We start from the raw sequence: 55,401 nt of genomic DNA on the forward strand, positions 1-55,401 counted from the left end.
TTGGCCAGCTCGAGCAGGCGTGCTCGGTCCTGGCTCGTGAGCTCTACCTTCTCGTGCCGCAGTACCTGCTGGTGCTCGCGCTCGAGCGCCTCCATCTCGCCCAGCTTCTCGTTCCACTCACGCTCCAGCGTGCGGGCCACCACGCGGTTGTCCGGGTCCACCGCCTTGTAACGGCGCTCGGCCAGTTGCGCCTCGTAACGCGCGCGCTCCAGCCGGAGTCTCCACTGGCGCTCCACCTCTTGGGCCTGACGCTCCACCTCCCGGGTGATGGCCAGGCCCAGCTCAATCTCCGGCGGCTGGACCGTCTCCAAAAAGAGTCGGGCGACTGCCTCGTCAACGCCCTTGGCCGACACCGTCCAGCAGATGCCCTTGTCGGTGAAGCGGCGGCACTCGTAGTACGGACGCGCGGGCTCCCGGTAGGAGGTCTGCATCCGGTGACCGCACCGACCACAGAGCACCAGCCCCTGCAACAGAGCGCTCCCCTCGCGGGCAGCACCGCGCTGGTCCGGCTGCTGGTAGCTGGGATGGTTGGTAGCGAGCTTCTTCTGGTTGGCCATGTACTCCTCCCAGCTGATGTAGGCCGGGTGGTGGTTCTTCAAACACACCTTCCATGCTTCCCGCGGCAGCCGCGTACTGCGCTGGCGCCGCACCTGCCCGTCCACCAGCGCCATGTGCCTTTCATTGCGCCCGAAGACATAGGCACCGGCGTAGGTGGGGTTGTGGAGCATGGAGAGCAGCAGGGTGTAGCGCGGTGGCACCTGGCGAAGCTGGTGCGTGCCCGGCTCTCGCATGGGCAGGCTCAACCCGTTCTTCATGAAGTAGCGCAGCACGGCGTACGCGCTGCCCTCCAGGCGAAAGCGCTCGAAAACGAGGCGCACGGCTCGCTGTACCCCTTCGTCGGGGTCGAAGCGAAACCGGCTCGTTGCCTCCTCCCACTCGTAGCCCACGGGGGGCGTGAGGTGGAGGGCGCCACGCCGGGCCTTGGACAGCCTGCCGCCCTGCAAACGCAACCGCATCCAGTACAGCTCGGCTTCGCTCATGGTGCCCTTGAGGCCCAGCAGCAGCCGGTCGTTGTAGTCGCGCGGGGTGTAGACAGCCTGCTCGTCGGCGAGGAGCACGTCGGCCAGGCCGCACAGGTCCAGCAGTCGGTGCCAGTCCGCCGAGGAGCGTGCCAGGCGAGAGACTTCCAGCGAGAAGATGACGCCGACGCGTCCGTGCGCGACATCCTCGGCCATGCGCTGGAAGCCCGCCCGCCTGTCCGCGCTCGAACCGCTCTGGCCCATGTCTTCATCGATGATGTCAATGCGCTCGGGCGGCCAGCCCAGTTCCAGAGCGCGCTGGCGCAGGGCGTACTGACGGGCCGTGGACTCACGATGCTCGTGGACCTGCCTGAGCGTGGACTGGCGCAGGTATACCACCGCGCGACGCTCCAGATGCGTGGCTCGAACCTTGTCGTTCATCGCCTTCCTCCGCGTCTACGGTTTCGGCGCGCAGCGCCTTGTGCAGCAGGGCGGCCCACGTGCCGAGCAGTTGCTGTCTTGCCTCCACGGGCAGTGCCGCCCACGGCGGGCTGGATTTCTGGGAAGGACACGTTGGCATGTGTCAACGTAGGTCCACCCTGGGCCAGGGGCGTGGCTGATGGGCCCTGGGTGCGACCGAGCGCCACCTGCACCGCACTGGCAAGCTCGAGCAGCGCGGGGACGGAGAGGCGGACTGCGCGACCACCGACGCTCGGCGGAACGAGGGGTGGGGAGCGGTCCGTCCACTCGAGCGGCAGTCGCATGTACTGTCCGGGAGGATGCTCCACGTCGACGTAGCGCCGGCCGTCCTGGCTGCGAATGAACCGGGCGACCGGCAGCTTCACTCCCTTGAGAGGGTGAACCGGCAACGTGACGGTCACGCGCTCAATTAAGGGTGGAGGACTTGTGGCAGTGTGTCGATGCCGTCGTGAAGGGAGCTCGAGGGGTGAGAGCGATTGTGGAGCACCTGGGATTGCCCACGGCGAGTGCGCGCCTGGCCCGTGCGCGAGGGCCACCCCAGGCTGCGTGGTGTTGAAGCTCAAGACACCCAAGAAACCCAGGGCCCCTGCCGCGCACCTCATGGGAGGGCGGCCTGGGTTGGCGTGTACTCAAAGGGGCTGCGCGGCCTCTCCACCAGCTTGGCGCACTGCTCGGCCGGCCTCTGTCCTCGGCCCTCCTCGGCCCCTCCGCTCTCGTCCTCGCCTTCAACAGGCCTTCCATCCTTCTATACGTGGGCGGCTCTCCTTCAGATTGTTCTGACGCCGCTTCGAAGCAGGAGCCCCGCGGCGCCAGCTTCTCAATTCTTCCATGAAATGCAGTGATTGACGGATTTCCCCGCCAGTGAGAGCATGCGCACCGAGCGTTCAATCCAGCCACGGCACCTGCCTGGAAGGAACAAAGGAGGAAGACGTGCGCATCGAACGGCTATCGGTGGGGTTGCTCGCGGCAGTGACGCTGATCCTGGGAGGAACCCAGGCGGGCTGTGGCCAGCCGGAGCCCGAGTCCCTGGAAGCCCCCGGGGAGGAGCAGGGAACGAGCACCTCCGCCCTGAGCTACCCCAACGGGAGCAGCCGGACCGTGGTGTCGAAGCGGGTGGTTTACAAGGATGGCTCGGGCAACTACCAGGCCGCGCCGGGCTTCGAGCAGTTCCGCGCGGCCGGAGCACCGGACGGAGACCTCCACAACATCCGGATCGCCGAGGTGGATGCACCCCTCACGCGCGAGGCGATCGTCCTGATGTCGGCCGGCCAGAAGATCTCCAGCAGCGGGCACAACAGCGGGGTTACGGGGCAAGGGGCGAGCTGGGACGCGACCTGTGATGCCGTCTCCTGCCCGAACGTGACGTTGGATGGCCGCTCGCTGGCGATGAAGCTGCGCTCCCTGGGCTGGTTTCCCTCGGGCTCCACCTACCTGGCCGTGGCCAACGACAACAACTTCGACCATCTGTTCGACAGTGGCGAGAAGCAGCAAATCGTGAACGGCTTCGTGGGCTGGCTCCAAGCGCAGATCCGCCCCGAGACCCGGTCCATCTACCTGGCGGGAAGCTCGCGCGGAGGCTGCCTGGTGATGCGCATGGCCCAGGCGCTGCGCGCCAACCCGGCGTACGACGGCATCGATCTCTACGTGTCGTCGTTCGACGGGGTGTGCAAATACACCCAGGGCGAGTTGGGCACCTTCGGGGAGAAGATCAACAACCCCGTGCGCCCCTGGGGCACGTTCTACGGCGGCTGGGCCACGGATCTCTCCGCGCAGTTCCCCCGGAAGGGGCGGCTGCACATGTACCACATCGCGGGTGGGGAGGAGGTCGCTCCGGCCTCGGGGATCCGCGCCTTCTCGGCGTACTCGGGCTCGCCGCCGGGGACGGGAAGCAACCTCGACTGGGGCTGGTACAAGCAGACCTGGGTGAAGTGGCAGCACAAGGAGATCGGCAACCCCTACACCGAGCCCAGCGCGTCGGATCAGCCGCGCGTCGTCTCCGAGACCATCGACGCGCAGCTCACCTGGCTCGATGCCTTCCTGTGAGAGTCCAGGGTCCCGGCAGTGCCCAGACCAGGCGAGCGCTCCCCGGGTAAGAACATCGACCTTCACCTCACGAGCGTCGGCTTTACGTCACCTCGCCTTGGTCACCAGCGCTTCGCGGTTTCTTGCCCGCTTGCCCCGCTCGGTGCCGCCTCACAACAGGTTCCTGTTCGTCGCCCCGCGGCTTCGTTCCCCGCTTCCTTCACGTCGGCCTCGCGGTCCGGCGCTCTGATGGTGTCCCGCTCATCCACTGGAGCATGAGTCAGGCCCCCGAGCGTCTGTTGCCCGCCCTAGGTGCTGGTTGCGTCTAACGCGATGCCCTGGCCCCTCTCACCGTGTCCGAGGTGGCGGCGCGCTCGGTGCCGCGTCGCTGTCCTTTCCCTCCAGACCCGGGCATCGGCTGCCGCTGGAGTGTGCTCCACCAGACGGGCAAGGGGGGCGCTGCGACGTGTGCAGCGCCCCTTCGGTACACTCGGCATGAAACTGAGTTTATGGGCCTGATTTGCCAGCCTTGTAAAACGCGGAAAAACATAAAAACCAGTTACCTGCATGTAGGAGGCACAAGCTCAACCGCCGGACCGGAGCAGCCACGCGAGACCATGGGGACGAATCAAGAGGACACCAGATGAAGTTGATTGCCTTGATAACGGCCGTAGCCATGGCGTGCGTTGGATGTGCTCACGCGCAGCGCCCGGAATCCAGAATCTATGTCGTCTCCAAAAGCGCGGAGGGGTTAGGTGCCGCGCTCGCTACTGGCGGCTCTGGTGGCCATGATTGCCAACAAGAGCACGTGGAGTGCATGCAACGCTGCTGGGACAACCGCTATCCGTGGCCATACAGCGAGGAGCAAAGCGGTTGGTATCACGAAAGGTGCATAAAGACCTGTCGAGAGCAGTTTGCGGAATGCGACAAGGAACAGGAACAAGCACTGAGAGAAAAGGAAAAGAAGTTGAATTTCTCCAGTATGGATCGCGCGATTGAGTGGATCAATGGGCATAAGGGCGAAATGACTGTCGGTGCGATTGTCGTTGTTGCGGGAGTCACCTTTGCCCTGGCGGTAAACCCCCTGGGTTGGTTGGTTCTGGTTCCTGTTGCCGTTGCCGCCTCCTGATCTGGATATGCCGATGAAATACAATCCCAACTTTGACGTTGACTCCGTCCTAAACACGCTGCGCACCGTAAATGAGAAATACCCGGAGGGCACACCAGAAGACGAGGCAATCCGGATCGCCGCCGTGGCGCTGCTTTACGTCCGCGAAAACCAGAAGCTGGACGATTACCGCGAGTTCTTCCGTAAATTCTACACGCCCGCCGCTGAGTACGTGACTGTTTCCCACACGTTCGCAACGAGAGAAGAAGCGGACGCATGGCTTGCCAGCGCCACGCCCCGGGATGGCGAGCTTGTCCGAATCGCTGGCCAGGGCTTCCAAGTCATCCCCCAGCGAGGCGGGCAGGGTTTTAGATTCCTCCAAACCCCATTGCCGGACGAGTTAGCGAAGAAGAAACCCAACGACCCGGGAAAGAAGTAGGCATCCCCTCCACTAACCAACGCACGGAGCAGCCCCGGCGCCATCCGTGCGACCCGGTCACTTCCCCTGGGGCACTGCGCTTGGGCCGGCGTGTGCCTGAAGAGGGCTGCAGCGCCTCTCCTCCGGCCAGGCGCGCAACTGCAGCCATTTCTGGTCTGCTCAGCGACAACTACACCTTCCGCACCTGGACATGCGGCCCTCGGGCCGGTTCTCACCTCCGGGCCCACACGCAGCCCAGGGTGAGCCCGACGAGCGCTCCATCGAGCACGTGCCACACGGTCCACTGCAGTTGCAGCTCGAGCGGGGCGTGGAGCGGCGCCCTCGCCAACCTCAGGCCCAACACCAGCGCCCCGAGGACCACGGTGGGCAGCAGCACCGGAAGGAATCCGCGCCAGGAGCCACCCGGAGTCTCGGGCAGGTGGGGGTAGCGGCGGGCCAGGAGCCCCAGCACCAGCAGCGAGCCCACCACCGAGGAGCCGTGCTGGAGCCAGGTGACGAGCGGCAATTCCCAGGGGCCCAGCGCGAGCGAGGCATGGGGGTAGAGTTCCTTCGCGGGCCAGCGGTAGCGGTGGGTGAAGCCATCCCACAGCGCGTGGGTGGCCGCTCCGAGCCACACCGCGAGGGCTGCCTGGGCCCACGCGCGTGCGCCGACGGGCAGACCCCGGGTGCGCAGGAATCGGCCCCACTGCACCCCGCCCACTTCGGGAAGCGTGCGGCGCAGCACCGGGAGCACCAGCACCTCCAGCCACACCCAGAGGAGCAGGCCCACGGGCAGGCTGAAGCGCAGCAGCCCCTCGGGAGTGTGCGAGGCGAACGCGCTCATCCCGAACAGGTACGCGAGGTCGGGCACACTGGATCCTACCACAAGCGCCGCAGGCGGCAGCCACCGCACCCGGCACAAGGGCAGCACCGCGGCGGCATGGGCTGGCAGGGTGACGGGCATGGACGCAGGAGCGTCATTCCTAACATACGCAACCGAGCACAAGAACCGACGATGGATGAGGACCTGCGGGAAGCGACGCTCGGTGCGCCGACCGAAGTCAACAAACAAATCCAGAAAAACATGGATTGGGAATGCATAATTTTCGCGTTCCAGCCCGTGGATGCACCGGTTGCGCGCACGGAGCGCGTAGGCGCGAGGGGGAACGGCATGGAACGGGGCTTGCTCTGAGAGGGGGCGAACCCACGCATCCCCTCCTTTCAGGAGCCCCCGGTCATGCAACACCGCAAGCTGTGGCTCGGCCTTGGCGCCGTCGTTCTCCTCTCCTTCCTGGTCCTGGGCGGCCAGGGAGTCCGCATCTCGCGCTCGCTGCCGCCCATCCCCGAGAAGGTGGCCACCCCCGACGGCACGGTGCTGCTCACGGGCGAGTCCATCATGCGCGGGCAGAACGTGTGGCAGTCCATTGGAGGCCAGCAATTGGGCTCGGTGTGGGGCCACGGCGCGTATGTGGCGCCGGACTGGAGCGCGGACTGGTTGCACCGCGAGGCCTCCTTCGTGCTGGACACCTGGGCGCGCGCCGAGGGGGCCGCCTCCTATGCCGAAGCCCCGGCCGAGAAGCAGGCGGCCCTGCGCGAGCGGCTCACCGCGCTGATGCGCACCAACACCTATGATGCGAGCACGGGCACGGTGACGCTGGCCCCGGTGCGCGCCGAGGCGATGCGAGCCAACGCGGCGCACTACGTGGACGTCTTCGCCAACGGTCGCTCGGCCTACGCCATCCCCGAGGCCGCCCTGACCGATCCCGAGAAGCTGAAGGCGCTCACGGCCTTCTTCTGGTGGACGAGCTGGGTCGCCTCGACGAACCGGCCCGGCGACAGCGTCACCTATACGCAGAACTGGCCGCACGAGCCGCTCGTGGGCAACCAGCCCACCGCCGGCATGACGATGTGGAGCATGGCGTCCGTGGTGCTGCTGCTGGCCGGCGTGGGAGGGCTCCTCTGGTACCTGGGCGGCAAGAAGGAGGACGAGGAGCTGGCACCGCCCGCGAAGGATCCGTTCCTCGGCGTCCAGCTCACTCCGAGCCAGAAGGCCACGGGCAAGTACTTCCTGGTGGTGGTGGCGCTCTTCCTCGTGCAGGTGGGGCTGGGAGGCGTGACGGCGCACTTCGGCGTGGAGGGAGGAGGCTTCTACGGCGTGCCGCTGGCGAAGTACGTGCCCTACGCGGTGACGCGCAGCTGGCACACGCAGCTGGGCATCTTCTGGATTGCGACGGCATGGCTGGCCACGGGCCTCTTCGTGGGCCCGGCGGTGAGCGGGGTGGAGCCGAAGTACCAGCGGCTCGGGGTCGACTTCCTCTTCGTGTGCCTGGTCATCATCGTGGCCGGGGCGCTCTTCGGGCAGTGGGCGTCGGTGCAGCAGCGGCTGGGCAACGGGGATGCCTGGTACTGGTTCGGCCACCAGGGTTGGGAGTACGTGGACCTGGGCCGCTTCTGGCAGATCTTCCTCTTCGTGGGCCTGTTCGTGTGGCTGTTCCTCACGGCGCGCGCGGTGTGGCCGGCGCTGAAGAAGCCGTCCGAGGGCCGGCCGCTGCTGGTGCTCTTCGTCATCTCCTCGCTAGCGATTGCCTCCTTCTACGGGGCGGGCCTGATGTATGGGCAGCGCAGCCACATGGGCATGGTGGAGTACTGGCGCTGGTGGGTGGTGCACCTGTGGGTGGAGGGGTTCTTCGAGGTGTTCGCCACGGTGGTGATGGCGTTCCTCTTCACGCGGCTGGGGGTGCTGTCGGTGCGCACGGCGGTGCCGACGGTGCTCTTCACCACCACCATCTTCCTGTTCGGCGGCATCATCGGCACGTTCCACCACCTGTACTTCTCGGGGACGCCGTCGGCGGCCATCGCGCTGGGAGCGACGTTCAGCGCGCTCGAGGTGGTGCCACTGGTGCTGGTGGGTCGCGAGGTGTGGAGCCACATCCGTCTGTCTCGGCTCCCGGGGTGGATGGAGCAGTATCGCTGGCCCATCCTGTTCTTCATCGGGGTGGCGTTCTGGAACCTGGTGGGCGCGGGGTTGTTCGGCTTCCTCATCAACCCGCCCATCGCGCTCTATTACATGCAGGGCCTCAACCTGACGCCGGTGCACGGCCACACGGCGCTCTTCGGGGTGTACGGCATGCTGGGCATCGCGCTGATGCTCTTCTCGCTGCGGATGATGCAGCCGGAGGCGCGCTGGAAGACGAAGCCGCTGGCGTGGGCCTTCTGGTGCATCAACGCGGGCCTGGCGCTGATGGTGGTGCTGTCGATGCTGCCCATCGGGGTGCTGCAGACGAAGGCGGCCATCGAGCAGGGCACGTGGTGGGCGCGCAGCGCGGAGTTCCTGCAGACGCCGCTGATGAACACGCTGCGGTGGCTGCGGGTGCCCGGGGACACGCTGTTCGCGGTGGGGGCGGTGCTGCTCGCGTGGTTCATCGTGGGGCTGAAGACGGGCTGGTCGCTCGAGCGGGCGGATGCGCCCCAGCAGCAGCCCGGGTCCGAGCGGCTCGGAGCCGCGGCCCCGGCCCACGCCGTGGTTCGCCGCCGCTAACGCCCCGCGGGTCAGAGATAGCCCGGGGGGCACGAGCGAGGACGAGTGCCTCGCCGCATCTGCCTCCCGGGGCGGGAGCCAGGCGAGGCCCCGCGAGAGCGCTCAGGCATCGCTACTGGCATTGATACAGCTTGTGTATCTTTTTGACGTCGAGCGCCGTGAGGCCCGGCTTGTCGTAGGGCTCGACGATCTTCGCGCCCTTCTGCTTGGGCACCATGGTGTCCCGCCCATTGCTCGTGAACGCCTGGGCGCCATAGTGCATGATGGATGCATATTCATAGGGGATATCCTGGGTCGTGCAGTCCTGACAGATGTCGAACTGGCTCGTCATCCCCTGCCCAACGTTCTGGAAGTTGACAGTGATGTACTGATCTCGATCCGGCCGGCTCTGCTCATGATAGAAGCCAAGGGAATGCATGAGTTCATGAACGGCCGTGCCCTTGAACTCACAACCCTGCCCCAGGCTGAGCTGCTGCTCTCCTTGTTGGATATCTCCAACGTACGAGTAGCACCCCTGACCCAAGAACACGGTGACGAAGTTTCGTTCCCGGGTCTGAGGAATGAAGCGCACACAGGTCTTCGCGTCGTACTCGGCGATGGCTTGCTGGAGGGCAGCCTGCGCCTGGCGCGGCAGACTGGGGTGTACCCGGTACGGAACGACGACCTTCCCATCGACCTTGGGCCATTTCAGCTGCGGGTTCCGGATGGCATTATTCGTCGAGTACTCACTCATGACCTGGTTGTACAAACCAACGACCATGTCTCCTTCGGTGATGGCCAGGTCTCCTCTCTTCACGATGGTCATGGGCGAAGGCTTGGAGGCCCCGGCGCGCAGGGCTTGAAGGAGCGTGGGAGACTCATCTCCGCTCAACGACTGCCAGGGCGCCAGTGGCTTTGACTCGGTAGCGGGTGGAGCTCCCGTGTCGTTCTCGGGCTGCGGGGTGACGGGCACGGTCTTGCCCATCGACTTCTGCGCATGGGCCTCCAGGGCGGGGGTGATGAGCAGCAATACCAGGGCGAGGGAATGAAACAACCGGGTTCCTGCCATGAGGGATCTCCTGCGAGGCGTGAAGGTGCCTCCCCACCAGGGTGTAGGAAGGCCATGGAGCACGTTTCATACCAAGGCCGGCAAGCGGGACTTCAGAGGAGGGCGGCTGCGAGGGGGGTGCTGGCGGAGGGCCTTTGACGTGTCAGTTGACGTGTCACGGGTCCCGTTGACGTGTCATTGACGGGCGGGGCCCGCCGGGACGGCCGCCGCGCTGCACCTGGGCCAGCTCGCCGCCGCTGAATCACACGAAGTGCGAGGGAGTCATAAATTGGGGCAGGTTTATCTTGACGGAGCACGGTGGCAGGTCGTCTGCTTCACGAATGCCCAACCAAGACCCCGAGTATCAATCCTGTATCCAGAGTTCCGAGCGTGTGTCGTGGAGGATCGACGATCTGCTGCCCAAGGACACCGTGCTCGACTTCAGCCGGCGGTTCCTCTCGGATGAACTGACAGGGACGGAATCCATCCGCTGCTTGAACGCGGAGGAGAAGCTGATGCTCAATCAGATCCGCTCCAACAGCTATGCCCACATGTTCTTGTTCCTGGAGGAGTATGCCGTCGCCCTGGCGTCGCACCGCGCCGGCCTCGAGCTCCATGGGAACTCGACCCACATGCGCGCGCTCCTGCGCTTCAGCGAGGAGGAGATCAAGCACCAGCAGCTCTTTTCGCGTTACACCAGCGCGTTCGCCCGCGGATTCAAGGTGGTCCCGAGCCTGCTCGACAACCAGGTCCAGGTGGCCAAGGCCATCATGACGAAGTCGAACCTGGGCGTGCTGATCTTCAACCTGCACATGGAGCTCATGACGCAGCAGCACTACATCGAGACCGTTCGTGGCAATGACCGCGAGGCGCTCGATCCGCTGTTCTGCAACATGCTCAAGCACCACTGGCTCGAGGAGGCTCAGCACACCCGTCTCGATTTCCTGGAGGCCCAGAAGATCATCGCCCAGGCGCCCGAGACGATGGATGCGGCGATGGCCGAGTACGCCGAGCTCCTCCAGGCGCTTCGGGCGACGTTGAACGCGCAGCTCCAGCTGGATCTTCAGACCTTCGAGAAGGCCGCGGAGCGCACCTTCACGGAGGCCGAGCGGAAGGAGATCTTCGAGGCCCAGGAGCGCTCGTACATCTGGAGCTTCATCGGCATGGGGATGAAGGCGCCGCTCTTCCTGTCTCGCCTGCGCTCGCTGTCGCCCATGGCCGAGCAGCGCGTCCTCGAGCTCGCCCCGACGTACTACTGCAACTGAGCCGAGCCGCTGGAGACGAAACAGGCCCAGGTGGCTGACGACTCAGCGGAGTCGCGTACCGGAGGGACCAGCGAGGGGGGCGAGCGCTTCGCTCTCCTCGAAGGTAGTAGGGTGGCTGCATGACTCTTGCCCCCGCCGCCGCCCTCGGCCTGCTCGTTTCCGTTGTGCCCTCGCAACAGGAGAAGCCGCTCCTGGTCGTCACTCCGCCCGAGGCGCGGGACGCAGTGCTCCTGGACGAAGAGGCCGCGAAGCTTCATGACGCGGCAGCCGCGTTCCTCGCCCAGCAGAAGGTCGGCGCCGAGCTCGTTCCGCCCACGGAGATACGCGCGCTCGCGGTGCTCGCCGCATCCGGTCGCACGGCCGATGACGGCCCGGTCTGTGCGAGACCGCCCAGCCTCGAGGAGTTGATTTCCCGCCGCTATCCTGGAGCGGGACGGGCGTACGTCTCTGCCACCAGCGCCTGCAAGCCTTCCCCCGTCTCGACGTCTGCCGACGCCGTCGACACCGACGATCCCATGGCCCGCCTCGAGCGAGACAAATCATGTGAGCGGATGCACATGCTCGAAGTCGGGGGACGGATCCCTGGGGCAGAGGGTCAGCAGGATCGCTGGCTGCATTGGCGCGCCACGGTGGCACATCCCGAGACCGGCCAGGGCTGGATCGAGGCCATTCGTCACCTCCGCAAGTTGCCCCAGTCACCCATGGGCTACAGCATCCTGGGCCTGGACAAAGGGCAGGGCGTCGAGCTCGAGTACTCTGTTCTGCTGGGGCCCTGGCGCAAGGGCGGTCCATTCTTTTCCCGCGCCCCGAGCGGATCGGCCGCGGCGGTTGCGCTCCGCGAGGGGCTTGCCGCGGCCGAGGAGCGGGTCCAGACCTGTCACGTGGAGAGTTACGGCCGCTCCTCCGTAGGGCTGCAACTCGATCGGGAGGGCAAGGTCGCCGCCTGCGTCTCCGCGTCGGACGAACGGGCACGCCCGGCTCATCACCACTGTCTCTGCGACGCATTCGCGCAGGCCACGTTTCCGCCCGGTGCGAAGGGTCGGCGGCTCTTCGTGGCGCTCGTCAATCACTACCCGCCGCGCGGCGAGCCGCGTCCGGAACGCGGCTCCCAGTTCTCACCTCCCACCGAGAACACAGTCTGGGTGAACGAGCTGCCAAAAGAATCCTCGCAGGAAGTCAGCGCCGCGGCCGCGGCCTGTGTGAAGGGAAAGCCGCTCTCGGCGAGTTTCGAGGCACCCATCACACTCGCCCTGGCCCCCGACGGCACGGTGAACGAGGCTGCGTTCAACCTTCCGCCGGGGCTCGAGGAGACGCGCGAGTGCCTGGTTCAGGCGCTGCGCAAGGCGCGCTACGTGTGCCCGGAGGAGGGCTCGGGCTCCGCCAAGGCGGGGCTGAGCCTGCGGCCTCCTCCCGCGAAGAAGTAGCCTCCAGGCAGCAGCGTTCCTTCTCGCGGTTCATTCCATGGAGAGCAGAGGCTCGCTCAGACGACCGGGTTCTGGGCCTGTCGGATGAGGTCGGCCATCTTGAACTCATCACTGGGCGAGCGGAACTCCTGGAGCGGACGCCAGCGCGGCGCCTGCCGGAAGAAGGAGTAGTTGTCGGCGAGCATCAACCCGATGATGACCTCGCCCACGATGCGCCCGCCCACGGGCCCGAGGCGGATCTCCGAGTCGTTGTCCTTGAACGACTGCATCGCCTCGGCGAGCACGTAGAACCAGAGCGGCGCGTTGCCGGCGAAGTCGCCGAACTCCGTGATGGAGGGATTCGACTTGAAGTCCGCCTCGGTGGCCTTGCCCACCCGTAGCTGCTCATCCGGAATGGGCTCGACGCCCATCAACCGCGCGACGTCCTGCCCGGAGGGCAGGCCCATCCTCAGGCCTCGCAGCAGGTTGCGCGTGGCGAGCGAATGCGGCGGGGCGCCAGCGACGGAGTGGGGCAGCGACCCGAGCGGGTTCACGATGGACGTGTCGATCTTGTAGGCCGGCTGAATGCGCATCTTGCCGAGCAGGGGCGCGTCCCCCATGTGGAAGAACAGCCGCCAGTCGATGGCGAGGTCCTTCCGGATGCTGCCGAAGCCGACGAGGCTGTCCTCGTTCCTCGACGAGAAGATGGGCAGGCGGTCAGTGGACTCGTTGATGCGGTAGATGGGCCGGACCATGGAGTGGCCGAACCGGTACGCGGCGGCGGCGAACTCGATGGGGATGTAGCCCTCCTTGATGGGTTTGTAGAACAGCAGCTGCGGCGGGTCTTGGAGGATGTCCGTCCCCTTGGCGATGTGGGGCAGGAGGGTGTGGAGCATCTGCTCGCCAATGATGGTCGGCAGGAAGTCGTGGAGGATGACCCACTGGTAGTGCCACCGGACCAGGCGCTGCGCCTCCTGGAAGGTGGTCATCCCATCCCGGTCGATCAGGTAATCCACGATGCTGTTGTGGAAGCGGATGAACGTGGCCTGCAGCTGCGCCACGATCGTGTTCTCGTCGTTTCGCGGATCTCCGAGGAGCGCGCGAGCCGGGTCCTGGCCGTCGGGGCTGTTGCGGGGAAGGTCGTGGGCATGGGGGTCGGCGGGGTTGCCCGAGAGCGGAGCGCCCAGCAACAGGTGCAGGCCGTCATCCCGGTAGAGGTAGGGCTGGTCATCGGGGCCGCGCCCAAACACACAGTCCAGATCGAAGCGGGGTGTGCGGAAGTCCACCAACCCATCCGGATCGTTCTGACGCTCCAGACTGCTGGTCGGGTCGAACGTCAGATCGTGGTCCATGAACTGGCCGAGGTAGGTGAAGCCCGCGGAGATTCCGGGATTCTCCTCGTCGTCTCGCTGGTCCTCGGGAGTGGGGGTGGGCTCGAATTCGGCCACCATGTTCTTGCCCAGCTCGGCGAGCTCGTCGGGGTCGAACTGGGCGGCCGGCAGGGTGCGGAACATGCGCCCGAAACGGCCCTCGAACTGAGGAGAGCGGCGGCTCAGGTCCGAGCCGCGAATCACGCCATGATGGCCGGTGGAGATCCGGCCCTGGGGCTCTGGAGCGAGTCGGGATTCGGACTGCGTGGCCGTGGGGGAGCCCGCGGAGGGCGGGGGTTGGTGACCAGACGGTGGACGCACGGAAGTTCTCCTGGGTGGGAAGACGAGCAGGAGGATTTGGCGTGTGTTCGCTCGTGGCCACTGACCGGCCGGGCATGGACTGTGTTCTGAATCGTGCTCGGCTTCGAGCCCCCCAGCCTCACCACTACTGTTAAGCGCTGCTTAAGAGCCTATTGGTTCCCTGGCACGTAGTCATCTGCGGGAGCGGGGCGTACTTCTCTTCATGAACTCGGGGCACAACGGCACAGACGTGCGCCGCGGAGACTCAGGCAAGGGAAGGTCGCATGCGAGTGGGCATTCTGGGTTCGGGATTGATGGGTAGCAAGCTGGGGACGCTCTTCGCACGTGCCGGCCACGACGTCGTGTTCAGCTACTCGCGCAGCCAGGAGAAGCTGAAACAGCTCGCGCGGAATGCCGGTGGGAACGCGCGAGCGGGAACACCGGGTGAGGCAGCGCGGAACGCGGACGCTCTCCTGTTGGCCGTGCACTGGTCCCAGGTGGACGAGGTCCTGGCTCAGGCGGGCGACCTGTCGGGCAAGGTGCTCGTGAGCTGCTCACTTCCCTTGAACGCGAGCAACACCGACCTCGTCGTTGCCCATACCTCTTCGGGTGCGGAGGAGCTCGCGAAGAAGGTTCCCACGGCCCGGGTCGTCCTGGCTTTCAACACGGTGCCGAGCGAAGTGCTTGTGGGCGTCTTCGAGGGCCGGCGAAAAGCTCCCAGACCCAGCCTCGTGTACTGTGGCGACGAGTCGAGCAGCAAAGCGGTTGTCGCCGAGCTGATCCGCCACGTGGGATTCGATCCCGTGGACGCTGGCCCCTTGCGAATGGCCCGGTACTCCGAGCCGTTCGCGATGCTCATCGCCCAGCTCGCGTACGGCGGACAGGGAGGCCCGGAACTGGCGTACCGGTTCGAGCGGTTGAGGTAATAGGACGCATGCACGTCTTCGAGCTCATCATCGCGTTGTTGCTCGCCGGGGCGGCCCTCACCGCGCTGTCCCGGCGCATCGGGACTCCCTACCCGGCGCTGGTGGCGCTCGCTGGCGCGGGCCTGGCGCTCGTTCCTGGCACGCCGACGCTGGTCCTGGATCCCGAGCTCGCGCTCACGCTCTTCGTCGCGCCGGTGCTCCTGGACGCCGCGTTCGATTCCTCCCTGCGTGATCTCCGGGCGAACTGGCGGACGGTTGCCGGCCTCGCCGTCGGTGCCGTGGTGCTCACCATCGCCGTCGTCGCGGTGGTCGCCCGCCTGCTCGTGCCCGGCATGCCCTGGGCCGTCGCGGTGGCGCTCGGTGCCATCGTCGCGCCTCCCGACGCGGCGGCCGCGACCGCCGTCCTCAAGCAACTCCGCCCGCCGTACCGGCTCCTCGTCATCCTCGAGGGCGAGAGTCTCTTCAATGACGCGAGCGCGCTTCTCATCTACCGTCTCGCCGTCGGTGCGACGCTCGCGGGTGCGCTGTCGCCAGCGGGCGTCATTCCCCTGCTCTTCGTCGTCACCGTGGGCAGCGCGGTGCTCGGGTTGGTGCTGTCGCGGGTGATGGTCCTGCTGACCGCGCGGATACACGATGTCGCCATCGCGGTCGTCGCTCAGTTCTGCGGGACGTTCGCGGTCTGGATGCTCGCGGAGCGGCTCCACCTCTCCGGCATTCTCACCATGGTCGTCTTCGCGATGGCGGCCGCCCGCCGTGCCGCGGACGTGACCCCGGCACGCGTCCGGATTCCCTCGTATGCGGTCTGGGAGTTCGCCGTGTTCGTGTTGAACGTGCTCGCCTTCATCCTCGTTGGCTTCCAGCTGAAGGGGATCCTCGGCCGGATCGACTCGCGCACGCTCCTCGAGTACGTCGGCGTCGCGGCCGCGGTGTGTGTCGCGACGATCCTCGCGCGGATCGCCTGGGTGTCGGGCGCCGCGGCCTTCAGTCGCTGGCGGTGCCGTCCGGCGCCGGACGGCGCGGCGGGGCCAAGAGATCCGGTGGCGCTGTCGAAGCGCTCCGCGGCGGTCGTGGGGTGGTGCGGCATGCGAGGGATCGTGACGCTCGCCGCGGCGCTCGCTCTTCCGACCGGCGGGGACGGCGGGCCCGCGTTTCCCTACCGCGACCTCGTCCTGTTCACCGCGTTCTCCGTCGTGCTCGGGACCCTCGTCGTCCAGGGCATGACGCTGCGCCCTCTCATCAACGTGCTCAAGCTCAAGGACGACGGCTCGGTGGAGCGGGAGGTGCGGCTCGCCCGTGTCGAGACGTTGCGCGCCGCGCTCTCGGCCACGGCCGGGTTGCCCGGCGACGAGATGTCGGGGTTGATGCGCCGCCGCTACGAGATCATGCTCCGGCGCGCCGAAGCGGCGCAGGGCGGCGTCGGCCATGCACCTGACGGGGCGGCCACGAGTGACGGCCGCGCGTTCAGTTGCGACGCGGCCATCGTGCGCAAGGCCACCTCGGCCGAGCGGCAGCGGCTCCTCGCGCTGCGGGCGGACGGCACCATCGGCGATGCGGCCTTCCAGCGGGTGGAGCAGGAGCTCGACCTGGAGGAGTTGGACTTGCAGCAGCTCGCCCCCAGCTCCGATTCCGAGGGAGCTTCGTGATTCACAGCGCGCGCCTGGCCAGCTCCCTGGCGGCGTCCACGAAGAGGCGCAGTGCCGGGGAGCGCTGCGCACGGCTGGGGAAGTAGAGGAAGAAGCCCGGAACCGTGGGCGCGTAGGGCTCGAGCACCCGTTGCAGCGTCCCGGTGCGCAACTGCTCCGCCACCATGGGTTCCAAGACGTACGCCAGCCCCAGGCCCTGCTCCGCCAGGGACGCGCTCAGCTGGCTTTCGTTGGTGACCACGCCCCCGCGCACCGGCACGCGCCAGTTCCTGCGGCCCCGCTCCAGCTCCCAGGCATAGAGCGCCCCGGTGGTCCGCATGCGGAAGGTGATGCAGTCGTGGCGCAGCAGATCCTCGGGTCGCTGGGGCGTGCCGTGGCGCGCGAGGTAGCCGGGCGCGCCCACCACGACGAAGCGGAAGGCGTCGGTGAGCCGCACCTGCACCATGTCGCGCTCGATGGCCTCGCTCAGCCGCACGCCCGCGTCGTAGCCCTCCGCCACGATGTCCACGAAGCGCTCCTCGATGACGACCTCCACCTCGATTCGCGGGTGACGCTCGCGGAAGGTGGGGACCACCGGGGTGATGACGTAGGGCACCGCCGCCCGCGGCACCGACAGCCGGATCCGGCCCACCGTCTCTCCCGGTCGAGCGGAGACCTCGGTGAGGGTGGCGAGCGCCTGTCCCAGTGCTGGGCCCGCGCCCTCCACGAGCCGCCTGCCCGCATCCGTCAGCGACACGCTGCGCGTCGTACGGGTGAGAAGCACCACACGCAGCTGCTCTTCGAGCTGCCGCACCGCCTGGCTCACCGCGGGTGTGGAGACACCGAGCTCGCGTGCCGCGCCGCTGAAGCTGCTCAGGCGGGCCACGGCGAGGAAGACCTGGAGCTGTGAGAGGGGAGCTGTATTCATGGCGAGAGTCGAATGCGACGACGCGACCGAGGCGCGGACGCTTCACTGTTAAGCACCGCTTAAGAGCCTATTGGTTCCCTGTCGCGTAGTCATCCGAGAACTCGGGGCGTACTTCTAGGGGTGAAAGGGGCGCAACGGCCCCGAACCCAATCTGGAGAAACATGCTCACCGTCAATGCCTACGCGGCCACGGCCGCCACCAAGCCGCTCGGTCCGACGACCATCCAGCGTCGTGACCTCGGACCGCACGACGTCCTCATCGAGATCAAGTTCTGCGGCATCTGCCACTCGGACATCCACCACACTCGCGGCGATTGGGGCTCGGCGACGTACCCCATTGTCCCCGGCCACGAGATCGTCGGGCTCGTCGCCCAGGTTGGCTCCAAGGTCACCCGGCACGCCGTCGGCGACCGCGTCGGCGTTGGTTGTCTGGTCGACTCCTGTGGCGAGTGCGCGAACTGCCGCAAGAGTGAGGAGCAGCACTGCCTCAAGGGGTTCACCGGAACCTACGGCGGCATCGGGAAGGACGGCCAGCTCACCCAGGGCGGCTATTCCACCCACATCGTCGTGACCGAGGACTTCGTCCTCAAGATTCCCGAGGGCATCGGGCTCGACGCCGCCGCGCCGCTGCTGTGCGCCGGCATCACGACGTACGCGCCGCTGCGCCATTGGGGCGCCGGCCCTGGCAAGAAGGTGGCCGTCGTCGGTCTGGGCGGGCTCGGGCACATGGCCGTGAAGCTCGCGCACGCGATGGGGGCCGAGGTCACCGTCCTGTCGCAGTCGCTCAACAAGAAGGAGGACGGCCTGCGCCTCGGTGCGGACCACTACTACGCCACGAAGGAGCCGGAGACGTTCAAGAAGCTCGCCGGCTCGTTCGACCTCATCGTGAACACGGTGAGCGCGAAGATCGACCTCGACGCCTACCTGTCCCTGCTGGCCCTGGACGGCGCCCTGGTCAACGTGGGCGCACCCGCGGAGCCGCTCTCCCTCAAGGTGTTCTCCCTCATCATGACCCGCCGGTCGTTCGCGGGTTCGCTGATCGGCGGCATCCGCCAGACCCAGGAGATGCTGAACTTCTGCGCCAGGCACCACATTGGCGCCGACATCGAGGTCATCCCGGCCAGCAAGATCAACGAGGCCTACGAGCGCGTGCTCGCCTCCGACGTCCGGTACCGGTTCGTGATCGACGCCGCGACGCTGAAATAGCCACGGCCCGCTCCGCGCCTGGTGCCACCCGGGTACGGGGCGGGTGCCTACCTTTGCACCATGACTTCTAGAAGGGAGACATCATGCTGACCCAACGCAAGCTCGGACGGCAGGGACTCGAGGTTTCGGCCCTCGGTCTGGGGTGTATGGGAATGAGCCAGTCCTACGGCACCCCCGAGGAGCGCGACGAGCACGAGTCCATCGCCACCATCCAGCGAGCCCTCGAGCTCGGGGTGACGTTCTTCGACACCGCCGAGGTCTATGGCCCCTTCCACAACGAGGAGCTCCTGGGGCGCGCGCTGCAGGGCCGGCGCGACCAGGTGGTCATCGCCACCAAGTTTGGCTTCCGCATCGAAGACGGGAAGATCGTGGGGCTGGACAGCCGGCCGGAGCACGTGCGCGAGGTGGTGGAGGCCTCGCTGCGCCGGTTGCGGACCGACCACATCGACCTGTTCTACCAGCACCGCGTCGACAAGCGGGTGCCCATCGAGGACGTGGTGGGCGCGATGGCGCAGTTGGTCCGCGAGGGCAAGGTCCGCTACCTGGGGTTGTCCGAGGCAGGGGAGGAGACCATCCGCCGCGCCCACGCCGTGCACCCCATCTCGGCGCTGCAGAGCGAGTACTCGCTCTGGGAGCGCAACCTCGAGGAGCGCATCCTCCCGGTGCTGCGCGAACTCGGCATCGGCCTGGTGCCGTTCGCTCCGCTCGGCCGCGGCTTCCTCACCGGGACCGTCCAGCGCGCCGAGTCGTTCCCGGAGGGCGATTTTCGCAGGAACGACCCGCGTCTGCAGGGCGCGAACTTCGACGCCAACCAGCGCATCGCCAGCGTGGTGAAGGCCGTGGCCCAGCGCAAGGGCGCGACTCCGGGGCAGGTGGCGCTGGCGTGGCTGCTGGGCCGGGGTGAGGACCTCGTGCCCATCCCGGGCACCAAGCGCCGCAAGTACCTGGAGGAGAACGTGGCCGCGGCGGAGCTGGTGCTCACCGCCGCCGAGGCCGCGGAGCTCGACACGGCCGTCCCGCCCGGCGCGACGGCGGGCCCCCGCTACAGTCCGCAGCAGATGGCTCAAATCGATCGCTGAGGGGCGCTCGTTTCGATGGGCGCGGCGCTCGGGTTGACGCCTCCAGCACCCGCCTGCCTATACCGCGTGCACGGCCAATTCCCTGGCGGCATCCACGAAGAGGCACAGTGCCGGGGAGCGCTGCGCACGGCTGGGGTAGTACAGGAAGAAGCCTGGAACCGTGGCGGCGTAGGGCTCGAGCACCCGCTGCAGCCGCCCGGTGCGCAGTTGTTCCGCCCCCTGGGCTCGAAGGCGCACGCCAGCCCCAGGCCTTGCTCCGCCAGGGACACGCTCAGTTGGTTGTCGTTGGTGACCACGCCTCCGCGTACCGGCACGTGCCAGGTCCTGCGGCCCCGTTCCAGCTCCCAGGCGTAGAGCGCCTCGGTGGGCGCGCCGCGCCGCTGAAGCTGCGCGGGCGCGCCACGGCGAGGAATGCCTGGAGCTGTGGGAAGGGAGCCGTATTCATTCGCGAGCACTGCCTTCGAGGGTCTCTGTGTGGGTTCCGCCTCGGCCGCGCGCAGCCCCCCTTGCCCAGGAGGGGAGGCGCTGCCCGGCCGCACCCTCGAAGGCACTCGACGCCCTCGAGAAGGCCGCACCCCATTGTTGAGCAGAGCTTAACAGCCCATTGGCTTCAGGGCGCCTAGTGCTCGGCGGCACCGGGGCGTACCTCTATGGGGGTCGTCATGGTTCGACCATGCGCCCATAGCCGATGTGTCTATCCGCCACAGCCATGCCGTCTCATCCCTTGCTGCCCCGTCCATCAACTCTCGAGGAGGACCCAAGCAATGACCACCTGGTCGAACGACGAACTCCGCAGGATCGCCGGAGCAGATGACCTCCACATCGCCCCGTTCCGGCAGGATGGAAGAACTCCCGGCACCCCGACGTGGATCTGGTCCGTGGCGGTCGGGGACGCCCTGTACGTCCGCGCCTACAACGGGCAGGACTCCCGGTGGTACCAGGCCGCGAAGACGCAGAAGGCGGGACGGATTCTCGCCGCCGGCCTCGAGAAGGAGGTCTCGTTCGAGCCGGTCAACGGTCCGCTCAATGACTCCATCGACGCCGCGTACCGAACGAAGTACCGCGGCAGCCCGTATCTGGAGGCGATGATCAACGGTCGCGCACGGTCCGCGACGGTGAAGATCACGCCGCGTAACACCGCTGTCTGACCGGCGAGCAACTGCCCGCGCGGACCTGCTGCGCTCGATCGGCGGCGCGCTCTGACCGCCCGCCGTCACCACCCGTACCGATCCAAAGGATGGACATGAGACTTCTCGCTGCGACGCTTTTCCCTCTCCCGTTGCTCGGTATGGCCTTTGCCCAGGCCAGCCCGAAGGGCGATCCCCCTGACGCAGGCGCTTCCCCGGCCGCCTCACGCGGAGGGGCTCCGGTGCTGCGCATCACGCGCAGTGGCTCGCAGCCCTCCGCCAAGGGGCCTGCCGAGATCTTCACAGGCGCCGTGCGCATCGACCCGCTCTTCCCGGCGAACGCCCCCGCGCGCGCTTCGGGCGCCTCCGTCACATTCGAGCCTGGCGCCCGCACGGCGTGGCACACCCATCCGCTTGGGCAGACGCTCATCGTGACGTCTGGCGTCGGCCGCGTGCAACTGTGGGGCGGCGCCGTCGAAGAGATTCGTCCGGGCGATGTGGTGTGGATTCCGCCCGGCCAGAAGCACTGGCACGGCGCATCCCCGACCGCCGCGATGACCCACCTGGCCATCCAAGAGGGGCTCGACGGCAAGGTCGTCGAGTGGATGGAGAAGGTCACCGACGCACAGTACGGCGCGCAGCCTTGAACGGTGCCGTGCAAGTCGAGCTGACGCCCGACGAGCTCCGCGAGATTGAGTGCGTGGAGAAGATGTCAGGGCATTGAGAGAGGAATCACAAGGAGGAGCACACATGGTGAAGAAAGGAAGTCCCGGCAACGCGCAGAAGTCCATCGGCGACGTCGCGCCGAAGTTGGCCGAGCTGACTGACGAGGTGCTGTTCGGAGATGTCTGGGAACGTCCTCAGCTGTCCAAGCGCGACCGGAGCTTGATCACCTGCGCCGCGCTGGTGGCGACTGGAAAGACGGAGCAGATGAGCTTCCACTTCCCGCGCGCCATTGAGAACGGTGTGACACAGGAGGAGCTCGTCGAGCTCATCACCCACCTGGCGTTCTATGTCGGCTGGCCCAACGCCATGTCGGCCGTGGGGCGTGCGAGGGAGTTGCTCGAGAAGAAGCAGCCGTGAGTTTCATGTTCGCGCGCCGCCTGAAGCGAGTCTCCTTCGGGCCGCGCGCAGTTGCCTGCTCTGGCTTCGCTGCACGCTGAAGCACTGAGCAAGAGGTTATCCATGTCTGGTCCTTCCTCCCGGTCGCCCGCGGCGGCTCCTCCCGTCCTCGCGACGCTGCTGCCCATCGTGGCGGTGGTCTTGATTGCCTTCCTCGTCATCGGTCTCGCGATGCCGGTGCTCCCGCTTCATGTGCACCAGGACCTGGGCCTCGGTACCTTCGTGGTCGGCCTCGTCTCCGGCGCGCAGTTCTCCGCGTCCCTGCTCTCACGGTTCTGGTCGGGCCGCTACGCTGACAGCCGCGGCGCCAGGCGCGCAGTCGTCGCCGGCCTGCTGGTCGCAGCAGCAGCGGGGCTCCTCTACCTTCTCTCGCTCCGTTTCGTCGGCACTCCGGTGACCTCCGTCACGATCCTGCTGTTGGGCCGGGCAGTGCTCGGCGGGGCGGAGAGCTTCATCGTCACAGGGGCGCTCGGCTGGGGACTGGCGCTCCTGGGGCCGCGGAACACGGGCAAGGTCATGGCGTGGGTCGGAACGGCGATGTACGTCGCCTTCGCGGTCGGCGCGCCGGTCGGCACCGCGCTGTACGCCAGCCAGGGTTTCGCGGCGATTGCGTACGCGACGACGTTGATCCCGCTCGTCACCCTGCTGCTCGTCGTGCCGCTCCGCCCCGTCGCGCCGTCGCCCCATGCCCGCCCTTCATTCACCCGAGTGGTCGGTGCCGTGTGGGTGCCAGGTCTCGGCCTGGCGCTCAGCAGCGTCGGCTTTGGCGCGATCACGACGTTCATCGTGTTGCTTTTCGCACAACATGGGTGGGGCCAGGCCTAGCTCGCCTTTACCGTCTTGAGCATCGCCTTCGCCGCTGGGCGTGTCGTCTTCGGCCATCTGCCGGACAGGATCGGCGGCGCCAGGGTCGCGTTGGTCTGTGTGTTGATTGAGGCGGCTGGCCAGGTGCTGATCTGGCTGGCGCCCGGGTCCACGCTGGCATTGTTCGGGGCGGCGCTCACCGGTCTTGGCTACTCGCTCGTCTACCCTGGCTTTGGCGTGGAAGCGGTCCGTCGCGCGCCGCCGGAAAGTCGTGGCCTCGCCACGGGCGCCTACACGGCTTTTCTCGATCTGGCGCTGGGGCTCGCCAGCCCCGCGCTGGGTCTGGTCGCGAGCGGGGTTGGCCTGGGCGCGGTGTTCCTCGTCAGCACGCTGGTCGTGCTCTGCGCCGCGGTCATCGCAGTGCGGCTCCTGAATGTGCCGTCGATCGCATCTGACACCGCAGCGATGTAGCTGCCGCTAGAAACACAAGAGGGGCCGAGGTCACCGTCCTGTCGCAGTCGCTCAAACAGCAAGCCGAGCCGCCCGTGGCATTTCTGCGTGGATGGGGATACGACGACTTCTCACGAGGAGCTGGCAGATGAATGAAGCGAAGCGGCCGTATGTGATTTGCCACATGGTTCCCTCCGTCGATGGGCGGATCGTCACCACGAGTTGGAAGCTCCCGCCCAGCCTCCTGGCCGAGTACGAGCAGACGGCCCGGACCTTCGACGCCGATGCGTGGATGATCGGCCGAATCTCCATGGAGCCCTACGCCGGGAAGGCCAGGGTTCCGGTGCGCAAGGTGCCGCACCCGATTCCGAGGACGGACTTCATTGCGAGGCGCGATGCGGAGTCCTACGCCATCGCTCTGGACCCTTCCGGCAAGCTCACCTGGAAGTCGAGCTCCATTGATGAGGAGCATGTGATTACGGTCCTCACCGAGGCGGTCTCGGACGACTACCTGGCTTTCCTTCAATCCAAGGGCGTCTCCTACCTGTTTGGCGGCAAGACGGACCTGAACCTGAAGAGGGTGCTCGAGAAGCTCAGGAAGGAGTTCGGCATCAAGAAGCTGCTCCTCGAGGGCGGCGGGAAGATCAACGGCTCCTTCCTGGCCGCGGACCTCATCGACGAGCTGAGCGTGCTGGTGGCGCCCATCGCGGACGGTGCCATCGGCACCCCGTCACTCTTCGATGCGAGAGAGGGAAAGGGGCCCGCTCGCCCCCTCAAGCTGGTCTCCTTCGAGAAGCGTAAAGGTGACCTGATCTGGCTGCGCTACAAGGTGAAGCGCTGACGCACCGGGCGCAGGGTCGAAGGGCCGCGATGCTGGAGCGGCCCTCGCGGATGGGACGTGGTGGACCTTCTCGGTTACAGGCGCAGGCCCGCGGGGAGGGTATCGCCGAGTGCCCGCGCTTCATCCGCGGCCTCGAGCGCCACGACTTCCGTCACCATCCGCACCCACGTGTCGGCCGCCTTCGCTGCGCGCAGGGCATTTGCTGTCTTGGCTCGCAGCTCGGGGCTGATGTCCCGCATCCGGTCTCCCGTGAGCCGCGCGAGCTGCGCCGCCGCGAACGGCGCTCCGTCGATGCGCTTGAGGTCCAGCTCCAGCAGCAGTGACAGCCAGGCCTCCGCCACCTCCACGTCCACCACCTTGTGGCTGCTGCCGTACAGCGGCACCCGTGCTCCCAGTCGTCCCAGCGCCCAGGCCCACGGACCGCCGCTCTTGTTCTCCTCCTTCAGCCTCGCCGCCACCCACTGGCCCAGCTCCGCCTTGTCTCCCGGCTCGAGGTGCTCCAGCGATGCCGCCGTGCGCACCATCTCGTCGAGGCCCTCGGGCTGGATGCCCTTGAGCTTCGTGTGCTGTGGGGGCGCCTCGAGCGGCACCTTCCGCGCCAGGTGTGGCTTCAGGTAGTCGTACAGCTTGCGCTGCTGCGCCTCGCTGAGCCCGCCGGCCATCCGCCGCCACATCACCCAGAACTCAATCCATACCGACTTCTCGGTGTGGTGTTGCACCAGCGGCTCGAACAGCGAGAACGTCTGCTCCGCTCGCCAGTGGTCCAGCGGATAGCCGAAGCCCGGCCGCAGCGTGTAGCCCGCGAGGCTGTAGAAGACGCGCTCGTGGTCCGCCGTGCGGCGCCGCTTGGACGCCCCCGCGAAGAGCGAGCTCCACAGCTCTCGCAGTACCGGCACCCGCCACGTCTCGCGCGGGCCCAGCACCTTCTCCAGCGTGCGGGACAGCTGCTTCACGTCCTTGGGGCCGATGGGCAGCGGCTTGTTTCCGAACACTCGTTCGACGTTCTCCTTCGCCTCGGCGAAGCGCGCCGGCATGGACTCGGTGACGGTCAACTCGCGCTCGCCGCCCGTGCCGCGCAGCTCGAACTCCAGGCGCCAGCGCTCGTCCGCCACGTTCGACACGGCGAAGAGCTCCAGCGTGCCGATCTCCGTGAGCCCCGCCTGCAGGTGGACGGGCACCTCCGCCGTCTTCCCCTCCGCGCCCTTGAGCACCGTGTGGATGGGCGGCAGGGGTTTCAGGTCCTCCGTCAGCGTCACCACGTCGCCCGGCTTGTCGATGCGGTCGCTCGTGGTGGAGTACAGCGTGAACTGCACCGGCCGCCCCAGCGTGAGCGTGAAGGAGCGCTCGCCGATGTCGACCTGGTTGCCCTCCTCGAAGCCCCGGGGAATGAGGCACAGCACTGGCTGCTCCGAGCTGTCCGCCGGACGCTGCAGGGCCACGTAGTACGCCCGCGCCGCGCCACCACCGATGCGCAGGCCGTGCCCGCGCCGCACCAGCCCGTAATAGGCCGCGCCGCGCGCCACCGCCAGCTCGAGCGACTCATGCTTCAGCAGCCGGATTCGAGGAGCCCCAGGCCACCAGGCGCTCACCGCGTCTACCAGGCGCTCGGAGAGCCGCGGCGAGTTGAAGACACCGCCGTTGAGCAGGATGGCGTCGGGGCGGGGGAGGGCTCCTTCCGAGGGCGCCGTCTCTCCCAGCGCCGCGAAGCCCGCCGCCGCGTGCTGCGCGAGGAAGGCCGCCAGGTGCCGGGTGATGGCCGCGTCCTGGGCGTACGGGAGCCCCAGTTCCTGGAGCGCCATGCGTGACACACGGCGAGGCCGCTCCTGCGTGCCCGAGCGCGGGAAGAAGCCATCCATGACGAGTGTCTCCGCCTCCTCGCGTGTCAGGTCCGTGGACAGCGAGCCCCCGAGGAGCCGGCTGCCCTCGGCCACGAGCGACACGCCGTAGCGCTCGGGAGGCTGGGTGCCCAGCAGCGCCTCCTTGGCGGTGCGAGCCGCCTGGATGGCCTGGGTCCACTGCGTGGCGGACAGGCGCCGGTTGCCGTTCGGGAAGAGCTTCTCCTCCACGCGTTTGGCGAGCGCGGCGTCCATGTTGTCGCCGCCGAGCATCAGGTGCTCGCCCACCGCGAGCCGCCGCAACATGGGTCCCTCGGGGGACACGCCCGCGTGCACCAGGGTGAAGTCCGTGGTGCCGCCGCCCACGTCCACCACCAGCACCAGCCGCACGCCCTCGAGCGACTTCGCCAGGTCCTTCCGGTGGCGCGCGGTGTAGTCGTAGAAGGCGGCCTGGGGTTCCTCCAGGAGGGTGAACTTCTCCAGGCCCGCCTTGCGCGCGGCGCTCACCGTGAGGGCGCGAGCCGCCTCGTCGAAGGAGGCGGGCACGGTGATGACCACCTCTTGCTGGCTGAGCGGCGCCTCCGGGTGGGCGTGGTTCCACGCGCGAGCCATGTGCGAGAGGAGCAGGGCGCTCGCCTCCACCGGAGACAGCTTCGCCACGTCCGCCGGAGCGCCCCACGGGAGGATGGGGGCCGAGCGATCCACACCCGGGTGGCACAACCAGCTCTTCGCGGACGTCACCACGCGGCCCGGCACCCGGGCGCCCTGCCACCGGGCGAGCTCGCCCACCACGTGCTGGCCGCTCTCGCCCCAGGGGAGTCGGAGCGAGCCGGTGGCGAGCTCATGGCCGGCGGGCACGTAGACGCACGAGGGCAGCAGCGACCGGGGACTCACCTCGCCCTGGCGTACCAGTTGGGGGACGGGGAAGTCCTCCACGGGAGCGGTGGGGCCCTTCGAGGGGTCCACCGAGGCGACGGCGCAGTGGGTGGTTCCGAGGTCGATGCCGACGATGTGCATAGGCGTGGGTGCGGCCCTACCTGGCCGCGGGGGCTCCTTCTACTCCTTCATGCGGACGTTGAGCTCCAGCTTCCACTTGCCGGGGCCCGCCTTTTCCAGGCAGCGCAGCTCCAGGGTGCCCACCTCGGTGACGGCGGCCTGGAGGTTGACGGGGGTCAGGTCGCCGAACGGGGTGGGTTTGCCCGGGAGGGTCGTCTCGATGGGGGCGAGCTCCTCGAGCTCATCGTTGCCCTCCACGTCCTCCACCATGGTGCCGACCTTGTCGTCGCGCCGCACGGACGAGGCGAAGAAGCGGAACTGGGTGGGCTCTCCCGTGACGAGGCCGAACTCCTGGGGAGGCACGTCCGCCTGGGTGCCCTCCTCCATGCCGAAGGGGGCCACGCACAGGGCCTTCACCGGGGGCTCCATGCCGGGCACCGCGGGCATCGCCGTCTCCACGCCCACGTAGTAGGCGCGCGCCGTGCCGCCGCGGATGCGCAGGCCGTGGCCCTGGCGCACCCATCCGTAATAGGCCCCGCCGCGTGCCACGGACAGGTCCAGGTCCGCGCCCTCGAGCTCCTGGGCCGGCTGGCCCCCGTCGGCGGCGAGCCACGAGTTGAGGACCTCCATCACCCGGGTCTTGAGGGGGCCCGCCTTGAAGACGCCGCCGTTGAAGAGCACGGCGGTGGGGTGGATGAAGGACTTGCCGCCCACGTCCACGGGCGAGTCCGGCGAGTTGGCCAGCGCCTGCGCCTGCCGGGTGAGGAAGGCGGCCAGGTGCTTGGTCACCGCGGGATCCTGCGCGTACGGCAGCGCCATCTGCGCGAGACCCGTGCGCCGGGCCATGCGCGGCATCTCAGAGACGGGGGAGGGTGGGAAGAAGCCATCGGTGAGGAGGCGGTCGAGCTCCTCGCGGGCCAGCTCCGTGCGCAGCGTGCCGCCGATGAGCGACGAGCCGCGGCCGGGAATCGCGATGGGGGCCTTGGCCAGGCTCGGGTCTCCGTACAGGGTCTCCTTGGCCATGCGGCTGCCGTAGGTGAGGGCGTTGAACTGCCAGGCGTCCAGCTTCTTGCCCTCGGCGGCGAGGCGCTGGTTGAGCGTGTGCGCCAGCGCCAGGTCCATGTTGTCGCCGCCCAGGAGGATGTGGTCGCCCACCGCCACGCGGGTGAGCTCCAGCTCTCCCGCCCTGTCCCTTACGGTGATGAGCGAGAAGTCGGCGGTGCCGCCGCCCACGTCCACCACGAGGATGACCTCGCCCACCTTCACCCGCTTGCGGAACGACTCGCCCTGGGCCTCCAGCCAGGCGTAGAGCGCCGCCTGGGGCTCCTCCAGGAGGATGATGTTCTCCAGGCCCGCGGCTTTCGCGGCCTCGAGCGTCAAGTCACGCGCGGCGGCGTCGAACGAGGCCGGGACGGTGACGATGACGTCCTGGGCGGCCATGGCGTTGGCGGCGTCTTCCTTCGTCCGGGCGAAGGTGTGGTCCCACGCCTCGCGCAGGTGGCGCAGGTAGCGGGTGGAGGCCTCCACCGGGGAGACGCGCTGCACCTCCTCGGGGGCCTGCCAGGGGAGCAGCGCGGCGCGCCGGTCCACGCCGGGGTGGCTCAACCAGCTCTTCGCCGAGGACACCAGGCGGGTGGGCACCTTGGCGCCGTGCGAGCGGGCGAACTCACCGGCGATGCTGGTGGCGTTCGGGTTCCACGGCAGCGCGAGGCTGCCCTGGGGGAACTCCTGGGCTCCCGGCAGGTAGAGGAACGAAGGCAGCAGCGTCCGGGCCTCCACGGTGCCTGGCGCCGTCAACTGCGGGATGGGCAGCATGGACTGCGCGGGGCCGCGGGGCTTTCCCTCCTCCAGGTTGAAGTAGGAGACCGCGGAGTGCGTGGTGCCGAGATCGATTCCAATCGCGTATCGGGCCATATGGGCTCAATCTGATGTCAGGGCAGCTCGACTTCAGCGGGTGCGACCACCCGGGGGTCCAGTGCCGGACTGGTGGACGGGAATTTCACGGCGGTGATGACCCAGCCGTGGTGCTTCAGCGAACCGCTATAAGGAGGCTGGCCGGCGACGTTGCCGGTGAGACGGATGCGCTGGGCGTCGAAGCCTGGTGGCACGTTCACCGCGTCGCCCTCGGCCTGGGGCAGCACGGGCTCCAGGGCCAGGTACTGGCGCACCACCTTGCGGCATCCCTCATGGACGATGCGGGCGGCGGCGCCCACGTCCGCATCCGGGAAGGCGGCCACGTCCTCCTGCAGGAAGTCGATGAACCGCCCCTCGCGCTGCAACATGGAGAGCAGCTGTAGAGCCGGGGCGTGCTCCTGTTCGGGGGTCAGCGGAGCGGGCGGCGGCGCGGCCTGGGGCTTCTGTTCCCCGGCCGTCAGCTCGGAGGGCGGGGCTCCCGCCGGCAGCTTGCCGGCCTTGTCGGCTTCCCGTACGGGCAGTACGGCCTGGGCGAAAGCCCCGTCGAACAGGATCCGCCAGAAGCACACGAACGCGAGCCAGAAGCGGGCGAAGAACGAGAGCGAAGGCTGGTCGGTCATCGGCCCCGGATAACAGACCGGGCGAGCTTTTCAATTCACTCGTGGGCCAAATGAAAAGGGCCTCACTGTTTCCAGTGAGGCCCTTTTCACTTCATGGTGGAGGTGGACGGGATCGAACCGACGACCTTCGCATTGCGAACGCGACGCTCTCCCAACTGAGCTACACCCCCGCACTCTTTTTGTCCCAACAACGGCCGGGCTTTTTTCCCGCCGCCGAAAGACGAACGGGCAATTACAGGACCCTATTCCAGGTGTCAAGCCGGGAATCTTCCGGGCTTCTTGTGCGATTGACGCGCAGCAACTCGGGGTGTCATAAGAACCCCCTCCTTACAGGCGCCTCCATTCGGAATGTCTACTCCCTCATCGAAGACGTTGAGCCCGGCCGAGCTTGCGAAGCTGGAGCACGCGTTCGCTTCCGACCCTTCCTCCGACGCTTACAAGCCCCTGGCCGAGGCCTACCTTGCTGCGGCCCGCTTCATGGAAGCGATGGTGGTCTGCAAGAAAGGGGTGAAGGCTCACCCTGATCGAGCGGAGCCTCGCCTCCTGCTCGCTCGCGTGTATCAGGAGCAGGGCAAGGACAAGAAGGCCCTGGAAGAGGTGCTCGGCGCCCTCCAGGTGCAGCCCACGGACAAGGCCTCGCTGCGCATGGCCGGCGTGCTGCAACTCAAGACCGGTGAGGCTGAGACCGGCAAGGCCAACCTCCTCAAGGCCCATGCGGCGGACCCCGCCGACCCCGAGACGCTCGCGGCGATGCAGCAGTACAAGGTGCAGCCGCCCCAGGCCGCCGCGCCCGCTCCGGCTCCTGCTCCTGTGGCCGCCGCGCCCGTCGCTCAGCCCGTGGCCGCCGCGCCCGAGCCCGCCGCTCCCGTGGCCGCTCCGGCTCCGGCCACCCGCAAGCCCCAGGTGGCCGCGGAGGACGAGGAGGACGAGGAGTCTCCTCGTCCCAAGGCCCGTACCGAGCAGCCCGTGCGCACCGCGGCCCGCCGTCCCCCGGTGGCCGTGCAGGAGGATGAGGACGTCGACGACGATGACGCGCCTCGCAAGCAGCGCAAGAGCGGCTCGGGCGCCAGCAAGTTCGTCACGCTCGGCCTGCTGATCGCGGTTCCCCTCGTCCTGGGTGGCTACGCCGTCCAGGGGCGCATGGCCGCTCAGCGCACCCGCGAAATCAAGAAGCAGCTCGAGGCCGCCACCGACCAGCTCAAGCACGACTCCTTCGACTCCTACAAGAAGGCGTGCGAGGCGGCCGACAAGGCGCTCAACGTGGATCCGGACTCCACCGCCGCGCACGGCTACCTGGCCTACGCGTACGCCATCCGCTGGGGTGAGCACGGCGGCGGCGACGACGCGCGCCACAAGGCCGAGGAGCACCTGGCCGCCGCCAAGAAGGGCAAGGAGATCAGCTCTCACCTGTACGCCGCCGAGGCCCTCATCAAGACGTACGGCGGCAAGGGCAAGGACGCGCTCACCGAGCTCGAGCAGCGGGTGAAGGACTTCGACGCGCAGGGCAAGCGCAGCTCGCTGCTGTACCTGACGCTCGGCCTCATCCAGATGAACGCGGGCGACCTGGAGCGCGGCAAGGACAACCTGGAGAAGGCCCAGGGCCTGTCTCCGGACGACCCGCGCATCTACGCCGCGCTCGGCGCCGTGTACCGCCGGCTCGGCCAGGATGGCACGGCCTGGAAGAACTACGACTTCGCGCTGCGCTACGAGAAGGACCACCCCGAGTCCCTGCTCGGCAAGTCCCTGCTGATGCTGGAGCAGGACTCGCCCAACTACGAGCTGGCCGCGCAGATGATCAAGAAGCTGCTGGAGGCCCAGCCGCCTCCGTCTCCGCGCCAGCTCGCGGCGGCGTACCTGGCCCGCTCGCTGCTCATCTCGCGCGTGTCCGCGGCCATGGCCACGTTCAAGCCCGAGGATCAGCCGAAGATCGTCGAGGCCACCGGCGTGCCCGCCGACAAGGACAAGGCCCGCCAGGAGATGGCCAAGGCCGAGGACACGGGCTTCACGCTGGACAAGCAGAGCCCCGAGCTGTCGCTCATCAAGGGCCGCCGGCTGCTGTCGGAGAACCAGTTCGATCAGGCCGCCGAGGAGATCCGCAAGGCCATCAAGATCGACGGCACGCGCGCCCAGTTCTACGTGGAGCTGGCCAAGGCCCTCATGGGCAAGCCGGGCGGTGAGAAGGAGGCCTCCGATGCGCTCGTCACCGCCATCAAGACGATGGGCGACAGCCCCAAGCTGCTCACCCTGCTGGGCAACGCCTACCGCCGCCAGAACAAGCTGGATGACGCGCTGGCCACCTACCAGCGCTCGGTGAAGGACGCCAACGCGAAGAACCCCGAGGCCCGTCTGGCCATCGGCACCATCTACCGCGAGCGCTCGGACTGGGCGAAGGCGCAGGACTCGCTGGAGAAGGCGGCCACCGAGTTCATTGGCCAGCCGGATCGGGCCGCCACCGCGCTGCTCGAGCTGGCGCGCGTCTACGAGGGCAAGGGCGACGCCGCCAAGGCCGACGAGACGTACCAGAAGGCGCTCAACGCCGATGAGAACTTCTCGCCGGCCTACTACCACTACGCGGCGTTCCTCTCGAAGGACAAGAAGCAGGCCGCCAAGGCCAAGGCGCTGGCGCAGGAGTACATCAAGCGCGAGCCCAAGGGCGAGTTCGTGGCCCAGGCCCAGGCGCTGTGAGCCGGGCTGCCGCTTGTGACAAGCGGTGCTGATGTTGACGGGCGCGGGGATGGCACGAATCCCGCGCCCGTTTGCTTGAAGTGGGGCTCTCCTGTGTGTAAGGGGAGGGGCGTTTTCTACCCCGGGCGGAGTTTGCTCCGCCTCCATCCGCGTCAGCAGTGAGCCTGTCGCGCCTTGGAGAGTTTCGAGTGAGCGCGCGTGCCGTGAGTGTGTCGAGCTTCGCTTCGGACCTGCTGTCCCTCACCAAGCCGAGGCTGTCGGGGCTGGTGATTGCCACCACCGCGGGAGGCATGTGGCTGGCGCCCGGTGAGCTGACGGTGACCCGCATCCTGGTGACGCTGCTGGCCACCACGGGCACGGTGGGCGCCGCCAACGCGCTCAACTGCTACTGGGAGCGGGACAGCGACCGCTTCATGGCGCGCACCCGCAACCGCCCGCTGCCCTCCAGGCGCATGGAGCCGGTGGTGGCGCTCGTGTTCGGGCTGGTGCTGGCGGCCGTGTCCCTGTCGGTGCTCGCCCTGGGCTCCAACCTGCTTACCGCGGGGCTGGGCCTGGTGGCGCTGCTCAGCTACGTGCTCGCGTATACCCCGCTCAAGGCGCGCACCTCGGCCGCCATGCTGGTGGGCGCGGTGCCCGGCGCGCTGCCTCCGCTCATGGGCTGGACGGCCGTCACCGGGCAGATCGACGCGGGCGGCTACGTCCTCTTCGCCATCCTCTTCCTGTGGCAGATCCCCCACTTCATCGCCATCGCCCTGTTCCGCAAGGACGAGTACGCGGCGGCCGGCCTCAAGTCCGTGCCGATCGAGCGCGGGGATGACTCCAGCCGCCTGCAGATCGTCCTGTACCTGGTGGCGTTGGTGCCCATGACGCTGCTTCCCTTCCAGCTGCGCATCGCCGGGGGCTGGTACCTGGCGGCCGCCGTGGTGCTGGGCCTGTCCTTCCTCGGGCTGGGAGCCGTCGGGCTCTTCCGGCAGCTGGGAAGGGTCTGGGCCCGCCAGACGTTCCTGTTCAGCCTGCTGTACCTGGCCGGCCTCTTCGCCGCGCTGATGCTCGACAGCGGGGGACACGGTTGATTCAAGGATGTCCACGGCCCTGACGGCCCTCCCTTCCGCGGCCCGCCGCGCTCCGGCTCCGCTGCTCCAGCTCGATGGGCTCACCCGCCGCTTCAAGCAGCGCGTGGCGCTCGATGGCCTGAGCCTCTCGGTGGGCAGTGGTGAGATTGTCGGTCTGCTCGGCCCCAACGGGGCGGGCAAGTCCACCACCTTCCAGCTGCTCGCCGGCCTGCTCGCTCCGGACGCCGGGCGCGTGCTGTTCGAGGGGCGGCCCCTGTCGCTCCACGATCCGGCCCTGCGCCGCCACCTGGGCATCATCTTCCAGCGCAGCAGCCTGGATGACCTGATGAGCGCGCGGGAGAACCTGCGGCTCGGCGCCCGGTTGTACGGACTGACGGGCACGCGGGCCCAGGAGCGCGTGGAGCGGATGCTCCAGCTCATCGGCCTCCAGGAGCGCGGCGATGAGCGCGTCTCCACCTGGTCCGGCGGCATGCGCCGGCGGCTGGAGCTGGCGCGCGCCCTGGTGCACCAGCCGCGCATCGTTCTCATGGACGAGCCCACGCAGGGGCTCGACGAGGCCTCCTTCCGCTCCTTCTGGGGGCGCCTGCGGGCCCTGCGCGACGCCGAGGGCCTCACCGTGCTGCTCACCACCCACCGCGCCGACGAGGCGGAGATGTGCGATCGGCTCGCGGTGCTGGACTCGGGCCGGTTGGTGGCCACCGACACGCCGGTGGCCCTGGCCTCGCGAGTGGGAGGGGACATCCTCACCCTGGAGGCCCGTGAGCCCGAGTCCCTCGCGGCCGAGCTGCGCGAGCGGCTGGGTCTGGAGGCGCGCGTGGTGGAGGGCCGGGTTCAGGTGGAGGTGGATCAGGGGCATGCGCTGGTGCCCCGTCTGGTGGAGGCCTTCCCGGCCGGCCGGTTCGCCTCGGTGTCCCTGCGCCGTCCCACGCTCGCGGATGTGTTTCTTCAGCTCACCGGCCGCGTTCTTGGCGCGGATCAGCCCACCGCCGAGCCCGCCCCCAGGAGGCGCCGTCGATGAACCTCCCCGCCACCGTTGCTCCTGACTCCTCTCTCGAGCCCGCGGACACCCGTGCGTCCCCGGAGAAGGAGCGGGTGCCAGGCACGCTCGCGCTTCAGTGGGCCACCGTGCGCGTGTTGCTCGCGCGTGACGTGGTGCGCTTCTTCCGTCAGCCCAGCCGGATTGTCGGCGCGCTCGCCCAGCCCATTCTCTTCTGGTTCGTCATCGGCGCGGGTTTCGCCGGCTCCTTCCGCGTCGAGGGTGCGCAGGGGATGGACTACCAGCGCTTCTCCTTCCCCGGCGTCGTCACCATGGTGGTGCTCTTCAGCGCCATCTTCGCCACCATCTCCGTCATCGAGGACCGGCGCGAGGGCTTCCTCCAGTCGGTGCTGGCCGGGCCGGGCTCGCGCCTGTCCGTCGTGTTGGGCAAGGCGCTGGGTTCCTCGGTCATCGCGCTGCTCCAGGCCTCGCTCTTCCTGCTGTTCGCCCCGCTGGCCGGAGTGAAGGCCGCCACCCTGGACGTGCCCCTGCTGGTGTCGGTGATGCTGCTGTCCGCCCTGGCCCTCACCGGGATGGGCATTGCCCTCGCATGGTGGGTGCGCTCCACCGCCGGCTACCACGCGGTGATGAGCATCGTCCTGCTGCCCATGTGGGTGCTCTCCGGCGCCATGTTCCCCCTCAAGGGCGCCGGGCCCCTGCTGGCCTGGGTGATGCGCCTCAACCCCATGCGCTTCTCCGTGGAGGGCATCCGCCGCGCGCTCTATGGCGCCGAGGCCTCGCTCGCCGTGGGGACCTCCTCCTCGGGCGCGGGACTCGAGGTGCCGGTGCTCATCGCCTTCGCCGCCGTCTTCCTGGGGCTCGCCGCCTTCAGTGTCAGCCGCCGGGAATAACCTGAAAGACGGTTCTTACATTGACCTCCGGGTCCTCTCTTCGTACGACTGGAGGACGCGTGACATCTGGCCGCCCGCGCCCGACCCAACGAGCACTGGCGGTACGAGGGAGTATTCACCATGAAGCTGCGTACGCTGAGCGTCGCGGTGCTCGGAGCCGTGGGGCTCGCCGCCCTGCCGGCCTGCAAGAAGGACGAGGCCTCTCCGTCTCCGGCCCCTGTTTCCCGGACCCCCGTGCAGGACAAGGCCGCGCCGATGGCCGAGGCTCCCGCGGCGGCGCCTGCTCCCCAGCCCCTCACGGGCGGAGGCACCGTCCGGGGCACCGTCACCTTCAAGGGCGTGGCGCCCACGCCGGCCGCCATCGCGCCCAGTGATGATCCCGCCTGCCAGGGCATGGCGCTGGCGGACCCGTCCCTCCAGGTGAAGGACGGCAAGGTGGAGAACGTCCTCGTGCGTGTGCGCGGCCTGATGCCCCGCGCGCAATCGGCCCAGCCCGCCGTCATTGATCAGAGCAAGTGCATGTACACCCCGCGAGTGCAGGGCGTTGCCGCCGGCCAGCCCGTCCTCATCAAGAACAGCGATGGGACGCTGCACAACGCGCGTGCGCTCGCCGGGACGAAGTCCATCTTCAACGTGGCCCAGCCTCCCAATGGCAAGGCCGTGCAGCGCTCCCTGCCCGGTGATGCCGAGGTGGTCCGCCTCAAGTGCGACATCCACCCGTGGATGACCGCCTGGGTGGTGGTGAACCCGAACCCGTTCTTCGCCACCTCCGGCGCGGATGGGGCCTTCTCCATCGAGCACCTGCCCGCTGGCACGTACACGCTCGAGGCGTGGCACGAGCGGCTCGGGACGCGCACGGCCGAGGTGACCGTCAAGGAGGGGGAGACCACCTCCGCCTCCTTCGAGTTCTCCGCCGAGGACGCCAAGGGCTCCGCCGCGGGCAACGTGAAGTAGAGTCCCGAGGGGCGTGGAACTCGTCCCCTCCAGCGATGCGCGGCACTCCGTTGCCCGGGTGGGCTGGTTCTACCTGCGCGCCCTAGGGATTGTCTTCGTCCTCGCCTTCGCCTCCCTCCTGCCCCAGCTCTCCGCGCTGCTGGGGCCCCAGGGTCTCAGTCCCGCCGTCGAGCTGCTCGACTACGTGCGCCAGGTGCTGCCGGGTCCCGAGCGCTACCTCCGCCTGCCCACGCTGCTGTGGGCGTTGGGGGCGGGGGAGGGGGCCCTGCGCGGCGTCGGGTTCGCGGGCCTCGCCTGTGGCGTGCTGCTCGCCGCGAATGTGGCTCCGCGGTTCGCCCTCGTCGGTGCCTGGGCCTGCTACCTCTCGCTCACCAACGTGAGCGGTGTGTTCCTCGGCTACCAGTGGGATGCGCTGCTGCTCGAGGCCGCGCTCGTCTCGCTGCCGCTCACCCCGGGTCACCTGCTGCCTCCGGGTGTCTCCCCTGCGCCTCCCCGGGGCGCCATCCTCCTGCCCCGCCTCCTGCTCTTCCGGCTGATGGTCATGTCCGGCCTGGTGAAGCTCGCCAGCGGAGACCCCACGTGGCGGGACTTCACCGCGCTCCAGTACCACTACGGGTCGCAGCCCCTGCCCAACCCCATCGCCTGGTTCGCCCACCTCCTGCCGCCGATCCTCCAGCGCACCAGCGTCGGGGTGATGTTCGTCATCGAGCTGGTGTTTCCCTTCCTCCTCTTCGGACCCCGGCGTGCGCGGCTCGCAGCGGCGTTCATGATCGCCCTGTTGCAGTTCGGCATCCTCGCCACGGGCAACTACGGCTTCTTCAACCTGCTCACGCTCGTGCTCTGCCTCTCCGCGCTCGATGATGGGGTGCTCGCGCGTTGGCGCATCGGTGGCCCGCCTCCCGTTGCCCCGGTCCTGCCTCGCCGCCGGCCCCGGTTGGGCGCGGTGGCCCTCGTGCTCTTCGGCGGGGCCTATGCCGTTCTCGGGTTCTCGCAGGACTTCCAGCGCCTCTCCCGACGCCCGCTGCCGGGAGTGCTCGAAAAGGTGGAGGAGGTCATCGCTGGCTTCCGGAGCATCAACACCTATGGCCTGTTCGCGGTGATGACCACCGAGCGGCGGGAGATCGTCCTCGAGGGCAGTGCCGACGGTCAGACGTGGAAGGAGTACCTCTTGCCGTACCGCCCGGGCCGCGTGGACGAGGCCCCGCACTTCGTCGCTCCGCATCAGCCCCGGCTGGACTGGCAGATGTGGTTCGCCGCGCTCTCCTCGTGCGAGGACAACCCGTGGCTCCTCCGCCTCCAGGAGGAGCTGCTGCGGGGCGAGCCCACTGTGCGGCGCCTCTTCACGGAGGACCCCTTCCCGGATGCGCCGCCCCGCTTCGTGCGCACGCGGCTCTTCGACTACCGCTTCACGGACTGGGACACGTGGCGTGCCACGGGCCACTGGTGGACGCGCACGGAGCTGGGGCCGTACTGCCCGCCTCTCACGCTCGAGAACGGTCAGCTGCGGGCGGTGCCTTGAGCGGGAGGGGGCCCTCGCGTCGCAGGGTGAAGCCCACCCGGGCGCCTCCTCCCGGACGGTTCTCCGCGAAGGTCTCCCCGTCGTGGGCCCGGGCAATCCGCTGCACCAGCGCGAGCCCCAGCCCCAGCGAGCCCGCCTCGCGTGCCTCTCCGCCCCGGTCCTTCCGGTAGAAGGGCTCGAAGACGCGTGTCTCCTCTCCCGGGAGCAGTCCCGGGCCCCGGTCGTCCACGCAGAAGGCGAGCTGCCCCTCTCGCTCGAGCAGCCGCAGCGCCTCCACCCCCTGGCCGTGCTTGCGCGCGTTGTCCAGCAGGTTGACCAGCGCGCGCCCCAGCAGCGTGGCGTCTCCCACCAGCTTCGCCTCGGGCACCTCCACCGAGAGGACTTCCGCCGGAATCCCCGTGCGCTCCAGCGCCCGCGCCGCCAGGTCCTTCCCGTCCAGCTCGCGGGGCGTCACCTGCCCGAAGTCCAGCCGGGAGCTCGCCAGCAGCTCGCCCACGAGGGCGTCCAGCTCCACCACCTCGCGCTCCATCTGGTCCGCCGTCTGCTCCGAGCCTCCGGCGTCGCGCATCAGCTCCACGAGGACGCGCAGGTGCGCCAGCGGCGTGCGCAGCTCGTGTGACACCGCGGCCAGCAGCTCGCGCTGGTCCGCCATCTGCCGTTCGATGCGCGCGGCCATCTCGTTGAAGGCGTCGGCCACCACGGACATCTCTCCGGTGGCATGCCGGCCCAGGTGCACGCGCGTCTCCAGCTTGCCCTCGCCCAGCTCCTTCGCGGCCCGCATCAACGTGTCCAGGGGACGTGACAGCCGCCGGGCGAGCCACCCCGCGGCCATCCACAGGGAGGCTCCGGCCAGCATCAGCATGATCGGCACGCGCCAGGGCTGCCGGGGCCGGGTGTGCCCGTAGCAGGCCAGCGCCGTGCCGAGCCTCCGCCCCTCGCGCTCCACGGGCACGGGGAGCTGCGCGTGGGGAGGGCAGGGCTCGCCGGTGCGCAGCAGCAGCACCCCGGAAGCGTCCTGCAGCTCCACGTCGATGTTCAGGTCCCTGGACACCGCGCGTGCGAGCTCCTCCCTGCGCACGGGGTCGTCCCACACCTCGGCGAGCCGGTTGCCGGCGAAGGTGCGTACGCGCTCCACCTCCTGGTGCCAGGGGGCGCCGCCCATGAGGTTCATCACCATGCCCACCACCACTCCGGTGATGAGGATGGACACGCCGAACCAGAGGAAGAGCCTGCGGTGCAGCTTCGCGCGGATGAACCACCCCAGCCGGCTCATGCGCCATCCCGGGTGCCAGCCGCGGTGCCTTCCCCACGGGTGGGGGTGCTCGCCCCAGGGGTGTTGGTGGTGCTCGCCCCAGGGGTGCTGGTGGTGCTCTCCCCAGGGGGGGCGGTGGCCTGGAGGACCTCGCCAATTCCGTCGTCTCATGGGCCCTCTTTGGAGAAGAGGTAGCCCACTCCGCGCACCGTCTTGATGAGGCGCGAGCCCTCATCGCCCAGCTTCTGCCGCAGGTGGGAGATGTGCACGTCCACGGTGCGCTCGCCCACCACAGTGTCACTGCGGCCGGCCTCGCCGAGCAGCGCGTCGCGGGGAATGACGCGCCCGGCGCGCCGCACCAGCGCCACCAGCAAGTCAAACTCGAGCCCGGTGAGCTCCACCAGCTTGCCGCCGGTGCGCACCTCGCGGGCCGACACGTCGATGGAGACGCCGCTGGCCTCCAGCTTCTCGGCCACGGCGGTGGGCTGGGCGCGCCGCAGTACGGCCCTCAAGCGCGCGAGCAGCTCGCGAGGGCTGAAGGGCTTGGCCAGGTAGTCATCCGCGCCGAGCTCGAGCCCCACGACGCGGTCGGTCTCGTCGCCTCGGGCGGTGAGCATGATGACGGGGAGGGTGCTCTTGGAGCGGATGCGCCGGCACACTTCCAACCCGTCCATGCCCGGCATCATCACGTCCAGCAGGACGGCGTCATAGGCGCTGGCCTCCAGCGCGGCCAGGCCGCGTCCTCCATCGGGTGCATGGGTGACGGTGATGCCGTTCTGCCCGAGGTACTGCGCGAGCAGCTCGTACATCCGGGTGTCATCGTCGATGAGGAGGACGCGGGTGGCCATGGGAGGACATCGACTCTAACGCGGGCCGGGGGTGGCTGGCGTGTCGGGGGTGGGCGCCTGGGCCTGCTGGGCGGGGGGCGCGGGAGGCGCCTCGGCGGGGCGCGGGGCCTGTGGGGTCTGGGGCGGGGCCCAGGGAGCGGTGCTGGGACCCGGGTTGCCGTATCCGTAGGACTGCTCGTGGCGGCAGAACCCGCCAGGACCGTAATGGTGCCAGCGGTAGAGGCTGGCGAAGCCGGAGGCGTAGCCCGCGAAGGTACCCACGGCCAGCAGGAAGATGAGGGCGCGGCGGCGCATCATGGTGTGTTCCTTTCCTTGTCCAGGGCTTCAGGGTGGCTCAGCAGGCCCGGGCGCCGCGCCAACCGCCGCCGCAGCGGCCCCCGTGGTGGCCGTAGCCGCGGTAGCCGTAGCCCTCCCGGAAGCCATGGCCCCAGCCGTGCTCGAGCAGGTCCGCCAGCTCGCGCCGCTGCTTGGGGTCCAACGCCTCGTGGATCTTCGACAGCGAGACGTGGAGCGTGCGGCGCAGATTGGCGATGAGCTCGTCGTGCCGGGCATCCAACTCGGTGAGGGAGGCCGGGTCGAACGCCTCGCCGCGCAGCGAGCGGGCGATGGAGGCGCGGGTGGCGCTCAGCTCGTCGCGCATCTTCTCGAAGGCCTCGGTGAGCTCATCCGCGGCCTGGATGATGACCTTCTCCTGGCCGGGCGAGGTGTCCAGACGCTCGAACAGCCAGCGCATCCGGCCGCGCGAGCTCCAGCGGCCGCCGGGGCCGCCGTGGCGGTGGTGGTGCCAGTGGCCGCGGCGCAGGTTGTAGATGAGGCCGGCGAGGCAGGCGGAACCAAAGACGAATCCAAACATGGTGCTGCTCCTTCCGTGAGCGGCCGGGCAGTCAGGAGCCCGGCATCCATCGGTTGGTGCAGAAGGTACGGGGGGGGTGTGAAGCGCGCGCCCAGTACATATGAAGAAGTGTGAAGGTCCCACCCGAGGAATGGGGGAGGTGCAGGGACCGTTACCTCTCCCAGGCACCCCGAGGTTCGGGGTGTCTGTCTGGTCGTCCGTAGCAGCAGAACGCAGAAAGCAGGGAAGTGCATGGCAACTGGTACCGTGAAGTGGTTCAACGACGCGAAGGGCTTTGGCTTCATCGCGCCGGATGCGGGTGGCGAGGATGTCTTCTGCCACCACTCCGCCATCAACATGGATGGCTTCCGCTCCCTGGCCGAGGGCCAGAAGGTGGAGTACGAGGTGACGCGTGGCCCCAAGGGCCTGCAGGCGCAGAACGTGCGCCCAGCCAGCTAGCCCCGGAGCCGCGGCCTCAGGGCCGTAGCGCTCTCGCGCCCGCTCTTCCCTTCGAGGGGGGAGCGGGCGTGTCATTGCGGGGCCTGTTGTTCCCGCCGCTCCTTACCTTGTCCGGCAAAGGACAACGCGACGCCAGCGTCCGCGGAGGAGACGAGATGGGCGACACCAGCGTGAAGAAGGTCGACTCCCACTTCTCGCCCAAGGGTGAGATGGGGCAGAAGTACCTGGCAGGAGGCATCCGGGTCTCCATGCGCTTGTGGGAGAACGAGCAGCCGGCCGAGCCGTTGCCCCCCACCGTGCGCGACTACGAGACGGTCGGCTACGTCATCAAGGGCCGCGCGGAGCTGCACCTGGAAGGACAGGTGCTGGTGCTCAACGCGGGGGACTCCTGGCTCGTGCCGAGGGGCGCCAGCCACACGTACAAGATTCTCGAGCCCTTCACCGCGGTGGAGGCCACCAGCCCGCCGGCGGCCGTGCACGGGCGGGACGAGAAGAACCGCGAGCAGGCGAAGGCCTGAAGCACAGGCGCGGGGGCATGGGTGCTCGGGGCCGACTCCCGAGCCCCTGCCCGGGCCTCACTTTACGCACACGCACTCGAAGTCCTGTTGCTTGATCCGGGCGCAGTCCTTCGGGACGAACCACTCGCGGGAGAAGCCCTTCCCGGAGGGGGTGAGCCGGAGGACGAAGTGGCGCATGCCGACCCAGAGCGTGCCATGGGAGTCCGCCGTCATGCTGTTGGGGTAGAGGATTGCGGTGGGCAGCGGCTGGAGGACGGACACCTGACGATCCCGGCCGATGCGCGTGAGCGAGTCGGCGGTCACCACGTAGAGCGCCTCCGGGGTGGACACGAACGCTTGGGGACCCGCATCCAGCATCTTCGTCTCGGAGACGGTCCACTGCCGTTGTGCGTCCTGCACGAGCCAGCGAGCGGCGCCCCGTCGCATGCCCAGGTGATTCAACCCATGGAGCGAGAGCACCTCACCGGGCCCGAGCTGCACCAGTCCGTTCACGTTCTCATTCGCGAGCTGCCGCCACGTCTTGCCGTCCGACGAGAACCAGAAGAGGCCACCACCCCACTCGCCCGCGTCGGATCCCACGAGGAATCCGTCCGGCACCGCAAGCACGTGCCTCGTCCCGCCGACGTGGAGCTCCTTGGGAAGCGCGAAGGGGAGCCGTGCACCCGTGTCGTGCTCCGGATCGGGCTCCGGCTCGACGCGGACCCCGTTCTTGTCCGAGGACACCCGCCACGCGAGTCTCGAGTGGTTGGCACAGCCCACCTGCTCCTCAGACGGTTCGGGAACGAGGATCCACCCATCGGGGACGGTCGCGGCGAGGACGGAGCTCAATGCGAGGGCGAGCCACATGGGGCGACGCTACCACGCGTGTCACCGTAGCCATGAGAGTGCGGGGGATGGGGAGTGGGCCCTCCTGGATTCGACCCGGGGACCAATTTCGACTGGCGATGATGCGCCGGTGGTGCGGAGCATGGTGCGGCCGGTGGGCCCGCCGATGCTCACGGTGCGCGAGGTGGCTGAAGAGCTGGCCGTCTGCCGGGCCAGGGTCTACGCGCTCCTCGAACGTGGGGAACTGGAACGGGTGTGGGTCGGGCGCTCCATCCGCACCCCGGCCGCTTCACTTGAGGCTCTCCTCGCCCGGGGGCGGCGCTGATGTTTGGCCAGTGGTTCCCTGTTCCCCCCCGGAACCATCCAAGTTGTTATTTTCCGAGGCGTGAGGTGCATCCAACTCGCGTAAGGCGGCCTCCAACCAAGCCACCTGCTGCTGTTGGAGTTCGTCCGGCACTGAATCCGCGCGTAGCGTTGCAAGAGCCTCTTCCAGTCGACGCCGCTTGGCTGTGGCCGTCTTCAGGGATGCTGCCTTCTCCAGTGCGGCAGTCACTTCGATAAGCGAGGCCTCGGCCAACAGTTCCTGCCGCGCCTCCTCTGTTGTGAGCTTATCGAGCACGGCTTTGAGCGCGGCTCTGCGTCCGGCGGGGCCCTTGGCCATCCACATCCGTTCCACTGCGCTGGAAACCAACTCCGCATCAGACGGTGGTGGCGGTGACGCGGCCGGCGCCTGTCCCGGACGGGCGAGTCTCAGCCGGACACCAAAGCTGCCCTTCCCCCGTGCGCCGCGATCCCAACCACCGACGATAACCGCCGAGCATGTTGCCACCTCACCACGCGCCTCCATCTCCTTCAACAAGGGCTGGAAGACCGGCGCGTCCTCGCGCGACAGGTAGCCCACCTGTCGGCCCTCAATGAGAACGACCACCGCATTCGTGTCGTACCGGTTATCCGGCTCACGCTTCAGCGTGGCCACCACGTCCACTCGCACACTCTCGTCAGAGCGCCCACCAGCGAGTCGCTCCAAGGCTGGCTGATAGTGCGACTCGCCCACCACATGGACGGTGCTACCCCTGGGGAGCAGGACGGTCCTCGTGATTGGTGAGAGGGAGGTTGCAGTTGGCTCCCTGTCCCCGGTTGCGGTCGGCGCCGTTTTCCCGGACGGCCGGCGCAGGGAGGACACCACCAGCACTGTTAGAAGCGCGAGAGTGGCAAGAACACACAGCCCAACCATTCAGTAAGCCCCTATTCTCGCCCCCTGCTTCCATGGTGCGAACACGTGCACACTGTAGCGGTTGGGCCCAATGAGGAGCCAGGCTGGGTTTGGGCTTGCCCCAGTTACGTGGCTCTCCCGCAGTTTGTGTGAATCCTGGGCCTATGCGGATGGCCGCACGAATGAGGCTCACCTGCTCGCCGCCGCTGAATCACACGAAGTGCGGGGGAGTCACAAAATCGGGGCAGGCTCACACCTCGGTGTTGACGACATGCGCGCGGGCCTGGAGCAGCTCAGTTTCCAACCGACCGAGGAGCTCCCTTGCCGAGGTGCTCCCGCTGACGGTGGGCGGCCCGCATGGTGCGCCGGTGGTGCGGAGTTCGGAGGGGGCGGGAATTCGCTCCCACGCCTCGGATAAGAATCCCGAGGCGTGGGGCGTGGGAAGGGAAGTGGGCCCTCCTGGATTCGAACCAGGGACCAATCGGTTATGAGCCGACAGCTCTAACCGCTGAGCTAAGGGCCCTCGAACCACGCACGCACGGCGCCGAGGCACTGTACTGACTGGGGAAGTATCGCGCACCCCGCGCTCGCGCAAGAGGGTGTTCCGCGAGGGTGCTCAGAGCCTCACGCGCCAGGAGGTACCATCGCCCTTCAAGGGGACTCCTTCGGCCTTCAGCCGCCGGGCCTGCTCCACCGCTATCCCCGGCGCGAGCGTCCCGTCCGAGCGGATGACACGCCACCAGGGCACGTTCTGCAGCGTCTTCAGCTCCCGCCCCACGCCACGTGCCGCGCCTGGCCGCCCCGCGTAGAGGGCCACCTGCGCGTACGAGCGCACCTCGCCCCGGGGGATGGCGCGCACCGCGCGGCGCACGGCCTCGGGGAAGGGGAGGGGTTTGTCCGGGCCCGGCTTCGTTGCCGCCTTGCGCGCTGTCTTCCGCTTCACCGGCATGGGAGCTCCACCTGGGAAATGAAAAAGCCCCCGGTCCACGAGGGGAGCGGGGGCTTCTTCTTACGTCACCTGCCCAGGCTCGGGGAGCGACGCATGGGGGCGGGTACCCGCTTCCCGACCCTCTTGGGGAGGGACGGGGAGGGCAGGGGCGCTCAGCTCTCCACGAAGGAGCGCAGGCGCTTGGAGCGGCTCGGGTGGCGCAGCTTGCGCAGCGCCTTGGCCTCGATCTGCCGGATGCGCTCGCGCGTCACCTCGAAGTCCTGGCCCACCTCTTCCAGGGTGTGGTCGCTCTTCTCGCCGATGCCGAAGCGCATGCGCAGCACCTTCTCCTCGCGCGGCGTGAGCGTGGCGAGCACCTTCCGGGTCTGCTCGGCCAGGTTCATGTTGATGACCGCGTCGGAAGGCGACACGAGGCTCTTGTCCTCGATGAAGTCGCCCAGGTGGCTGTCCTCTTCCTCGCCAATGGGCGTCTCCAGGGAGATGGGCTCCTTGGCGATCTTCAGCACCTTGCGCACCTTGTCGAGCGGCAGCTCCATCTTCTCCGCGATCTCCTCGGGCGTCGGCTCGCGGCCGATCTCCTGCACGAGGTAGCGGCTGGTGCGGATGAGCTTGTTGATCGTCTCGATCATGTGCACCGGGATGCGGATGGTGCGGGCCTGGTCCGCGATGGCGCGCGTAATCGCCTGGCGGATCCACCACGTGGCGTACGTCGAGAACTTGTAGCCGCGCTTGTACTCGAACTTGTCCACGGCCTTCATCAGGCCGATGTTGCCCTCCTGGATGAGGTCCAGGAACTGCAGGCCGCGGTTGGTGTACTTCTTGGCGATGGAGACCACGAGGCGCAGGTTGGCCTCGACCAGCTCCGTCTTGGCGCGCTCGGCGCGGCGCTCACCCAGGCGGATGGCCTCGTAGTTGCGGCGCAGCTCGTCCACCTCGAGGTTGGCCTCCTCCTCCACGCGCTTGATGTTGCGCGTGGCGGTGCGCACGTCGCGCTCCAGCACCTCGAGCTGCTCGGAGGTGATGTTGAGCTTGCGCTGCGCCTTCTTGAGGGCCTCGGGGTCCTCCTTGGCCTCGCGCAGCAGCTCGCGCAGCGAGTCCATGGGGACGCCGTAGCGGCGCTCGATCTCGCGCAGCTCCGCCTCCGCCTTCTCCACGCGCTCGATGAGCCCCTTGAGGTTGGCGACGATGCGGTCCACCTGCTTCTTGTTGAGCCGCATCTCCTCCAGGACCTCCATCATCTTGGTCCGGAGATCCTTCACCTCCTGCTTGAGCTCCTTCTTCTTCACCTCGGTGAGCTTCTTCTTGCCGCCGAGCTCCGAGTCGAAGACCTCGCAGTCCTTGGCGAACTTGCGGATGCGCTCGATCTGCTTGTTGATCTGCTCAATCTTGTTGAGCTCGCTCTGGGCGAGCTGCTGCGGCTGGGCCTCGCCCTCGGCGCCCTCTTCGGCGACCTCGACCTCGGCCTCCTCGCCCTCGCCCTGGGCCTCCTCGGGCGCGTCCTTGATGACGTCGCGCACGCGCAGCTTGCCCGTCTTGAGCTTGTTGCCGATGTCGAGGATTTCGACCATGGCCACGCGGCAGGCCAGCAGCGCGCGCAGCACTTCCTTCTCGCCTTCCTCGATGCGCTTGGCGATCTCCACCTCGCCCTCGCGGGTGAGGAGGCTCACGCTGCCCATCTTGCGCAGGTACAGGCGGACAGGGTCGTTGGACTTGCCACCCGGCTCGTCGTCCTCGTCCTTCTCGTCCTCGTCGGCCTCGGCGCGCTCTTCCTCCACCGCGACCGTGGGCTTGATCTCCGTGCTCTGGGCGGCCTTCTGCGCGTCGACGATCTCGATGTCGTTGTCGCCGAACATGCTCATCACGTCGTCGATCTGATCCGACGACACGATGTCCGCGGGCAGGGCGTCATTGACCTCGTCGTAGGTGAGGAAGCCCTTCTCGCGACCAGCGGCCAGGAGGTCCTTGACCTCCTTGCGGTCTGCGATGGGCTCCTCGTCCACCTCGTCCTCGACGGCGTCGGGATCGACCTCGACGGCGGCGGCCGCCTCTTCCGCGGCCTCCTCGGGATCGACGTCGCCGTCATTCACCTGCGTGACGGCCTTGCGCTTCTTGAGCGTCTCGGTGGCCTTCTCCGCGGCGGCGGCCTTCTCGCTCTTGTCCGCCTTCTTCGCGGGAGCGGCGGCGCTGGCCTCGGCGCTGTCCGTACCCTGGGCCGAGGCGTCCTCCGGAGACTTCTTCTTCTTCCGGATCTCCGGGGCCACCTTCTTCTTGGGCTTGACGGCCACCTTCGAGGAGGGCTTCTGCGTCGGCATTCGGGTACTTCTCCTTAGAAAAACAGGGGCTTGGCCTGGAGCGAGCCGGCCGATCTATCGCAAAGATGAGGATTCTTACAAACGCGAACTCAAACCGGTTGCATCGGTGCCTTTGTTCCCGGAGGAGGCGGGCGTATCTCCTCCTCCACGCGTTTCTTCAATGCGAGCAATTCGATCCGCTGTGCGAGCAGGCGCCGGGTGTCGTCCGAAAGGTCGATGGCCCCCGCCGTCTGACTGGTGGTCCGCTTGATGTAGTCTAGCTGCTGGTTGATGCGGCGCAGCATGATCGCGCGGCACAGTTGCAGGAAGTAGTGCTCGAGAGCGGAGCCTTGCTGGTCGGCAAGCTGGCGCCAGGCGGCCTCGATGGCGCGTTTGACGGTGTCGTGGGCCTCGAAGAGGGCGTCCTCGGCGCCATGGCCGGCGGTGGCGTGGGCCAGGGCCAGGCGCAGGCCGGGGTGGGACAGCTCGTCACAGACGCGGAAGGAGTCACGGGCCACCAGCCGGGGCTCGCGCAGGGCGGCGGCCACGTACAGGGCCTCCAGGGCGTCCGGAGGCTTCACCGGCGGGCCCTGGCGGGGCGCGGGGGCTCCCTGGGGGGCCGCTCCCCGGCCGGGCGGCTGACCGGGCCGGCCTTGAGGGGAGACCTGTCCCGGCTTGGGCACGGGATTGACGGGCGGGGGTGCCTTGCTGCGCAGCGAGGCCTCCAGCTCAGCCGCGGGCAGGCCGCACCAGGCGCTCAGGGCGGCGAAGAAGGCCGAGCGCACCAGTCCCACGGGGAGCTGCGCCGACACGGGCTTGAGCCGCTCCAGCGCGGCCATCTTCTCCTCGAAGCTGGCCTCCTTCCCCTGGGGGAGGATGGTGGAGAAGACGTGGTTGGTGAGGGGGCGGGCCTCGGTGAGCAGTTGCTCCAGGCCCGCGGCGCCGGCGCGGCGGATGAAGGTGTCCGGGTCGTCGCCCTGGGGCAGCAGGGCCACCTTGGCGGCCGCTCCCGCAGCGAGCAGGGGGCCGGCCAGGCGCTCCACGGCGGCGAGACCCGCCTGGTCTCCGTCCAGCAGGAGGAAGAGCTCGCGGGCCTCGGCGCGGCCGAGCACCTTGAGGTGGCCCGGGGTGAGGGCGGTGGAGCAGAGCGCCACCGCGTGCTTCACCCCCTCCTGGTGCAGCGCGATGCAGTCGAAGTAGCCCTCGACGAGGACGGCGGACTTGCGGCGGCGGATCTCATCGCGCGCCTGGTCCATGCCGAAGAGCGTCTCGCTCTTGTTGTAGAGCCGGGACTCGCGCGAGTTGAGGTACTTGGGGCCCTCTTCCGCGTCCACGAGCCGGGCGCCGAAGGCGATGGGGCGGCCCTCGGGGGCGCGGATGGGGATGATGAGGCGGCTGCGGAAGAAGTCGAAGTAGCCGTCACCCTTCTGGCGCTTGGAGACGAGGCCCGCGTTGAGGCCCCACTCCACCATCCCCAGTTTGGTGAGCCGGTCCGCCAGCGAGGTCCACGCGGCGGGGGCCCAGCCCAGCCCGAAGGCCTTGGCGGTCTCCTCGGAGATGCCGCGGCTGGCGAGGTAGGCGCGGGCGCGGCGTCCCTCCTCCTCCCACAGCAGGGCGCGGAAGTGCTCGGCCGCCTGGTCGGTCACTTCCTTGAGCTGCTGCCGCTCCCGGGCGCCGGGGTCCTGCGCCGCCTCCAGGTCCACCCCCACCTCGCGGGCCAGGTCCCGGACCGCGTCGATGAACGTCTTGCCCAGGTAGCGCTGGACGAAGGACACGGCGTCGCCGCTGGCCCGGCATCCATGGCAGAAATAGAAGCGCTTCTCGGGGACGACGTAGAAGGAGGGGGTCTTCTCCTGGTGGAACGGGCAGCGGCCCTTGAACTCACGCCCGGCCTTCTTGAGCTCCACGTAGCGAGAGACGAGCCCCACCAGGTCCACCCGCTCGAGGACTTCCTGGATTTTGTGCTCGGGGATCACGACCGCCACCCCCTCGGACCGGAATGGGCAGACCCCCATGGTCCGCGCTCCGACACCGGCGGACGAGTATGGGTCGCGCCCCTGACACGTGAGGCGCTCCCGGGTGGGGGAGGGCCGATGTAGGTCCGGCTCAGGTCGGAGATGTGCTGAAGGAGGGGCATTTCGGCGCTTCGCGGGCCGTCCAGAGCAGGGACGGGGAGACGGGCGGAAATACCCTTAATGGCCGATCAGCGGCCGGGCAAGTTCAAGACCCGCCCGGCGCCGTTCGAGGCCTGGACTTCAGGACAGCTTGGAGAGCTGGTTCTTCACTTCCTCGGAAATGGCGCGGCCCTCGGCACGGCCCTGCAGCTTGGGCGTGAGGACCTTCATCACCGCGCCCATGTCCTTGGCGCTCTTGGCACCGGCCTGGGTGATGGCGGCCTGGACCTCGGCGCGCAGCTCGTCCGGGGTGAGCTGCTTGGGCAGGTAGTTCTGGAGGACGGAGATTTCCGCCTCTTCCTTCTCGGCCAGCTCGGGGCGGCCGCCGGTCTTGAACTGCTCGACCGAGTCGCGGCGCTGCTTGATGAGGGTGCCGATGACCTGAAGGATGCCGGCCTCGTCCAGAGGGCCGGTGGCGCCAGGCTCCACTTCCTTGTACTTGATGGCGCTCTTGAGCATCCGCAGGACGCTGGTGTTCAGCTCGTTCTTCGACCGCATCGCGTCCTTGAGGTCGGCGTCGATGCGCTCTCTCACGGTGGCCATACAGGGCTCCAGGAATGTGTGGGAAGGGTGCTACACGGACGGGAGCCAGGGCGCCAGACTGACGCGACCCCAGCTCCCGACGGGGCGTCTTAGTACGTCTTACGCGCCTTCTTCACCGCGCGCTTCTTGGCCGCGAGAGCCTTCTTCTTCCTCTTCACGGAAGGCTTCTCGTAGTGCTCGCGTTTGCGGATCTCGGAGAGGATACCAGCCTTCTCGGTGGCCTTCTTGAAGCGCTTCAGGGCGCTCTCGATGGACTCGCCGTCCTTGACTCGAATGCCGGGCATGCCTGTCACCTCCTTCCGCGTGCGCTAGAAATGTAGGGGGCGCCGATATGACGCAGCGGGCGTGAAAACGCAAGGACACCCTCAGAAAAGGATGCGATGGGTGGGGTAAAATGGATCCTCCGTGAGCCCCGCACTCCTCCTCGTCCTGCTGTTATCGGCCGGTCAGCAAAGCGGCCAGGGAGCCACTGGTTGCTGGATGTCCTGCCAGAGACATGTGCAGGACCTGGCCCTTCGAGCCCGGGTGTGCCAGCTGTGCGTCACCACCGGCCGCCCCGATGCCTGGGTGCTGGAGCTCGGGAAGGGAACTCCCGGCCTCCCGGCCCAGATGGCGCTCCGCTCGGCGCTGACGGATCCGGACTGGCGGGTGCGGTGGGGGGCGCTGCGGGCCCAGGCGAAGGTCCGGGGGCTCATCGAGCCGCGCGTCCTGGCCGACTGGGTGGCCGAGGCCCCGGCCCGGGACGAGGGGCTCGTCTGCCTCACCGCCGCACGGGCCGCCGCCGAGGCCGGCCGCTCCACCGCCTCGTTCCTGAAGGACGCGGGGGCGAAGGGCGGAACCGCCGCGGCCCGCGTCTGGGCCCGCCGGGACGCCATCCGGGAGGCCCTGGAGTTGGAGGTGTACGCGGAGGAGGCCACGCTCCGGGGCGAGGCGCTCGTCCACCTCGCCACCTTTCTCGGCAGGTCCCCGGCCCGGGTGCTGCTGGAGGCCATGTCCAGGCGTCCCGAGTCCGGTGACGAGGCCGCCGCTTCCGCGCTCCTCCGGGTCGCCGAGAAGCAGGGCTCCTCGGTGGGACGCATGCTGGTGCTGGAGGCGAAGCCGCCGGATCAGCTCCTCATCAACCGCCTCTTCGCCGTCTACTCCCGGGACCTGGAGAAGCTGCAGAAGGGGCTCACCTCGCTCGACTCCGCGGAGCGGCGCGCCACCGTGCAGTCGTTGAGGAGCTACGGCCCGCTGGCGCAGCGTGAGCTGGAGCGGGCCCTGGGGGACACGGAGGCCGTGGTGCGCCAGGTGGCGGCCCGTGGGCTCGCCGAGTCCGAGGGGCTGACCCTGATGGAGGCCGCGAGCCGCCGGGTCCGCATGGATGAGGCTTCCCTGGCTTCCCGGCGCGTGTGGTTGGAGGTGGCCGCGGCCGACAAGGCCTGTGAGCCGTTCCTCCTGGAGGTAGCGAACGACCCCCGGCTTCCCGCGGACGTGCGAGGCGAGGCGGTGGCCGGGTTGTCCGAGTGCGATGGCGCCGGCAAGCGCCGTTTCCAGGTGCTGTCCCCCTTCCTGAAGGACTCGCAGGCGCTGGTGCGGGCCGGGGCGGTGCGGGCACTCGCGCTGCCGCGCTCGCCAGAGGGAGATGCCGCCGTCACCGCCGCGCTCGGCGACTCCGCGCCGGAGGTGGTGGCCGCTGCCCTCGGGGTGGTGGGCCAGCAGCGCCAGACGGTGCAGGGGGAGACCGCGGTGGCCCTGCTCGGCTCTCCACACCCCGCGGTGCGCGAGGCCGCCGCCCGCGCGCTGGAGCGGATCGGCCGTGCCCAGCACGTGAAACCCCTCGCCCAGACGCTGCAGGAGGACAGCGTGGCCTCGGTGCGGGTGGCCGCCGCGGAAGCGCTAGGCTCCCTCGGAGGCCCCTTCGCCGCCTCCGCGCTCAGTCAGGCCCTGGCCGGAGACCCGGACTCCCACGTCCAGCATGTGGCGCGGCGGGGTCTGGAGCGGCTCGGCTTCAGGCCTCCTTGAAGGCTCGCCGAGGGCCCTTGCAGGTGCTCCAGGTGCGTCTGTATGGTCTGGTGTCTGGAGAGGTGTGCATGAAAGTGACGCGAGCCATCGTTGTCGAGCCGGGGGCTGCTGGGCGCCGCAAGCTGAAGGAGGGCCTGGAGAAGGCGGGACTCGAGGTGTCCGCCGTGGCGGAGTGGGAGGCGGAGCCGGGCCGGGCCCAAGTGGTGGTGCTGGGGCCGTCCGTGGAGCGGCCGGCACAGGTGGTGCGTGCGGTGCGCAGGGGGTTGCCGCAGGCGCTCGTCCTGGCCGCGCAGCACACGCCCGGCAAGGCGGGCTTCGCGGATGGCATCCTTCCGCTCCCCATCTCCGCCAGGGATTTGAAGGTGCGCCTGCCCGAGTTGGTGAAGCTGCGCTCGCTCCCGCGAGGCACGTCGGCGCGCAAGGGAAGGGCCGCGCCTGCTTCCGAGCCGGTGCGGGCCTCGGGAGACGGGCTGTTGGATCCGCTCACCCAGTTCTACGTCTTCGCGCACTTCAAGGACTTCGTCTTCGTCGAGGTGAAGCGCTCCCGGCGCTACGGCCTGCCCCTGGCACTCGCGCTGGTGGCGTTCGATCCGCTTCCGGTCCGGGTGGACCGCGAGCTGCGCGAGCAGCTCTATGGCGGACTGGCGCTCGCCATCCGGCGCTCGCTGCGCGATACGGACTTTCCGGTGCAGTACTCGGCGGAGCGCGTGCTGCTGTTGTTGCCCCATACGGACCTGGCTGGCGCCCACACCGTGGCGCGCCGCGTCTGCGAGCGCGTGGCCCGCTCCAGCCTCACCTTCGACGATCAGCTCCTCCGCCCCACCGTGTCCGTGGGATTGGCCGCGCTCGCTCCGGGGCGGGAGTCGTCCTTCGCGAACCTCGTGCGTCAGGCGCAGAGCTCCCTGGAAGAGGCCCAGGCGGCCGGCGGAAACCGCGTGGAGATGCTCGCGGAGACGCCGGGGCTCGAGATAGAGGGGACCTAGATTAAGGATCTCTACGGACCGCTAATGGCCTTGCCGTCCACGCGGTTGCGGCCGGCGCGCTTGGCTCGGTAGAGGTACTTGTCCGCCGCGGCGATCAGATCCTCCGCCTGCGCGAAGTCCGAGTCGTGCAGCGTGGCCACGCCCAGGCTGATGGTCACCTTGATGGGCGTGCCGCTGAAGATGAAGTCCGCGCGGTCCACTGCCGCGCGGCAGCGCTCGGCACACGACAGCGCCTGCTCCTCGGCCGACTCGCGCAGCATGAGGGCGAACTCCTCGCCTCCGTAGCGCGCGAAGAGATCCTCGGTGCGGATGGTGTCCGCCACCCGCTGCGCGATCCGGGTCAGCACGTAGTCGCCGGCCGGGTGCCCGTACACGTCGTTGATCTTCTTGAAGTAGTCCACGTCGAACATCACCAGGGACAGTGGCTCCCGGTGGCGCAGGCAGTACGCGAACTCCTTGCGCAGCGTCTCCATGAAGTACTTCTTGTTGTACAGCCGCGTCAGGCCGTCCCGCGTGGCCGACTCGTAGATGCTGCGCTGGTAGGCCTCCTCCAGCTGATCCTGGATGGAGAACTTCAGCACCGTGTTGGAGCCGATCTGGATCTTGTCCCCGTCCTCGAGCGGCGCCGAGTCCACCTTCACGCCGTTGCGGAACGTCCCGTTGGTGCTGCCCAGGTCCACCAGTTGGAAACGACCCTCGCCGAGCGACACCACCTTCGCGTGCTTGCGCGAGATGCCATCGTCCTCGACCTGGAATTGCGCCTCCACGCTGCGTCCGAGCACCGTCTCGGAGCGGTCCAGCTTGAACATCCGGCCGATGCCGGACGCGGACTTCGCGCTGATGACGATCAGGTACGCGCTCTGCTGGGGCGCGGCTGACCCCAGCAGGTCCGAAATCGAATGGACGGCGGTCTTCTCGTCGGACATCTTATCCCCCATCTTATGGGTCGACGAATGTTCGCAGCAAGCAGGCCTCGGGCCGGATGCCCATGAATGGTCGCTCTTAACGCGCGCGCCTCGACTTTTTGACCGCCGTCTCCTGAACAGCAGGCGTCCGCTCGGTCATCTCCCCGACAGTTGGCGTCTGGATGAAGCGGGCCAGCGCCTCCCTGTCCCGGTAGTAGGCGAGCCCCTGCATCAGCTTCACCAGTGCCGCCGAGGGCGTCATGTCGCCACCGCTCAGGGCCCCTTCCCGGAGCGCCGCCGCCCCGGATTCGTAGAGCGACAGGTCCACCCCGTTGCGGTGGGCCTGGCTCACCACGACCACCGGCACGCCGCGCTCGCGGGCCTCCCGGAAGAGCGGTAGCAGCGAGCGGCCGAGCGTGGCGTCGCTGGGGTAGTTCCCCGCGCCATAGGCCTCCAGCACCAGGCCGCGCACCTGCGGCAGCAGGGCCAGGGGCAGGGCGGGGTCCAGTCCCGGGAACACCTTGAGGAGGAAGACGCGGGGCTCCAGCTTCTCGCGCAGGCGGAAGGGGCCCTTCTGGCGCAGGCCCGGAGCGAAGGTGGCGTCCACTCCCAGGGTGCCCAGCAGGGGGCAGTTGGGGCTCTCGAAGGCGTCGTACTCGGACACCTTCACCTTGCGGCTGCGGTTGCCGCGGTAGAGGTGGGAGTCGAAGCAGATGCTCACCTCGGGAGGCCCCTGGAGGGCGGAGAGCACCGCGTCGATGAGGTTGAGCCGCGCATCCGAGCGGATCTCCCCCAGGGGCCGCTGCGAGCCCGTCATCACCACGGGCTTGGGCAGCCCGGGCAGCATGAAGGACAGGGCGCTCGCCGTGTAGGCGAGCGTGTCCGTCCCGTGGGTCACCACGGCTCCGTCGAAATCCGGCAGCCGGTGGTACAGGCGGCTGGCCAGCCGGCTCCACAGCTCGGGTTGCATCTCCGAGCTGTCCACGTTGCAGAAGAGCTCCAGCTCGATGTCGGCGAGCTGGAAGAGTTCAGGGCAGCGGGACTTGAGCGTCTTGAAGAAGGCCGCGGGGCGCAGCGCGGACGGCCGGCCCCCGGCCATCCCCAGCGTGCCGCCGGTGTGCAGCAGGAGGATTCTGGGCATAGGGAGGGGTCCCTCCCTGTCAGAGCCGGGGTTGCTTTACAAGCCCCGCGCGCATGGCTAAGACCGCCGCCGTGCTCCCCGACCGCCGCAACCGTGTCCTCCTGGCGCTCACCCTGGCGCTGACGGCCTCCGCCTGTTCCAAGAACTCCGAGGCGGCCGAGCCGGCTCCGCCCGCCGCGCCGAAGCCTTCCACCCCCGCTCCGGCTCCACAGCCGGCGGCCGCTCCGGCCTCCGGGGCCCAGGTCCTCTCTGGCATCCCGGGCATGGACTTCTCCGCGCTGCCGCCCGCCGCGCAGCGCGAGCTGTCCACCGTCTTCACCGACGAGTTCTGCTACTGCGGCTGCCCCCACACCCTGGGCCAGTGCCTCAAGGGCCACACCACCTGCTCGCATGCGAAGCGCATGGCCCGGCTCGCCGCCCGGCATGCCTCCGCCGGAGTGCCGGCCACGGACATCATCGTCGCCCTCTCCGAGTACTACTCCTCCTTCCGCGCGCACCGGCAGACGTTCGAGGTGGACCCGCGCATGTGCATGGGGGACGCCAAGGCCCCGGTGACGCTGGTGGAGTTCTTCGACTTCGAGTGCCCCTACTGCGGCAAGGCCCGCCCGCTCATCGAGGCCTTCGCCAAGAAGAACCCCAGCAAGCTGCGCTTCTGCGCCGTCCCCTTCCCGCTGCCCATGCACCCCAACGCCATTCCCGCCGGCCAGGCGGCCATGTGGGCTCGCGACCAGGGCAAGTACTGGGAGATGCACGACGCGCTCTTCGAGAACGCCCAGAGCCTGTCCCCCGCGAAGATCGTGGAGCTCGCCAACAAGCTCGGACTCAAGGGCGCGGAGCTGCAGAAGACGCTCCAGGCCGGCACCTACGCCCAGGAGGTGGAGAAGTACAAGTCCATGGGCAACGCGGCGAACATCCACGGCACGCCCA

At 68.5% G+C, this 55,401-nt stretch carries 48 protein-coding genes, 2 tRNA genes and 3 pseudogenes (1 of these 53 only partly in view); 29 read left to right on the plus strand and 24 right to left on the minus strand.

All coding sequences use genetic code 11. The features are described from left to right. On the minus strand, positions 1 to 1,460 hold a 1,460-nt coding region (locus DAT35_RS36815), incomplete at its 3' end, for a recombinase family protein (RefSeq protein WP_108073956.1). Between the two features lie 969 nt (positions 1,461 to 2,429). Here DAT35_RS36815 and DAT35_RS36825 point away from each other — a divergent pair. The 3 genes from DAT35_RS36825 to DAT35_RS36830 all read left to right on the plus strand — a co-directional run bounded on the left by DAT35_RS36825 (position 2,430) and on the right by DAT35_RS36830 (position 5,068). Beyond that, a complete protein-coding gene (locus tag DAT35_RS36825) occupies positions 2,430 to 3,542 on the plus strand; it encodes a hypothetical protein (RefSeq protein ID WP_108073957.1) in 1,113 nt (370 codons plus the stop codon). Between the two features lie 622 nt (positions 3,543 to 4,164). Further along, positions 4,165 to 4,650, plus strand: a complete 486-nt coding sequence (locus tag DAT35_RS58435) for a hypothetical protein (RefSeq protein WP_146210051.1) — start codon at positions 4,165 to 4,167, stop codon at positions 4,648 to 4,650. Positions 4,651 to 4,663: 13 nt separating this feature from the next. Further along, the gene (locus DAT35_RS36830; RefSeq protein ID WP_108073958.1) at positions 4,664 to 5,068 is read left to right on the plus strand and encodes a hypothetical protein; all 405 of its coding nucleotides are present in this window, start codon (positions 4,664 to 4,666) and stop codon (positions 5,066 to 5,068) included. A gap of 211 nt (positions 5,069 to 5,279) precedes the next feature. Here the strand turns inward: DAT35_RS36830 and DAT35_RS36835 are convergent, their stop codons facing one another. Continuing rightward, entirely contained in the window at positions 5,280 to 6,011 is a 732-nt protein-coding gene (locus tag DAT35_RS36835; protein ID WP_108073959.1) for a DUF4184 family protein, read from the minus strand. Between the two features lie 51 nt (positions 6,012 to 6,062). On the opposite strand from DAT35_RS36835, the gene DAT35_RS59430 reads away from it, so the two are divergent. After that, entirely contained in the window at positions 6,063 to 6,239 is a 177-nt protein-coding gene (locus tag DAT35_RS59430) for a hypothetical protein (RefSeq protein ID WP_158502064.1), read from the plus strand. A 45-nt stretch (positions 6,240 to 6,284) separates the two neighbouring features. After that, a complete protein-coding gene (locus DAT35_RS36840) occupies positions 6,285 to 8,585 on the plus strand; it encodes a nitric-oxide reductase large subunit (RefSeq protein ID WP_108073960.1) in 2,301 nt (766 codons plus the stop codon). Between the two features lie 112 nt (positions 8,586 to 8,697). Here DAT35_RS36840 and DAT35_RS36845 read toward each other — a convergent pair whose 3' ends face one another. After that, positions 8,698 to 9,633, minus strand: coding sequence for a M12 family metallopeptidase (locus DAT35_RS36845; protein WP_108073961.1), 936 nt, complete (start codon positions 9,631 to 9,633; stop codon positions 8,698 to 8,700). 320 nt (positions 9,634 to 9,953) lie between these two features. Here DAT35_RS36845 and DAT35_RS36850 point away from each other — a divergent pair, with 320 nt between their 5' ends. After that, positions 9,954 to 10,877, plus strand: a complete 924-nt coding sequence (locus DAT35_RS36850) for a hypothetical protein (protein WP_108073962.1) — start codon at positions 9,954 to 9,956, stop codon at positions 10,875 to 10,877. 119 nt (positions 10,878 to 10,996) lie between these two features. Continuing rightward, positions 10,997 to 12,301 carry a hypothetical protein gene (locus DAT35_RS36855; RefSeq protein ID WP_108073963.1) on the plus strand — a complete coding sequence of 435 codons (1,305 nt, stop codon included), beginning with the start codon at positions 10,997 to 10,999 and terminating at the stop codon, positions 12,299 to 12,301. A gap of 56 nt (positions 12,302 to 12,357) precedes the next feature. On the opposite strand, the gene DAT35_RS36860 is transcribed toward DAT35_RS36855, so the two are convergent. Beyond that, positions 12,358 to 13,971 (minus strand): heme peroxidase family protein, encoded by a 1,614-nt coding sequence (locus DAT35_RS36860; protein ID WP_199243103.1) that lies wholly within the window; start codon positions 13,969 to 13,971, stop codon positions 12,358 to 12,360. Between the two features lie 257 nt (positions 13,972 to 14,228). On the opposite strand from DAT35_RS36860, the pseudogene DAT35_RS36865 reads away from it, so the two are divergent. Beyond that, positions 14,229 to 14,876 (plus strand): annotated as a pseudogene (locus tag DAT35_RS36865) (NADPH-dependent F420 reductase); the annotation flags it as partial. A gap of 8 nt (positions 14,877 to 14,884) precedes the next feature. Then, positions 14,885 to 16,519: a Na+/H+ antiporter gene (locus tag DAT35_RS36870; protein ID WP_108073965.1), complete on the plus strand. Its 1,635-nt coding sequence runs from the start codon at positions 14,885 to 14,887 to the stop codon at positions 16,517 to 16,519. A 1-nt stretch (position 16,520) separates the two neighbouring features. Here DAT35_RS36870 and DAT35_RS36875 read toward each other — a convergent pair whose 3' ends face one another. After that, positions 16,521 to 17,426 (minus strand): LysR family transcriptional regulator, encoded by a 906-nt coding sequence (locus tag DAT35_RS36875; protein ID WP_108073966.1) that lies wholly within the window; start codon positions 17,424 to 17,426, stop codon positions 16,521 to 16,523. 161 nt (positions 17,427 to 17,587) lie between these two features. Between DAT35_RS36875 and DAT35_RS36880 the strand changes: the two genes are divergently transcribed. After that, positions 17,588 to 18,631 carry an NAD(P)-dependent alcohol dehydrogenase gene (locus tag DAT35_RS36880; protein WP_108073967.1) on the plus strand — a complete coding sequence of 348 codons (1,044 nt, stop codon included), beginning with the start codon at positions 17,588 to 17,590 and terminating at the stop codon, positions 18,629 to 18,631. Positions 18,632 to 18,714: 83 nt separating this feature from the next. After that, positions 18,715 to 19,710 carry an aldo/keto reductase gene (locus DAT35_RS36885; RefSeq protein WP_369946306.1) on the plus strand — a complete coding sequence of 332 codons (996 nt, stop codon included), beginning with the start codon at positions 18,715 to 18,717 and terminating at the stop codon, positions 19,708 to 19,710. Between the two features lie 57 nt (positions 19,711 to 19,767). Here the strand turns inward: DAT35_RS36885 and DAT35_RS36890 are convergent. Then, positions 19,768 to 20,111, minus strand: a pseudogene (locus DAT35_RS36890) (LysR substrate-binding domain-containing protein); the annotation flags it as partial. A gap of 363 nt (positions 20,112 to 20,474) precedes the next feature. Here DAT35_RS36890 and DAT35_RS36895 point away from each other — a divergent pair. The 6 genes and pseudogenes from DAT35_RS36895 to DAT35_RS36915 all read left to right on the plus strand — a co-directional run bounded on the left by DAT35_RS36895 (position 20,475) and on the right by DAT35_RS36915 (position 24,054). Continuing rightward, on the plus strand, positions 20,475 to 20,858 hold the full coding sequence (locus tag DAT35_RS36895; protein WP_108073969.1) for a DUF2255 family protein: 384 nt from the start codon (positions 20,475 to 20,477) through the stop codon (positions 20,856 to 20,858). 221 nt (positions 20,859 to 21,079) lie between these two features. Further along, complete coding sequence (locus DAT35_RS36900; RefSeq protein ID WP_233261943.1) at positions 21,080 to 21,484, plus strand: cupin domain-containing protein; 405 nt, start codon at positions 21,080 to 21,082, stop codon at positions 21,482 to 21,484. A 103-nt stretch (positions 21,485 to 21,587) separates the two neighbouring features. Then, positions 21,588 to 21,920 (plus strand): carboxymuconolactone decarboxylase family protein, encoded by a 333-nt coding sequence (locus DAT35_RS36905; protein ID WP_108073970.1) that lies wholly within the window; start codon positions 21,588 to 21,590, stop codon positions 21,918 to 21,920. A gap of 102 nt (positions 21,921 to 22,022) precedes the next feature. Further along, positions 22,023 to 22,784: an MFS transporter gene (locus tag DAT35_RS60145; protein ID WP_199243105.1), complete on the plus strand. Its 762-nt coding sequence runs from the start codon at positions 22,023 to 22,025 to the stop codon at positions 22,782 to 22,784. Positions 22,785 to 22,796: 12 nt separating this feature from the next. Beyond that, a pseudogene (locus tag DAT35_RS60150) lies at positions 22,797 to 23,234 on the plus strand (MFS transporter); the annotation flags it as partial. A gap of 127 nt (positions 23,235 to 23,361) precedes the next feature. Continuing rightward, positions 23,362 to 24,054 (plus strand): RibD family protein, encoded by a 693-nt coding sequence (locus tag DAT35_RS36915; protein ID WP_108073971.1) that lies wholly within the window; start codon positions 23,362 to 23,364, stop codon positions 24,052 to 24,054. A 74-nt stretch (positions 24,055 to 24,128) separates the two neighbouring features. On the opposite strand, the gene DAT35_RS36920 is transcribed toward DAT35_RS36915, so the two are convergent. The 4 genes from DAT35_RS36920 to DAT35_RS36935 all read right to left on the minus strand — a co-directional run bounded on the left by DAT35_RS36920 (position 24,129) and on the right by DAT35_RS36935 (position 29,589). After that, positions 24,129 to 26,906 carry an Hsp70 family protein gene (locus tag DAT35_RS36920; protein WP_108073972.1) on the minus strand — a complete coding sequence of 926 codons (2,778 nt, stop codon included), beginning with the start codon at positions 26,904 to 26,906 and terminating at the stop codon, positions 24,129 to 24,131. Between the two features lie 39 nt (positions 26,907 to 26,945). Next, positions 26,946 to 28,799 carry an Hsp70 family protein gene (locus DAT35_RS36925; protein ID WP_108073973.1) on the minus strand — a complete coding sequence of 618 codons (1,854 nt, stop codon included), beginning with the start codon at positions 28,797 to 28,799 and terminating at the stop codon, positions 26,946 to 26,948. A gap of 17 nt (positions 28,800 to 28,816) precedes the next feature. After that, on the minus strand, positions 28,817 to 29,419 hold the full coding sequence (locus DAT35_RS36930; protein WP_108073974.1) for a DUF2760 domain-containing protein: 603 nt from the start codon (positions 29,417 to 29,419) through the stop codon (positions 28,817 to 28,819). Between the two features lie 94 nt (positions 29,420 to 29,513). After that, positions 29,514 to 29,589, minus strand: a tRNA-Ala gene (locus DAT35_RS36935). 178 nt (positions 29,590 to 29,767) lie between these two features. Between DAT35_RS36935 and DAT35_RS36940 the strand changes: the two genes are divergently transcribed. The 6 genes from DAT35_RS36940 (at position 29,768) to DAT35_RS36965 (ending at position 37,537) form a co-directional block, all read left to right on the plus strand. Continuing rightward, on the plus strand, positions 29,768 to 32,104 hold the full coding sequence (locus DAT35_RS36940; RefSeq protein ID WP_108073975.1) for a tetratricopeptide repeat protein: 2,337 nt from the start codon (positions 29,768 to 29,770) through the stop codon (positions 32,102 to 32,104). A 188-nt stretch (positions 32,105 to 32,292) separates the two neighbouring features. Continuing rightward, positions 32,293 to 33,177, plus strand: coding sequence for a heme o synthase (gene cyoE, locus DAT35_RS36945; RefSeq protein WP_108073976.1), 885 nt, complete (start codon positions 32,293 to 32,295; stop codon positions 33,175 to 33,177). Between the two features lie 7 nt (positions 33,178 to 33,184). Next, positions 33,185 to 34,195: an ABC transporter ATP-binding protein gene (locus tag DAT35_RS36950; RefSeq protein WP_108073977.1), complete on the plus strand. Its 1,011-nt coding sequence runs from the start codon at positions 33,185 to 33,187 to the stop codon at positions 34,193 to 34,195. Continuing rightward, complete coding sequence (locus tag DAT35_RS36955; RefSeq protein ID WP_108073978.1) at positions 34,192 to 35,064, plus strand: ABC transporter permease; 873 nt, start codon at positions 34,192 to 34,194, stop codon at positions 35,062 to 35,064. Before DAT35_RS36950 ends, DAT35_RS36955 begins: the two co-directional genes overlap by 4 nt. 120 nt (positions 35,065 to 35,184) lie before the next feature. Beyond that, on the plus strand, positions 35,185 to 36,018 hold the full coding sequence (locus tag DAT35_RS36960; RefSeq protein ID WP_108073979.1) for a carboxypeptidase regulatory-like domain-containing protein: 834 nt from the start codon (positions 35,185 to 35,187) through the stop codon (positions 36,016 to 36,018). A gap of 13 nt (positions 36,019 to 36,031) precedes the next feature. Further along, positions 36,032 to 37,537, plus strand: a complete 1,506-nt coding sequence (locus DAT35_RS36965; RefSeq protein WP_108073980.1) for a lipase maturation factor family protein — start codon at positions 36,032 to 36,034, stop codon at positions 37,535 to 37,537. Here the strand turns inward: DAT35_RS36965 and DAT35_RS36970 are convergent. From DAT35_RS36970 to DAT35_RS36985, 4 genes are all read right to left on the minus strand, one after another. Continuing rightward, the gene (locus DAT35_RS36970; protein WP_108073981.1) at positions 37,500 to 38,810 is read right to left on the minus strand and encodes an ATP-binding protein; all 1,311 of its coding nucleotides are present in this window, start codon (positions 38,808 to 38,810) and stop codon (positions 37,500 to 37,502) included. The genes DAT35_RS36965 and DAT35_RS36970 overlap by 38 nt on opposite strands. A gap of 146 nt (positions 38,811 to 38,956) precedes the next feature. After that, positions 38,957 to 39,637 carry a response regulator transcription factor gene (locus DAT35_RS36975; protein ID WP_108073982.1) on the minus strand — a complete coding sequence of 227 codons (681 nt, stop codon included), beginning with the start codon at positions 39,635 to 39,637 and terminating at the stop codon, positions 38,957 to 38,959. A gap of 15 nt (positions 39,638 to 39,652) precedes the next feature. Continuing rightward, the gene (locus tag DAT35_RS36980; RefSeq protein WP_108073983.1) at positions 39,653 to 39,934 is read right to left on the minus strand and encodes a hypothetical protein; all 282 of its coding nucleotides are present in this window, start codon (positions 39,932 to 39,934) and stop codon (positions 39,653 to 39,655) included. Between the two features lie 37 nt (positions 39,935 to 39,971). Further along, positions 39,972 to 40,490 (minus strand): periplasmic heavy metal sensor, encoded by a 519-nt coding sequence (locus tag DAT35_RS36985; protein ID WP_108073984.1) that lies wholly within the window; start codon positions 40,488 to 40,490, stop codon positions 39,972 to 39,974. A gap of 231 nt (positions 40,491 to 40,721) precedes the next feature. On the opposite strand from DAT35_RS36985, the gene DAT35_RS36990 reads away from it, so the two are divergent. Both DAT35_RS36990 and DAT35_RS36995 read left to right on the plus strand, forming a co-directional pair. Next, the gene (locus tag DAT35_RS36990) at positions 40,722 to 40,928 is read left to right on the plus strand and encodes a cold-shock protein (protein WP_108073985.1); all 207 of its coding nucleotides are present in this window, start codon (positions 40,722 to 40,724) and stop codon (positions 40,926 to 40,928) included. Positions 40,929 to 41,083: 155 nt separating this feature from the next. After that, positions 41,084 to 41,446, plus strand: a complete 363-nt coding sequence (locus DAT35_RS36995; protein ID WP_108073986.1) for a cupin domain-containing protein — start codon at positions 41,084 to 41,086, stop codon at positions 41,444 to 41,446. A 57-nt stretch (positions 41,447 to 41,503) separates the two neighbouring features. Here DAT35_RS36995 and DAT35_RS37000 read toward each other — a convergent pair whose 3' ends face one another. After that, a complete protein-coding gene (locus tag DAT35_RS37000; RefSeq protein ID WP_108073987.1) occupies positions 41,504 to 42,292 on the minus strand; it encodes a hypothetical protein in 789 nt (262 codons plus the stop codon). A 145-nt stretch (positions 42,293 to 42,437) separates the two neighbouring features. On the opposite strand from DAT35_RS37000, the gene DAT35_RS37005 reads away from it, so the two are divergent. Next, positions 42,438 to 42,596, plus strand: coding sequence for a helix-turn-helix domain-containing protein (locus tag DAT35_RS37005; RefSeq protein WP_233261965.1), 159 nt, complete (start codon positions 42,438 to 42,440; stop codon positions 42,594 to 42,596). Here the strand turns inward: DAT35_RS37005 and DAT35_RS37010 are convergent. The 7 genes from DAT35_RS37010 to rpsU all read right to left on the minus strand — a co-directional run bounded on the left by DAT35_RS37010 (position 42,561) and on the right by rpsU (position 49,725). Next, positions 42,561 to 43,505, minus strand: coding sequence for an HIRAN domain-containing protein (locus DAT35_RS37010; protein ID WP_108073988.1), 945 nt, complete (start codon positions 43,503 to 43,505; stop codon positions 42,561 to 42,563). The two genes, DAT35_RS37005 and DAT35_RS37010, sit on opposite strands and share 36 nt — an antisense overlap. 429 nt (positions 43,506 to 43,934) lie before the next feature. Further along, positions 43,935 to 44,007: transfer RNA gene (locus DAT35_RS37015), tRNA-Ile, on the minus strand. A gap of 93 nt (positions 44,008 to 44,100) precedes the next feature. Next, a complete protein-coding gene (locus DAT35_RS37020) occupies positions 44,101 to 44,433 on the minus strand; it encodes an MGMT family protein (RefSeq protein ID WP_108073989.1) in 333 nt (110 codons plus the stop codon). A gap of 152 nt (positions 44,434 to 44,585) precedes the next feature. Continuing rightward, positions 44,586 to 46,745, minus strand: a complete 2,160-nt coding sequence (rpoD, locus tag DAT35_RS37025; RefSeq protein ID WP_108073990.1) for an RNA polymerase sigma factor RpoD — start codon at positions 46,743 to 46,745, stop codon at positions 44,586 to 44,588. 89 nt (positions 46,746 to 46,834) lie between these two features. Then, complete coding sequence (gene dnaG / locus DAT35_RS37030) at positions 46,835 to 48,739, minus strand: DNA primase (RefSeq protein ID WP_108073991.1); 1,905 nt, start codon at positions 48,737 to 48,739, stop codon at positions 46,835 to 46,837. Between the two features lie 240 nt (positions 48,740 to 48,979). Then, the gene (locus DAT35_RS37035; protein ID WP_108073992.1) at positions 48,980 to 49,441 is read right to left on the minus strand and encodes a GatB/YqeY domain-containing protein; all 462 of its coding nucleotides are present in this window, start codon (positions 49,439 to 49,441) and stop codon (positions 48,980 to 48,982) included. 89 nt (positions 49,442 to 49,530) lie between these two features. Continuing rightward, positions 49,531 to 49,725, minus strand: coding sequence for a 30S ribosomal protein S21 (gene rpsU, locus DAT35_RS37040; protein WP_002621505.1), 195 nt, complete (start codon positions 49,723 to 49,725; stop codon positions 49,531 to 49,533). Between the two features lie 196 nt (positions 49,726 to 49,921). Between rpsU and DAT35_RS37045 the strand changes: the two genes are divergently transcribed. Next, complete coding sequence (locus DAT35_RS37045; protein WP_108073993.1) at positions 49,922 to 51,445, plus strand: HEAT repeat domain-containing protein; 1,524 nt, start codon at positions 49,922 to 49,924, stop codon at positions 51,443 to 51,445. 68 nt (positions 51,446 to 51,513) lie between these two features. After that, positions 51,514 to 52,428 (plus strand): diguanylate cyclase, encoded by a 915-nt coding sequence (locus DAT35_RS37050; protein WP_146210052.1) that lies wholly within the window; start codon positions 51,514 to 51,516, stop codon positions 52,426 to 52,428. A gap of 11 nt (positions 52,429 to 52,439) precedes the next feature. On the opposite strand, the gene DAT35_RS37055 is transcribed toward DAT35_RS37050, so the two are convergent. Together DAT35_RS37055 and DAT35_RS37060 are read right to left on the minus strand one after the other, a co-directional pair. Continuing rightward, positions 52,440 to 53,354, minus strand: coding sequence for a GGDEF domain-containing protein (locus DAT35_RS37055; protein WP_108073995.1), 915 nt, complete (start codon positions 53,352 to 53,354; stop codon positions 52,440 to 52,442). Positions 53,355 to 53,430: 76 nt separating this feature from the next. Beyond that, the gene (locus DAT35_RS37060; RefSeq protein WP_108073996.1) at positions 53,431 to 54,474 is read right to left on the minus strand and encodes an asparaginase; all 1,044 of its coding nucleotides are present in this window, start codon (positions 54,472 to 54,474) and stop codon (positions 53,431 to 53,433) included. Between the two features lie 53 nt (positions 54,475 to 54,527). Between DAT35_RS37060 and DAT35_RS37065 the strand changes: the two genes are divergently transcribed. After that, positions 54,528 to 55,401, plus strand: partial view of a thioredoxin domain-containing protein gene (locus DAT35_RS37065; protein ID WP_108073997.1) — the 5' portion only. It continues 122 nt past the right edge of the window; 874 of the gene's 996 nt are visible here — the first part of the coding sequence; its start codon is at positions 54,528 to 54,530; the stop codon falls past the right edge of the window.

This window comes from Vitiosangium sp. GDMCC 1.1324 (genome assembly GCF_003044305.1).
GTDB lineage: Bacteria > Myxococcota > Myxococcia > Myxococcales > Myxococcaceae > Archangium.

Coding starts and splice junctions, on each gene's coding strand:
- DAT35_RS36850 (WP_108073962.1), top strand. CDS start 9,954: ATGCCCAACCAAGACCCCGAGTATCAATCCTGTATCCAGAGTTCCGAG.
- DAT35_RS36995 (WP_108073986.1), top strand. CDS start 41,084: ATGGGCGACACCAGCGTGAAGAAGGTCGACTCCCACTTCTCGCCCAAG.
- DAT35_RS36880 (WP_108073967.1), top strand. CDS start 17,588: ATGCTCACCGTCAATGCCTACGCGGCCACGGCCGCCACCAAGCCGCTC.
- DAT35_RS36940 (WP_108073975.1), top strand. CDS start 29,768: ATGTCTACTCCCTCATCGAAGACGTTGAGCCCGGCCGAGCTTGCGAAG.
- DAT35_RS37055 (WP_108073995.1), bottom strand. CDS start 53,354: ATGTCCGACGAGAAGACCGCCGTCCATTCGATTTCGGACCTGCTGGGG.
- DAT35_RS36950 (WP_108073977.1), top strand. CDS start 33,185: ATGTCCACGGCCCTGACGGCCCTCCCTTCCGCGGCCCGCCGCGCTCCG.
- DAT35_RS37045 (WP_108073993.1), top strand. CDS start 49,922: ATGTCCTGCCAGAGACATGTGCAGGACCTGGCCCTTCGAGCCCGGGTG.
- DAT35_RS37005 (WP_233261965.1), top strand. CDS start 42,438: ATGCTCACGGTGCGCGAGGTGGCTGAAGAGCTGGCCGTCTGCCGGGCC.
- DAT35_RS36925 (WP_108073973.1), bottom strand. CDS start 28,799: ATGGCCCGATACGCGATTGGAATCGATCTCGGCACCACGCACTCCGCG.
- DAT35_RS36980 (WP_108073983.1), bottom strand. CDS start 39,934: ATGATGCGCCGCCGCGCCCTCATCTTCCTGCTGGCCGTGGGTACCTTC.
- DAT35_RS37060 (WP_108073996.1), bottom strand. CDS start 54,474: ATGCCCAGAATCCTCCTGCTGCACACCGGCGGCACGCTGGGGATGGCC.
- DAT35_RS58435 (WP_146210051.1), top strand. CDS start 4,165: ATGAAGTTGATTGCCTTGATAACGGCCGTAGCCATGGCGTGCGTTGGA.
- DAT35_RS36835 (WP_108073959.1), bottom strand. CDS start 6,011: ATGCCCGTCACCCTGCCAGCCCATGCCGCCGCGGTGCTGCCCTTGTGC.
- DAT35_RS37050 (WP_146210052.1), top strand. CDS start 51,514: ATGAAAGTGACGCGAGCCATCGTTGTCGAGCCGGGGGCTGCTGGGCGC.
- DAT35_RS36915 (WP_108073971.1), top strand. CDS start 23,362: ATGAATGAAGCGAAGCGGCCGTATGTGATTTGCCACATGGTTCCCTCC.
- DAT35_RS37035 (WP_108073992.1), bottom strand. CDS start 49,441: ATGGCCACCGTGAGAGAGCGCATCGACGCCGACCTCAAGGACGCGATG.
- rpsU (WP_002621505.1), bottom strand. CDS start 49,725: ATGCCCGGCATTCGAGTCAAGGACGGCGAGTCCATCGAGAGCGCCCTG.
- DAT35_RS36885 (WP_369946306.1), top strand. CDS start 18,715: ATGCTGACCCAACGCAAGCTCGGACGGCAGGGACTCGAGGTTTCGGCC.
- DAT35_RS36920 (WP_108073972.1), bottom strand. CDS start 26,906: ATGCACATCGTCGGCATCGACCTCGGAACCACCCACTGCGCCGTCGCC.
- DAT35_RS36875 (WP_108073966.1), bottom strand. CDS start 17,426: ATGAATACAGCTCCCCTCTCACAGCTCCAGGTCTTCCTCGCCGTGGCC.
- DAT35_RS36895 (WP_108073969.1), top strand. CDS start 20,475: ATGACCACCTGGTCGAACGACGAACTCCGCAGGATCGCCGGAGCAGAT.
- dnaG (WP_108073991.1), bottom strand. CDS start 48,739: ATGGGGGTCTGCCCATTCCGGTCCGAGGGGGTGGCGGTCGTGATCCCC.
- DAT35_RS36930 (WP_108073974.1), bottom strand. CDS start 29,419: ATGACCGACCAGCCTTCGCTCTCGTTCTTCGCCCGCTTCTGGCTCGCG.
- DAT35_RS36955 (WP_108073978.1), top strand. CDS start 34,192: ATGAACCTCCCCGCCACCGTTGCTCCTGACTCCTCTCTCGAGCCCGCG.
- DAT35_RS36870 (WP_108073965.1), top strand. CDS start 14,885: ATGCACGTCTTCGAGCTCATCATCGCGTTGTTGCTCGCCGGGGCGGCC.
- DAT35_RS36855 (WP_108073963.1), top strand. CDS start 10,997: ATGACTCTTGCCCCCGCCGCCGCCCTCGGCCTGCTCGTTTCCGTTGTG.
- DAT35_RS36975 (WP_108073982.1), bottom strand. CDS start 39,637: ATGGCCACCCGCGTCCTCCTCATCGACGATGACACCCGGATGTACGAG.
- rpoD (WP_108073990.1), bottom strand. CDS start 46,745: ATGCCGACGCAGAAGCCCTCCTCGAAGGTGGCCGTCAAGCCCAAGAAG.
- DAT35_RS59430 (WP_158502064.1), top strand. CDS start 6,063: ATGGATGAGGACCTGCGGGAAGCGACGCTCGGTGCGCCGACCGAAGTC.
- DAT35_RS36970 (WP_108073981.1), bottom strand. CDS start 38,810: ATGAGCCGGCTGGGGTGGTTCATCCGCGCGAAGCTGCACCGCAGGCTC.
- DAT35_RS36905 (WP_108073970.1), top strand. CDS start 21,588: ATGGTGAAGAAAGGAAGTCCCGGCAACGCGCAGAAGTCCATCGGCGAC.
- DAT35_RS36840 (WP_108073960.1), top strand. CDS start 6,285: ATGCAACACCGCAAGCTGTGGCTCGGCCTTGGCGCCGTCGTTCTCCTC.
- DAT35_RS37000 (WP_108073987.1), bottom strand. CDS start 42,292: ATGTGGCTCGCCCTCGCATTGAGCTCCGTCCTCGCCGCGACCGTCCCC.
- DAT35_RS36990 (WP_108073985.1), top strand. CDS start 40,722: ATGGCAACTGGTACCGTGAAGTGGTTCAACGACGCGAAGGGCTTTGGC.
- DAT35_RS37020 (WP_108073989.1), bottom strand. CDS start 44,433: ATGCCGGTGAAGCGGAAGACAGCGCGCAAGGCGGCAACGAAGCCGGGC.
- DAT35_RS36960 (WP_108073979.1), top strand. CDS start 35,185: ATGAAGCTGCGTACGCTGAGCGTCGCGGTGCTCGGAGCCGTGGGGCTC.
- DAT35_RS36830 (WP_108073958.1), top strand. CDS start 4,664: ATGAAATACAATCCCAACTTTGACGTTGACTCCGTCCTAAACACGCTG.
- DAT35_RS37010 (WP_108073988.1), bottom strand. CDS start 43,505: ATGGTTGGGCTGTGTGTTCTTGCCACTCTCGCGCTTCTAACAGTGCTG.
- DAT35_RS36845 (WP_108073961.1), bottom strand. CDS start 9,633: ATGGCAGGAACCCGGTTGTTTCATTCCCTCGCCCTGGTATTGCTGCTC.
- DAT35_RS60145 (WP_199243105.1), top strand. CDS start 22,023: ATGTCTGGTCCTTCCTCCCGGTCGCCCGCGGCGGCTCCTCCCGTCCTC.
- DAT35_RS36985 (WP_108073984.1), bottom strand. CDS start 40,490: ATGTTTGGATTCGTCTTTGGTTCCGCCTGCCTCGCCGGCCTCATCTAC.